The sequence below is a fragment of the Serratia sp. CY47280 genome (assembly GCF_052168655.1).
In the GTDB taxonomy this organism is placed as follows: domain Bacteria; phylum Pseudomonadota; class Gammaproteobacteria; order Enterobacterales; family Enterobacteriaceae; genus Serratia; species Serratia bockelmannii.
In genome coordinates this window covers 115,344-172,711 of sequence record NZ_JBJNMG010000008.1, presented here as the reverse complement: position 1 = coordinate 172,711, position 57,368 = coordinate 115,344, and the positions used below count along the sequence as shown (strand labels likewise).

Sequence of the window (57,368 nt, the reverse complement as noted above, 5' to 3'; positions counted from 1 at the left end):
CTCAATGCCCTCGAACAGCGTGCCGGACTGGTTCCAGGCCGGCTGACCGGCGGTCTGCGTGGTATCCAGGTGGATATGCGGTTCGACGAACGCCGACAACGCCAACCCGCCCTGCGCATCCAGCACGTCGCTGCGCCACTCCTGTCCTTCCGGCTGTGGCACCAGATGCGCGATGCGCCCCTGCTCGATTGCCAGTTGCCACAATCCTTCATGCCCGCTTAAACGCAGGTTGTCGATAAACTTCAATGGACGTTTCGCCACCCTTCACCTCTGCCGTTGCGCTGGTTTTCTTCATCATACTGGCAGCGGATCGCGCTGACAAAGTCGCCGTGCCATGCCTACCCCTTGCGTTTACTCCCTGCGGGGTAATTTACCTGCAAACTGACTCGCTTCAGCTAAAGATGAATAAAATCCGCAACTTATCAAAAAACGTGAAAAATCATTTATATACCACATTGGAGGTATATGGGAGTGTGATTGATTTGCATCAATAAATTGCTCATCGGGAGGGATAAGGTAACCCTAGGAAACCAGAATTTTGAGGCAATAATGAGCAGAGTCAAACTTGCCGTCGTCGGCAATGGCATGGTCGGCCACCGGTTCATCGAAGATCTGTTGGATAAAGCAGACAAAGACCAGTTCGAAATCACCATATTTTGCGAAGAGCCGCGTATCGCTTACGATCGCGTGCACCTCTCTTCCTACTTCTCTCACCACACCGCCGAAGAGCTGTCGCTGGTGCGCGAAGGCTTTTACGAAAAACACGGCGTAAAGGTACTGGTCGGCGAACGCGCTATCACCATCAATCGTGACGAGAAGGTGATCCACTCCAACACCGGCCGCACCGTCTATTACGACAAGCTAATCATGGCCACCGGTTCCTATCCGTGGATCCCGCCGATTAAAGGCTCGGATAGCCAGGACTGCTTCGTTTACCGCACCATCGAAGACCTGAATGCCATCGAAGCCTGCGCGCGCCGCAGCAAACGCGGCGCGGTGGTCGGAGGCGGGCTGTTGGGGCTGGAAGCCGCCGGCGCGCTGAAAAGCCTAGGGGTGGAAACGCACGTGATCGAGTTCGCTCCGATGCTGATGGCCGAACAGCTCGACCCGATGGGCGGTGACCAGCTGCGCCGTAAGATCGAGCGCATGGGCGTCAAGGTACACACCGGCAAAAATACCCAGGAGATCGTCAACGGCGGCGGCACGGCGCGCAAAACCATGCATTTCGCCGACGGCAGCCTGCTGGAAGTGGATTTCATCGTGTTCTCCACCGGCATCCGCGCCCAGGACAAGCTGGCGCGCCAGTGCGGGCTGGAGATCGGCCGCCGCGGCGGCATCGCCATCAACGACAGCTGCCAGACGTCGGATCCGGACGTGTACGCCATCGGTGAGTGCGCCGCCTGGCGCGATCGCACCTTCGGTCTGGTGGCCCCGGGGTACAAAATGGCGCAGGTGGCCGTCGATCGCCTGCTGGGCCGCGAAAATGGCTTCCAGGGCGCCGACATGAGCGCCAAGCTGAAGCTGCTGGGCGTGGACGTCGGCGGCATCGGCGATGCACACGGCCGCACCGAAGGCGCCCGCAGCTACGTTTATCTGGATGAAAGCAAAGAAGTCTACAAACGCATCGTGGTCAGCGCCGACAATAAAACCCTGCTCGGCGCAGTGCTGGTGGGCGACACCAGCGACTACGGCAACCTGCTGCAGCTGGCGTTGAACGGCATCGAGCTGCCGGAGAACCCGGACGGCCTGATCCTGCCGGCCCATGCGGGCAGCAAACCGGCCATCGGCGTGGATTCGCTGCCGGAAAGCGCGCAGATCTGCTCCTGCTTCGACGTCAGCAAAGGTGACATCATCCAGGCGGTCAACAAAGGCTGCCACACCGTGGCGGCGCTGAAGGCCGAAACCAAGGCCGGCACCGGCTGCGGCGGCTGCATCCCGCTGCTCACCCAGGTACTGAACGCCGAGCTGAGCAAGCAAGGCATCGAGGTCAACCACCACCTGTGCGAACACTTCGCCTATTCACGCCAGGAGCTGTTCCACCTGATCCGCGTCGAAGGCATCAAGTCGTTCGAGGCATTGCTGGCCAAATACGGCAAAGGCTACGGCTGCGAAGTGTGTAAACCGACCGTCGGCTCGCTGCTGGCCTCATGCTGGAACGAGTACATCCTCAAGCCGCAGCATACGCCGCTGCAGGATACCAACGACAACTTCCTCGGCAATATCCAAAAAGACGGCACCTACTCGGTGATCCCGCGCTCCGCCGGCGGCGAAATCACCCCGGACGGCCTGCTAGCCATCGGCCAGATCGCCAAGGAGTACAACCTCTACACCAAAATGACCGGCTCGCAGCGTATCGGCATGTTCGGGGCGCAGAAAGACGATCTGCCGGCCATCTGGAGCAAGCTGCTCGCCGCCGGCTTTGAAACCGGCCACGCGTACGCCAAGGCGCTACGCATGGCGAAAACCTGCGTCGGCAGCACCTGGTGCCGCTACGGCGTCGGCGACAGCGTCGGCTTCGGCGTCACGCTGGAACATCGCTACAAAGGTATCCGCACCCCGCACAAAATGAAGTTCGGCGTCTCGGGCTGCACCCGCGAATGCGCCGAGGCGCAGGGTAAGGACGTCGGCATCATTGCCACCGAGAACGGCTGGAACCTGTACGTCTGCGGCAACGGCGGCATGAAACCGCGCCACGCCGACCTGCTGGCCGCCGATCTCGATCGCGAGACCCTGGTGCGCTACCTCGACCGCTTCATGATGTTCTATATCCGCACCGCCGATAAGCTGCAGCGTACCTCGGTATGGCTGGAGAGCCTGGAAGGTGGCATCGATTACCTACGCAAGGTGATCGTCGACGATAAGCTCGGCATCAACGAGCAGTTGGAAGCGGAGATCGCCCGCCTGCGCGACGCGGTGGTCTGCGAGTGGAAAGAGACCGTCGAGCATCCGGAAACGCAGCTTCGCTTCGCTCACTTCATCAACAGCCCGCTGCGCGATCCGAATGTGCAGGTAGTGGCCGAACGCGACCAGCACCGCCCGGCGCGCCCTGATGAGCGCATTCCCGTCACCCTGATCGATACCGAGGAGAGCCACGCATGAGCCAGTGGATTACCGTTTGTCCCGTCGCCGACATTCTGCCCGGCACCGGCGTGTGCGCCCTGATCGGCGATCGGCAGGTGGCGGTGTTCCGCCCCTATGCCGACGAACAGGTGTTCGCCATCAGCAATATCGACCCGTTCGCCCAGGCCAGCGTGCTGTCACGCGGGCTGATCGCCGAGCATCAAGGCGAACTGTGGGTCGCCAGCCCGCTGAAGAAACAGCATTTCCGCCTGTACGACGGCCACTGTCTGGAAGATGACAGCCGTTCCGTCGCCAGCTTCACCAGCCGGGTGGTCGACGGCATCGTGCAAGTCGCGGCATAACCTTTCGGGAGGCAACATGTTTACCGACACGATCAACAAATGCGCCGCCAACGCGGCGCGCATCGTCCGCCTGGCGAAGGAGAGTCCGCTCGGCTTCTGGATCAGCTCGGCGATGGCGGGCGCCTACGTCGGCCTCGGCATCATCCTGATCTTCACCCTCGGCAACCTGGCCGACCCAAGCGTGCGGCCGCTGGTGATGGGCGCCACCTTCGGCATCGCGCTGACGCTGGTGATCATCGCCGGTTCCGAACTGTTCACCGGCCATACGATGTTCCTGACGCTCGGCGTCAAGGCCGGCACCATCCGCCAAAGCCAGATGTGGGCAGTGCTGCCGCAAACCTGGTTCGGCAACCTGCTCGGCTCGGTGCTGGTGGCGCTGATGTATTACTACGGCGGCGGTAGCCTGCTGCCGGTGGATACCAGTCTGGTGCACAGCGCCGCATTGGCAAAAACCACCGCGCCGGCCGAGGTGCTGTTCTTCAAGGGCGTGCTGTGCAACTGGCTGGTTTGCCTGGCGATCTGGATGGCGATCCGCGTAGAAGGCGCCGCCAAGTTCATCGCCATTTGGTGGTGTCTGCTGGCCTTTATCGCCTCGGGTTACGAACACTCCGTCGCCAACATGACGCTGTTTGCCCTCTCCTGGTTCGGCAACCACAGCGAGGCCTACACCCTCACCGGCATCGGCCACAACCTGCTGTGGGTGACGCTGGGCAACATCCTGTCCGGCTCGGTGCTAATGGGTCTGGGGTATTGGTACGCCACGCCGCGCGCCGAACGCCCGCAGGCGGCGAAAGCCGCCGTACGTCAGACCGCCTAAGTTTTCGGGGGCGCATTTCGCCCCCACACTGATTACCCCCGAGGAGTGCCGATGGACTACCTGCCGATTTTCTGCCAACTGCAACACAAAGCCTGCCTGCTGGTCGGCGGCGGCGAGATCGCCGAACGCAAGGCGCGCCTGCTGCTGGACGCCGGTGCGGCGCTGACCGTCAACGCCGTAGACTTCACCCCGCAGTTCCGCCTGTGGGCGGCAGAAGGCCGGTTGACGCTGGCCGAAGGCGAATTCAGCCCGGCCCTGCTGGTGGAAAAATGGCTGGTGATCGCCGCTACCGACCGGCTAGAGGTCAACGCACGGGTGTATCAGTGCGCCAACCAGCAGCGGGTGTTCTGCAACGTGGTGGACGATCCGAAACGCGCCAGCTTTATCATGCCGTCGATTATCGACCGTTCGCCGATCATGGTCGCGGTGTCCTCCGGCGGCAAAGCACCGGTGTTGGCGCGGCTGCTGCGCGAGAAGCTGGAAGCGATGCTGCCACAGCACCTCGGCAAGCTGGCCCAACTGGGCGGCTCGCTGCGCCAGCGGGTAAAACAACGCTTCAGCAGCCTCGGCGCGCGTCGGCGCTTCTGGGAACGGTTGTTCGCTCACGATCGGCTGGCGCAGTCGCTGGCCAACGACGACGCCGCGCTGGCTGAACGCCAGCTCGAGCAGCTGTTCAGCGAACAGCCGGCAGATCGCGGTGAAGTGGTTCTGGTGGGCGCCGGGCCGGGCGATGCCGGCCTGCTTACGCTGAAAGGGCTGCAACAAATCCAGCAGGCCGACGTGGTGGTTTACGACCGGCTGGTCTCCGAAGAGATCATGACGCTGGTGCGCCGCGACGCCGAGCGTATCTTCGTCGGCAAATGCGCCGGCCACCACTGCGTGCCGCAGGAGCAGATCAATCAAATCCTGCTGCAGCAGGCGCAGCAAGGCAAACGCGTGGTGCGCCTGAAAGGGGGCGATCCCTTTATCTTCGGCCGCGGCGGCGAAGAGCTGGAGACGCTGGCAGACGCCAACGTGCCGTTCTCGGTGGTGCCGGGCATTACCGCCGCCTCGGGCTGTTCCGCCTACAGCGGCATCCCGCTCACCCACCGCGACCATGCGCAGAGCGTGCGCCTGGTGACCGGCCACGCCAAGGCCGACGGTGGATTGGATTGGGCGACGCTGGCCGCCGGGCAACAGACGCTGGTGTTCTATATGGGGCTATCGCAAGCGGCTGAAATCCAGCGCCAGCTGATCGCTAACGGGTTGCCAGCCGCCACGCCGGTGGCACTGGTGGAAAACGGCACCTCTTGCCGCCAACGGGTGATCGAAGGGGAGCTCCGCCAACTGGGTTCCCTGTCATTGCAGGCCGCCAGCCCCAGCCTGATCATCGTCGGCAGCGTGGTCAGCCTGCGCAGCAAGCTCAATTGGTTCGCCAGCGAAGAATCGCCTGCCAACCTGGCGCAAATGGCGTAAGACCTACGTAAAAAAAGCGGCCTATGGCCGCTTTTTCTATTTGCGCCGGCGTTATGCCTGCGGCGGTACGAAACCGACAGCCTGATAGACCTTCGCCAGGGTTTCCTGCGCGCGTGCGCGGGCTTTGGCGGCGCCGTCGCGCATGACCTGCTGCAGGTAGGCTTCATCGTTGCGGAAGCGATGGTAGCGCTCCTGCAGCTCACCCAGCATGCCGGAGACGGCTTCCGCCACCGCGCCTTTCAGGTGGCCGTACATCTGGCCTTCGAACTCGGCTTCCAACTGCGCAATGCTCTTGCCGGTCACACCGGCGAGGATATCCAGCAGGTTGGAGACGCCCGCTTTGTTAACCACGTCGTAACGCACGACAGGCGGCTCTTCCGAGTCGGTCATTGCGCGTTTGATCTTCTTGGTCACCGCTTTCGGATCTTCCAGCAGGCCGATCACGTTGTTGCGGTTGTCGTCCGACTTGGACATCTTCTTGGTCGGTTCCTGCAGCGACATCACGCGCGCGCCGGATTTAGGAATAAACGGCTCCGGCACTTTGAACACGTCGCCGTACAGCGCGTTGAAACGCTGGCCCACGTCGCGGCTCAGCTCCAGGTGTTGTTTCTGGTCTTCGCCCACCGGCACCTGGTTGGTTTGATACAGCAGAATATCCGCCGCCATCAGCACCGGATAGCTGAACAACCCAGCGTTGATGTTCTCGGCGTAGCGCGCGGATTTGTCCTTGAACTGCGTCATGCGGCTCAGTTCGCCGAAATAGGTGTAGCAGTTCAGCACCCAGCTCAGCTGCGTGTGCTCAGGCACGTGCGACTGCACGAAGATGGTGCTTTTTTCCGGATCGATACCGCAGGCCAGGTACAGCGCCAGCGTATCCAGCGTGGCCTTGCGCAGCTTCTCGGCGTCCTGGCGAACGGTGATGGCATGCAGATCGACGATGCAGTAGATGCAGTCGTAGTCGTCCTGCATCTGCACCCACTGACGCAGCGCACCCATGTAGTTGCCGATGGTCAGTTCGCCGGACGGCTGCGCGCCGCTAAATACGATGGGCTTACTCATGTTTAAATTTCCTGATTCTCTAAAGATGACAGCCCAAGAGCGGGCAACAAATCGGCGAAGCGCTCCAACACCCGATCGGGGTGGCTCAGGGCGATCGATTCACCGTAGTTATAACCGTAGGTAAAGCCGACGCTCGGGCAACCGGCGCCCTGTGCGGCTTGAATATCGTTGCGCGAGTCGCCGACGAACAGCAGTTCATGCGCGCGCAGCCCAAGCTTGCCAAGCACCAGGTACAGCGGTGCCGGGTGCGGTTTCTTTTCCGTCACGTCGTCGCCGCCGATCACCAGCGAGAAATAATCGCCAATGCCCAGCGATGCCAGCAGCGGCGCCACGAACGGCGTCGGCTTGTTGGTCACCAGCGCCATCGGGTAACCGTGTGCAGCCAGTCGGGCCAGCGTCTCTTGCACCTGCGGGAACAGGCGGCTGCCGCTGTCAACGGTCTGCGCGTAGAAATGGTCGAAACGCTCACGCAGCCGGCTGCACTGCGCCGGCGTGCCTTCCGCTTCCGCCCAGCGCAGCGCGCGTTGCACCAGCACGTCGGCGCCGTTGCCGATCCAGGTGCCGACCCGTTCCTCACCCGCTTGCGGCAGGCCCGTCTCTTCCAGCGCCATATCGATGGCCGCCGCCAGACCCGGCGCGCTGTCGACCAGCGTGCCGTCCAGATCGAAGGCCAATGCGCGGATCGCGCCGAAATCAGCCATGGGTAACCTTCGCCAGCTCGCTGCGCATCTCGTCGATCACCTTGCGGTAGTCCGGCTGGCCAAAGATGGCGGAACCGGCGACGAACATATCGGCGCCCGCGGCGGCGATTTCAGCGATGTTATCCACCTTCACACCGCCGTCGACTTCCAGGCGGATATCTCGACCACTGTCGTCGATCAATTTGCGCACCTGGCGCAGCTTGTCCAGAGTACCGTGGATGAACGATTGGCCGCCGAAGCCCGGGTTGACCGACATCAGCAGGATCACGTCGATTTTATCCATCACGTAATCGAGGTAGCTCAGCGGCGTCGCCGGGTTGAACACCAGGCCGGCTTTACAGCCGTGCTCTTTAATTAGCTGAATGGTGCGATCGACATGCTCGGAAGCTTCAGGGTGGAAAGAGATATAAGACGCGCCTGCCTTGGCGAAATCAGGCACGATGCGGTCCACCGGCTTGACCATCAGGTGCACGTCAATCGGCGCAGTAATGCCGTAGTTGCGCAGCGCTTCGCACACCATCGGACCGATGGTCAGATTGGGCACGTAGTGGTTATCCATCACGTCGAAGTGCACCACGTCGCCGCCTGCAGCCAGCACGTTAGCGGTATCTTCACCTAACCGGGCAAAATCTGCCGACAGAATGGACGGGGCAATCAAAAACTTTTTCATCCGCTTCTCCAAACGTAGGGTCGAGTTGTTATGCGCCGGGGTGCCCCGGCTTAGCGATACAGCGCCAAAAGCTCGTTCACTTTGCTGCGGCCGAGAATGTTGCGGCTGATTGTGCGGCGCGCTTTCACCACATACAGCGCAGCATTCTGGTACCAGTCGCGCGTCAGCTCGGTATCGTGATTGGAGATCAATACCGGTACCTGGCTCTCTACCGAGAGCTGGTGCGCCAGTTGCGCCAGGCTCTGCTGATCGGCGATGCTGAAGCTGTTGGTGTGGTAAGCGGTGAAATTCGCCGTCGCCGACAGCGGCGCATAAGGCGGATCGCAATACACCACGGCACCGGCCACGGCCTTCGCCATGGTATCGCGGTAATGCTCGCAGACAAAAGTGGCATTGCGCGATTTTTCGGCAAACCAGTAGAGCTCTTCTTCCGGGAAGTACGGTTTCTTGTACCGGCCAAACGGCACGTTGAACTCGCCGCGCAGGTTATAGCGGCACAGGCCGTTATAGCAATGACGGTTCAGGTACAGGAACAGCAGCGCCCGGCGGTAAGGCTCGGTGCTAGTATTGAACTCTTCTCGCAGCAGGTAAAACTGATCCGAGTTATTGAATTCATCGGCGAAAAGGGTGCGGGCATCGCGCACGAAGTCATCCGTGCGCAGCTTAACGATGTTATACAGGTTGATAAGATCGCTATTGATGTCGGCGAGAATGTAGGCGTCGTAATCCGTATTCAGAAAGACGGATCCCGCACCCACGAAGGGCTCGATTAAGCAGTCTCCCGCCGGCAGATGGCGACGAATCTCATCTACCAGCGGGTATTTTCCACCAGCCCATTTTAAAAAAGCGCGGTTTTTCTTCATGCCGTCAATTAGCTACTTATACAATTCAGAGCGGCGGATTGTACTCTGTTTCAGACAGCACATCAGCGCACAAATTTAAATGATTTATTTTTTAAGATCTTGCTGCACTTGGTGTACAGGTCGGACCCACGGTTTTTTCGCCTGCACATCCGCCGGCAACGAAGCAATGGCGCGCTTCGCTTCCGCAGAAGACGCATAGTTGCCGCTCACCAGCACGTACCACGGTTTGCCGTCACGCTTGGTGGCGTACACCAGGTAGTTCTGCAGCTTCTGCTGTTTGGCGTAGGCGTTCAGCGTGTCGGAACGCGAAGCGCTGCTCAGCTGCAAGGTATAGTGGCTGCCCGGCGCAGACTGCAGTGAACTGCCGCTGCTGGCGACCGCTCCCGCTTTCACGGTGGAAGACGGCTTGGCCGGCGGCGTATACACCGTGGTCGGTGATTTATGCTGCGTCGCGGTCGGTTTGGTGGCGGCGGTTTTCGCCGGCGTTTTATGCTGTTGCGGTGCGGTGCCCTGCACAGGACGCGTCGCTTCGCGCGCCGCGGCGCCGCTCATCACCGTCGCCGGTGCGGTCGGCAGCGTCGACGCTGCGCCGGTCATGCCTTGAGTCGCGGCATCCACCTGCCCCTGCTGCTGCGACAGCGCATCCGCCATGTTGCCCGGCAAATCGACGCGCTGCTGCGCGCCGCCCTGCTGAGGCTGCGTTTGCGCTTCGGTCGGTGTGCCGGAGATCGGCGGAACGCTGACGTTCTGCGGTTGCTGCGGCTGAGTCGCGCTCACGCCGTTGTTATCGTGGGTATCCGTCGTGCCGCCCGGCACGCCGTTATTGGCGGTGGTCAGCGACGAAGAACCGGACAGGTTGATATCGCGGGCCGCGCCGTTTTGCGCGCCGCTCTCCTGAGCCGCTTCATGTTTGGTTGGCGCCTTCAGGGCGGAACCGATGCCGATAATCAGCAGCAACAGCACCAAAATGCCGATGCCAATCATCAAATGCTGGCGCGAAACGGCGAAGCGCGGCGCGGCGGCCGGCTTGCGCGAACGCGTAGGACGACGATCGCTGCTATCAGGTCTGAGATCGTCTTCCGGTTTAAACTCGTCCATCTGAAACCCTCCAACTAGAGGCAAAAGCCCACCACCGTAGACCTACCGTGGCACGGGCAGATTAACCCGATGATGGCAAAGCGACACCCGTCGTGCTCTGCTCACTGTATTAATATAGATGCAAATGGCGGCTAAGCCACTGTTACTTAGTCCGATTTAATTACGCTGCTGCTCAGGCAAGCAGGCGGCGATCGACGCCAGCACCAGCTCATGCCCTACGCCGCCGCGCACTTCCGCCGCACCGATCATGGTCGGCAGCACCAGACGCAGTTCACCCGCCAGCACTTTCTTGTCACGCAACATGTGCGGCAGATAGGATTCCGGCGTCATTTCCTGCGGCCCGCAGACCGGCAAGCCGGCGCGCAGCAGCAGCGCTTTGATACGTTCGATGTCTTCAACAGAGAACTGGCCGAGACGGTGCGCGGTTTCCGCCGCCATCACCATGCCTGCAGCCACCGCTTCACCGTGCAGCCACACGCCGTAGCCCATCTCGGCTTCGATAGCATGACCGTAAGTATGGCCCAGATTCAGCAGGGCGCGCAGACCGCTTTCGCGTTCGTCGGCGGCCACCACCTCGGCCTTCAGTTCGCAGCAGCGGCGGATACAGTAGGCCAACGCCTGCATATCCAACGCCATCAGCGCATCGATGTTATTTTCCAACCAGACGAAGAACTCGCGATCGAGGATGATCCCGTATTTGATGACTTCGGCCAGGCCGGAAGAGAGTTCACGCATCGGCAACGTTTTCAGGCAATCCAGATCAACCACCACCGAAGCGGGTTGATAGAAAGCGCCGATCATGTTTTTGCCGAGCGGGTGGTTGACGGCGGTCTTGCCGCCTACGGAGGAGTCCACCTGCGACAACAGCGTGGTGGGAACCTGAATGAAGCGCACGCCGCGTTGGTAACACGCGGCGGCAAAACCGGTCAGATCGCCGACAACGCCGCCACCGAGGGCGATCAGCGTGGTATCGCGACCGTGCGGTTTTTCGAGCAGCGCCGAAAACACCTGCTCCAACACCGCCAGAGATTTGTACTGCTCACCATCGGGAAGAATCACCTGATCCACCACGACGCCGCTCTGCTCCAGCACCTGCCGGACACGCTCGAGATAGAGCGGCGCCAGGGTCTGGTTGGTGACCAACATCGCTTGCTCACCCGCCTTTAACGGCATAAAAGAAGCCGGATCGTTAAACAATCCGGCGGCAATGGTAATCGGGTAGCTGCGCTCCCCAAGCGTTACAGTAATTCTCTCCATGTCGCGCTCAGTTCTCTGTATGGTGCGGCGGTGGTTGATCCCCGCAACAGCGGGGAACACAAATCAGTTTTTCGCATTGGCCGACGGCGAACGCGAAAATTGGCAATCAGTTGCTTTCCAGCATGTTGATGATCTGGTTAGCAACCACTTTAGCGCTCTGATCGTCGGTGCGGATGGTGACATCGGCAATCTCTTCATACAACGGATTACGTTCTTTCGCCAAGGCTTCCAGCACTTCACGCGGCGGAGAATCAACCTGCAGCAGCGGGCGTTTTTTATCACGCTGAGTGCGAGCCAGCTGCTTCTCGATCGTGGTTTCCAGATAGACCACCACGCCGCGCGCGGACAGACGGTTGCGCGTTTCGCGCGACTTCACCGAACCGCCGCCGGTCGCCAACACAATCCCTTGTTTTTCCGTCAGTTCATTAATGACTTTTTCTTCACGATCGCGGAAACCTTCTTCCCCTTCCACGTCGAATACCCAGCCCACGTCAGCTCCGGTACGTCGCTCAATTTCTTGATCGGAGTCGAAGAACTCCATATTGAGTTGCTGAGCTAACTGACGGCCAATAGTGCTTTTGCCGGCACCCATAGGCCCAACCAGAAAGATATTGCGTTTCTCTGCCATGTTTTTCGGTATTACTAAGACAATTCGTTAATGTTAACCCGCCCCGCCAATCAAATCAGCGGCGGGACCTAAACTGAAACCTCATGAGCGATAGTGCGAGATCAGACGAAAAATTATCTCAACACTCTTGGTAGTTTGGCAACCGAATAAATCGCAATCCACGCCGCGGGAGGGAAACCATATGTTTTTAACGGCGTCTTGACGCTAACAAAAAACCTCGGTGCTCAATTCGGTAACCCTTGTAAGCTAAATCGGCCGCAGCGTCAAACGCAGATCCCCCCAAGGGGATAAAAAAGTGTATCTGCTCATCAACTTTAGGAGATTTGCCGCCCAGCCGACAGGCAGCCGCTTATCCCTTAATCAAGGTCGGCGTAATGAAGATCACCAGCTCGCGTTTTTTCTGTTGTGCGCCACTTTGCCGGAACAAGCCCCCCAGCAGTGGCGCATCTCCCAATCCCGGCACCTTGTCCGCCGTCTTGCCGCTATGCCGTTGAAAAATACCGCCGAGCACCAGGGTTTCACCGCTTTTCACCGTGATCTGCGTCTTAATCTCCTGTTTATCGATGGTCAATGCCTCCCCCGCCCCGCGGCTGATGGCGCGCCCCGGCATATTTTGGCTGATGTGCAACGTCAGCGTGATGCGCCCGTCCGGCAACACTTTCGGCGTCACCTCCATGCCCAGCACCGCCTCTTTGAACTCAATCGCGGTCGCACCGCTGGCGCCGCTCGACACTTCATAAGGGATCTCCGTCCCCTGTTTGATGCTGGCGGTTTGCAGGTGCGCCGTCAGCAAACGCGGGCTGGCGATGATCTCCACCTGATTCTCCTGCTCCAGCGCCGTCAGCTCGAGGCTCAGCAAACGCCCGCTGATGCGCGCCAAATGGAAACCGGCGCTCACCGCGCTGCGCTCCAACGGCAGATTAACGCCGAGATTGCCCGGCCGCAGCGGCCGCGTCGGTTTTTCGTCGGCCGCCAATCCCCAACGCACGCCAAGTTCACGCAGGCTTTCGCTGTTGATGGTCACGATATGCGCCGCCAGCTGCACCTGTGCCAGCGGCGCGTCCATTTCCGTCACCCTTTTTTTCAACTGCGCCAGGATTGGCGCCGTGTCGCGCAGTAACAGCGTATTGGTGCGCTTATCCGCCAGCACGCTGCCACGCTCGCTGAGCAAGGCGCCGCGTTGAGCATTGAGGCTTTCGGCAATCTCCGCCGCATCGCCGTTTTGTAACGTCAGGGTCAAGCTGTGCAAAGGCTGCCGCTGCGCCAGCGCTTCTCGCTGCTGTTTTTTTTCCTGCGCGTCCGGCTCCGGGGCGACCAGCATCACGCTCCCCTCCCGCGTCATCGTCAGCTTGCCCATACGCAGGGTCAGCGCCAGCGCCTGAGGCCAGGGCACATTCTCCAGCCGCAGCGTCAGATTGCCGCTTACGCCGGGCGCGACGATCAGGTTCATCTGCCGATAATCCGCCAGCGCCTGCAGGATGACCGTCACTGGCGCATCCTGGAACTCCAGGGAAACCTGCTGTTTATCCTGCGCCTGGACGATGCCGAGCGACAGACACCACAACGCCACGCCCAATCCAGCGAGTCCTTTCATGGTTTGCCATCCTTGTTGTTGTCCATCATGAGCGAGATGTCGCCCTGGCTCGCCGGACAATCCGGTTCGGCCGCCAGCGCCGTTAACGTCAGGCTGCGCGCCCGCACCTGCGCCACCTGCCAACGCTCGTCCAGCACCCGCTGCTGCGGCCGCAGGCGCAACCACTGCCCTGCCGGTGTCACCACCCAGCCATAGCGCAGCGGCGGTTGCCCGATGACGCCTTTCAGTCGCCAGCCCGCCGGCGATGCCTCCTGATGGGCACAAACAGGCAGCGGAGGCGGCGCAAACGGATCGCGCGGTTCTGCACACAAGGCCCACGGCCATAGCAGCCACCACCAACGGCCCGGTCTTTTACTCATCGGCCTGCTCCTCGGCGGCATCCTGCAACACCAACCGCGCCGTCATGCCCTGCGGCGCCGTTTCCACGCTCAATTGTTCGAGACGCAAATCGGCGGGCAGCGCCTCCAACAGCGCCAACAAACCGGCATAATCAATGCGCAAACTCAGCGTTTGCCGCAGCGGTTTTTCCTGCCGCTGCCAGCGCAACAAGGCGCCCCCCGCTTGTTGCAGCACGTTCGCCAGATCGCCGGCGGTGGTCGGACCGATCGGCGTTGGCGGCATAGGGGCTTCCGGCGCCTCGTCCAGTTGGTGCTGTACCATGGAAATCTGTTGCAACAGGCGCTGTTGCCGCTCCGCCGCGTTTTCCCGCTGACGCCATTCGTCTTGCAGCAGCCAACCGCCGCCCAACAGCGCCAGCGTGCCGATGCCCAGCCCTTGCGCCACCAGCAATAGCCAGCCCGGCAAGTTCAGCCAAAAGCTCAGCCCGGATGACAAACGGCTATCCATCACGCCCCCACTGCGCCGCCAGATGAAAGGAATACAGACCGTCGTCCCGTTGCGTTACCTCAGCCAAACGCAGCCGTGGCAACGCAGGCATCCCCACCAGCCGCCGTTCGAACTGCGTGATGGCCGCAGGAGAGCGGCTCAATCCACGCAGCCGCAGACCGTTCGTCGCATCGCTGTCCAGCGCCGTGAGCCACAGCGGTGGAGGAATGCTGAAGGACAATTGCTGAAGCAACTGCAAATAACGCCGGTTATGTTGGCCGTTGCGCGCCTGCCGTTCGGCGCGGGCGCTGTGCAGCGCTCGCTGCGCCCGCTCTTGCTGCTGCTGATGGGCGAGCAACGTCAAGGCCGCCAGCTCTTCACCCAGCATCGTTAGCCGCGCCTGCCGCTGCGCCTGTTGGTGACGCAGTTGGCCGGCAACCAGAAACAGCGCCAGCAGCAGTAGCGTTACCTGCAACAGCAGCGCACCCAGCCAGAAACAGCCGCGCCGCCGATCGCGGCGCTGTCGCCAGGGCAGAAAGTTGACCTGATACATCAGCGATCCTCCTCGCGCAGCGCCAGACCACCGGCCAATGCGAACGCCGCAGGATGCGCAGGCAACGGTGGGCGCAACTGCGTGAAGGCGCTGAGCGGCGACCAGGCAAGGCAACCGGCGGGCAAGGCACCTGCCAGCACGCTGCCGGCATAGACCGGCCGATCGTCGCCCGCCGGCATCTGGGCTTGCAGCGCCCGCAGCGCCTGCGCGTCATCGTCGCCCGGCGCCAGACCAAAGGCGAACGCGCCGTCAGCCGGCGCCACCCACAGCCATTCTCGTTCGAGACGGTGCATCAGCCCCGCAGCGGGCGGTACGCCTGCCGCCGTCGCCATCATCCGCAGCGCACAAGGGGTGATATCGAGCGCTTGCGGATGTAGGCCAGCCTGACGCAAACAATGCAGCCACTGCTGCAGCTCCTGCCGCCGCGCGGCGGTCAGCAACAGCGCCGCCTCATCCGCCGGCGCGGTGCGATAGTCGAGCGCCAGCGTCTGGCCATCGAGCGGAAACTGCTTCAAACCGTGGCCACCGATATAGTCGCTGCGTTCCGGCTCGCGCAGCCGCGCGTCCGGCTGCGCCATGCGCTGCTGCAACACGCGCTGCGCCGGCAGAGCAATGCGTAAGGAAATATGTCGCGGCAGTTGAACGCGCCATTGCCGCAGCGCCCGGATCAGGAATTCGGAAGGTTCCAGGCAGCCATCGCGTAAAACCGCCTGCGGCAGCGCCTGCTGCCACCAGTGGCGCAACTGCCAGCCATTGCGGCGGCGTTGGGCCGCCACCGCGCGCACGCAGTCGATTTGTATATCCAGCCCCACCTGCCATGCTTGAGGGAACATGTTTCGCAAGCCTCCATAACATCAGATGATAAAAGAACATATCCATGTCGCAGGCTTGCCTTTATACTACCGCGCGGTTGTTTATAAACTGCCCAAATGACTTAGAAATGGGAAATCTCAGGTGAAGTTCGTAAAGTATTTACTAATCCTTGCAGTATGTTGCATCGTGCTGGGAGCAGCCTCGATTTTCGGCTTGTACAAATATGTCGAGCCGCAGCTGCCCGACGTCGCAACGCTGAAAGACGTACGGCTGCAGATACCGATGCAGGTTTACAGCGCCGATGGCGAACTGATCGCCCAATACGGTGAGAAGCGCCGCATTCCGCTGAAACTGGATCAAATTCCGCCGGTGATGGTGCACGCATTTATCGCCACCGAAGACAGCCGCTTCTATGATCACCATGGCGTCGATCCGGTCGGCATCTTCCGCGCCGCCTCAATCGCGCTGGTCTCCGGCCACGCTTCGCAGGGGGCCAGTACCATTACCCAACAACTGGCGCGTAACTTCTTCTTAAGCCCGGAACGCACCCTGATGCGTAAAATCAAGGAAGCTTTCCTGGCGGTACGCATCGAGCAGATGCTCACCAAGGATGAAATCCTTGAGCTGTATCTGAACAAGATCTATCTGGGTTACCGCGCCTACGGCGTGGGCGCCGCCGCACAGGTCTATTTCGGCAAAGACGTCAGCCAGCTCACCCTGAGCGAGATGGCGACCATCGCCGGCCTGCCGAAAGCCCCGTCTACCTTCAACCCGCTCTATTCGCACGATCGCGCCGTTGCCCGCCGCAACGTGGTGCTGTCGCGCATGCTGGACGAGCATTACATCACGCAGGCGCAGTACGATCAGGCGCGCGCCGAAGATCTGGTCGCCAACTACCATGCGCCGGAAATCAGCTTCTCCGCGCCGTATCTCTCCGAGATGGTGCGTCAGGAGATGATCAAGCGCTACGGTGAAAACGCCTATACCGACGGTTACAAGGTTTACACCACCGTCACCAAACGGCTGCAGCTGGCGGCGCAGGAGTCGGTACGCAACAACGTGCTGGCCTATGACATGCGCCACGGCTACCGCGGCCCATCCAACGTGTTGTGGAAAGTCGGCGAAGCGGCCTGGGATCGCAAACAGATTGTCGACTCGCTGAAAAACTTGCCGAGCTACGGCCCGCTGGCGCCGGCGGTCATCACCGCCGCCAACCCGCAGGAAGCGACGGCGATGCTGGCCGACGGCAGCAGCATTGCCCTGCCGATGGCCACCATGCGCTGGGCGCGGCCGTACCGTTCAGACACTCAGCAAGGCCCAACGCCGAAACGCGTCACTGACGTGGTGCAGACAGGTCAGCAGGTATGGGTGCGTAAAGTGAACGACGCCTGGTGGCTGTCGCAGGTGCCGGACGTCAACTCGGCGCTGGTCTCGATCAACCCGAACGACGGCGCGGTGAAAGCGCTGGTCGGCGGCTTCGACTTCAACCAGAGCAAGTTCAACCGCGTGACGCAGGCCCTGCGTCAGGTGGGGTCAAACATCAAACCGTTCCTGTACACCGCCGCGATGGATAAAGGCCTGACGCTGGCCACCATCCTGAACGATTTGCCGATCACCCGCTGGGATGCCGGCGCCGGCACCGACTGGCGGCCGAAGAACTCACCGCCGACCTACGACGGCCCGATTCGCCTGCGGCAGGGGCTGGGGCAATCGAAGAACGTGGTGATGGTGCGCGCAATGCGTGCGATGGGCGTCGACTACGCGGCGGAATATCTGCAGCGCTTCGGCTTCCCGGCACAGAACATCGTGCATACCGAATCGCTGGCGCTAGGTTCCGCCTCCTTCACCCCGATGCAGCTGGTACGCGGCTACGCAGTGCTGGCGAACGGCGGTTACCTGGTTGACCCGTACTTCATCACCAAGATTGAAGACGACAACGGCAATACGGTGTTCGAAGCTAAACCGAAAGTGGTGTGCAGCAGCTGCAACCTGCCGGTGATCTACGGCGACACCCACCGTTCGGCGGTGCTGTCCGACGACAACATCGAAAACGTCGCCACCTCGCAGGAAGGCAGCAACAGCACGGTGCCGATGCCGCAGCTTGAGCAGGTTACCCCGGCTCAGGTGCAGCAGGACGGTGACCAACAGTATGCGCCGCACGTGATCAGCACGCCGCTGGCCTTCCTGATCCACGATGCGCTGAACAGCAACATCTTCGGCGAACCGGGTTGGATGGGCACTGCCTGGCGTGCCGGGCGCGATCTGAAACGTCATGATATCGGCGGCAAAACCGGTACCACCAACAGTTCCAAAGACGCCTGGTTCTCCGGCTATGGCCCGGATACCGTGACGTCGGTGTGGATCGGTTTCGACGATCACCGCCGCGATCTGGGCCGTTCGACGGTATCCGGCGCTATCCCGGATCAGATTTCCGGCGGTGAAGGCGGAGCCAAGAGCGCCCAGCCGGCGTGGGACGACTTCATGAAGACCGCGCTGGAAGGCATTCCGGAGCAGAAAGTCACGCCGCCGCCAGGCATCATCAGCGTCACCATCGACAAAAGCAGCGGCAAGCTCTCCGGCGGTGGCGGTGGCAGCCGTTCCGAGTACTTTATCGAAGGGACGCAGCCGACGGACTACCCATCGCGCGATACCGGCACCACATTGACCGATCCGGGCGGTGAAAGCCACGAGCTGTTCTGATCGAAAAGGGCCAGAGAAATCTGGCCCTTTTTTTATTCGGCGCGAAGCGTATCAGCGCGACGCGCGCAAAAACGCCTCGGAGAGAAACAGCGCGCTGACGTTGCGCGCCTCACGGAAATCCGGTTCCGCCAGCAACGCCATCATGTTGGCGATCGGCCAGCGCACCTGCGGCAAGGGCTCCGGTTCATCCCCTTCCAGGCTCTGCGGGTAGAGATCGTGGGCCAGCACGATATTCATTTTGCTGGAAAAGTAGGATGGCGCCATCGTCAGCTTACTGAGAAAATCAAAGCGCTTCGCGCCGTATCCCACCTCTTCCATCAGCTCGCGGTTGGCCGCTTCCAGCACGCCCTCTCCGGGATCGATCAACCCTTTCGGGAAACCCAGCTCATAGGATTCAGTGCCCACCGCATATTCGCGGATCAGCAGCAGGTCATCGCCAATCACCGGCACGATCATCACCGCTTCGCGATCCGAAGGCCGCATGCGCTCATACACCCGCCGAACCCCGTTGCTGAATTCCAAATCGACCGACTCGACGTTGAACAAACGCGAACGCGCGACCGTTTCCACTTTCAGAATTTTAGGTTTTTGCAGGTGTTTATCCATGATTGCCTCAAAGAGGTTACCCAGGCGTGGACGGGGCAACCGAAATAATGATTGGCGTAACGCACGGCTCGTTGGCGCTCAAATGCTGACCAAATTCGATCCTGATCACATTGTGCGTTAAGGGCAAGCTCCGCCGCAACGAGCATGAACAGTAATTTACTTTCTTTTAACAAGCGTAGCCAGCGGCGGGCGATTTTCCGTACTGATTCAGCAAACAGCACGCATGAAAATAGGATAATGCCGATATCGACGGCAGAGGCCGGTTGCTAGTATCACGCAGGCAAGAATCAGTGATAAAATGGCCTTGCGTCATGAAGGAATGAGATCCAGAGCGAGAATCTGTTTGTTCCCTCATTAGTTCTGGGTGCCTCCTGGCGGTTTACTCCGTATAATATTCAGCTTTTCATCAGGTTGGCGAAATTCACGGGTGTGAGATGGGGATTGCATGAGCACAATAGTGTTGATATTGGCCTTAGTGCTTGTCTGCCTGATTGCCGCCGGCCTGTACCTGTGGTTCAAGGCCCGCAACCCGTCGGCGCTGGCGCACGCGTTGCCGTTTATCAAGCCTGCCCACCGCAAGCTGACCGATGAAGAGCGCGCCGCGGTCGAGTTCTACCTCAATCAGCAAAACAAGCTGAGCAACAAACTGTTGCCCGGCGGCGGCGCTACGCTGCCCGCAGCCAAACTGGCGCTCACCCCGCAAAGCGATAACGTTTATCCCGTCACGCACGCCATCACCCGCTACGGTCTGGCCAGCGACGATCCCAATAAATGGCGCTATTACCTCGATGCCGAAGAGGTGCATCTGCCGCCGTTTTGGGAACCCTACATCACCGCCGACAACCATGTGGAAGTGATCCGAACCCAGACGCTGCCGCTGGTGATTTCGCTCAACGGGCACTCGCTGAAAGATCATATTCACGACCGGCCGCAGCCGCCGGTGGTGACCGCCGCGCCGACCAAAAACGCTTCCATCCGCAAGGAAGAGAGCGAACATGTCGAGCTGGTGAACATTCGTAAGGAAACGCCGGAAGAGCATGCGCTGAACCGGCCGAACGGCATCCGTGAAGCCGTCATCATCTCCGCCGCGCTGCTGCTGCTGTTCTTCAGCCTGATCAGCCCGGTGCTGGTGATCCCGTGGATGATTTTCGTGGCGGTGCTGATGATCGCCTGGGGATGCTGGAACCTGTTCCGCCGTCCGGCGTCACGCGAGCTGAAAGAGATCCACTGCCTGCGCGGCACGCCGAAGCGCTGGGGCCTGTTCGGCGAATCCGGCCAGGGACAGATCAGCAACATTTCACTCGGCATCATCGATCTTATCTACCCGCCGCACTGGCAGCCGTACCTGACGCAAGACTTGGGCAAGACCACCGATGTGGACGTCTACCTCAATCGGCAGGTGGTGCGCCAGGGCCGTTTCCTCTCGCTGCATGACGAAGTGAAGAATTTTCCGCTGCAGCAGTGGGGCCGCAACGCGGTGCTGGTCGCCAGTTCGGCACTGGTACTGCTGTTGTTGCTGATCTATATCCCGCTCAATCTGCCGCTGACCCTCAGCATGGCCTGGCTGCAAGGCGCGCAAAAAGTGGAAGTGACCAGCGTACAGGCGCTGGAAGCTACGCCGCTGCGCATCGGCGACACCCTGAAGGTGCGCGGAAGCGGCATGTGCTATGTGCCGCCGCCGGCCAACGGTGGCGGCGCCGTCAATTTTGCGCCGTTCGATTGCTCCGGAATTTACTGGAACAACGCCGCCCCGCTGCCGCAGCCGGAATCAGAAGTCATAGACAAAGCGACGGCCCTGCTGGCCACGGTCAACAGCCAGCTGCATCCGAGCGGTACCGATCAGAAGATCAACCCGCAGCTGGCCAGCGCCATCGAGAAATCCGGCATGATCCTGTTGGATGACTTTTCTGATATCGTTTTGAAAACACAGGATTTATGCCAGGCAGAAAACGACTGTGTGCGGCTGAAAAACGCGCTGGTCAACCTGGGCAACGCCAAAAACTGGAGCGGCCTGGTGAAACGCGCCAGATCAGGCGCGCTGCAAGGCGTCAACGTCCTACTGCGCCCGGTAAGCGCCGAGTCGCTGGAAAGCCTGACCAAAGTGGCCACGTCGTCGTTCATCTTCAATGAAACGCGTCTGGCCGCCGCGGCGCTCAACAGCCCGCCGCCGGGCGGTTTCCTGATCCGCAGCGATGAAGGTCGACAGTTGGTCAGCCATCCGCAATCCTCAGCGCCGCAGAGCGAATACAACGCTCTTGACCAGTGGAATGAGTTGCAGCGCCTTTCCACTCTGCTGCTGCATACCCCATTCCAGGCGCAGGGGGTGATCACCAGCCTCAGCGTCGATGCCAACGGCACCCGCCACGTGGCGCTGCACAGCGAACCGGACATGATCACCCTGTGGCGCTACCTCGGTACCAGCCTGCTGTTGCTGGCGGTGGTCGTCAGCCTGGGCTATAACGCCTGGCGGCTGGTACAGCGTCGGCGCATCAATCAGCACCGCGTCGCCGATATCCAGCGTTACTACGACAGCTGCTTCAATCCGCAGCTCAATCCGATGTCAATGCGGCCGATGGCCTGAACCTGACGCCGGGGGTCTCCGCCCTGTCATCTGCTTATGCTACGCTAACGCTATTATTCTCATCTGCGGACCGCCCGTCGGTCCGCCCATGGAGTTTTTATGGTTCCCGAGTTTGATTGGCCGCAGATCGATACCGTGCTGCTGGATATGGACGGCACCTTGCTGGATCTGGAGTTCGACAGCCACTTCTGGCTCAGCCTGGTGCCGCAAGCGCTGAGCGAAAGGCGCGCCATTCCGTTCGACGAAGCCCGTCATATCATTGAACGGGAATATCAGGCGGTGCAGCACACCATGAACTGGTATTGCTTCGATTACTGGAGCGAGCGGTTGGATCTGGACATCTACCGCATGACCAGCGAAGTCGGTAGCCGCGCGCGGCTGCGCGAAGACACCGAGCCGTTTTTACGGGCGCTGCGCGACGCCGGTCTGCAAACCATTTTGCTGACCAACGCCCATCCGCACAGCCTGGCGGTGAAAATCGAGCATACCGGCCTCGATCGGCACCTTGATTTATTGTTTTCCACCCACACATTTGGTTATCCGAAAGAAGATCAGCGTCTGTGGCAAGCGGTGCAGCAGCACACCGGATTCAACCCGCAGCGCACGCTGTTCGTCGACGACGGCGAGCCGATCCTCGACGCGGCGCGCACTTTCGGCATTCGTTACTGCCTGGGCGTGCAAAACCCGGACTCCAGCACGGCGGAAAAAAGCTTCCAGCGCCATCCGTCGATGCGCGACTACCGTCTGCTGATACCGGCGCTGGCCAAGGGGGAAGCATGAAGGAAAAAGCGACGCGCGACGACGCGGTCCGGCTGGATAAGTGGCTGTGGGCCGCACGCTTCTATAAGACTCGCGCGCTGGCGCGCGAAATGATCGACGGCGGCAAGGTGCATTACAACGGCCAGCGCGGCAAACCGAGCAAGATTGTCGAACTCAATGCCGAGCTTAAGCTGCGGCAGGGCAACGAAGAACGTACGGTGATCGTGCTGGCGCTGACCAGCCAACGCCGCGGTGCCAACGAGGCGCAGCAAATGTATCAGGAAACCGAAGCCAGCATCGCCAACCGCGAAAAAATGGCGCTGGCGCGCAAGATGAACGCGTTGACCATGCCGCATCCGGACCGTCGTCCGGACAAAAAGGAGCGGCGCGACCTGATGAAATTTAAATTTGGTGAGCCGGAATAACCCCTCACCGTAATGAGAGAAGATTATGTCCAACCATGACCAATTGCACCGTTACCTGTTTGAAAACTACGCGGTGCGCGGCGAGCTGGTTACCGTCAGCGAAACCTATCAGCAGATCCTGAACAACCACGATTACCCGGCACCGGTGCAAAAACTGCTGGGCGAGCTGCTGGTCGCCACCAGTCTGTTGACCGCAACCCTGAAGTTCGACGGCGACATCACCGTGCAGCTGCAGGGCGACGGCCCGCTGAAGCTGGCCGTGATCAACGGCAACAACCGCCAGGAGATGCGTGGCGTTGCGCGCACCCAGGCGCCTATCGCCGACGACAGCACCCTGCATCAGATGATCGGCAACGGCGTCATGGTCATCACCATTTCCCCGACGGAAGGCGAGCGCTATCAGGGCGTGGTCGGCCTGGAAGGTGAAACCCTGGCCGAATGCCTGGAAGCCTACTTCCGCCAGTCCGAGCAGCTGCCAACCCGCCTGTTCATCCGCACCGGCGAAGCGCAAGGTAACGCCGCGGCAGCCGGTATGCTGCTGCAGGTGCTGCCGGCGCAGGACGGCAACCTCGATGATTTCGATCATCTGGTGCAACTGACCAACACGGTCAAAAGCGAAGAGCTGTTCGGCCTGCCGGCCAACGAAGTGTTGTACCGCCTGTACCATCAGGAAGAGGTCACCTTGTACGAACCGCAGGACGTGCAGTTCCGCTGCACCTGTTCGCGCCAGCGTTGCGCCGACGCGCTGATGACCCTGCCGACCGATGAAGTGGCGGACATGCTGGAGCAGGACGGCAACATCGACATGCACTGCGACTACTGCGGCAGCCACTATGTCTTTGACCCGGTTGATGTTGCCGCGTTGTATGCGGGTAACACCGGCGAAAGCGACCAGTTGCACTAAGTAACACCTTTTCGGCGGGCGCCCCCGGCGCCCGCCAACGCCCGCCGTTTGCACGTTTGCTTTTTTCCGTGTGCTATCTCTCAGATCGTAACGAAATACCGCCTAAAACGTTAAATATTTGATACCCATCGCGGTTACTCACCGTTAGATCCCTACAATTGCCGCCAGAAATTCTGTGACCAAGGAGTAGTAACATGCGCGTTAAAGGTATAACCCCTCAGGATCTGGCCGCTTACGGCATTCACGACGTTAGCGAAATCGTTCACAACCCGAGCTATGAACTGCTGTTTAAGGAAGAAACAGACCCATCTCTGGAAGGTTTTGAGCGTGGGGTAGTCACCAAGCTGGGTGCCGTCTCCGTCGATACCGGCATCTTCACCGGCCGTTCGCCGAAAGACAAATACATCGTCCGCGACGACATCACCCGCGATACCGTGTGGTGGGCCGATCAGGGCAAAGGCAAAAACGACAACAAACCTCTCAGCCCGGAAGTGTGGGCCGATCTGAAACACCTGGTCACCGAGCAGCTTTCCGGCAAACGTCTGTTCGTGGTGGATACCTTCTGCGGCGCCAACGCTGACTCGCGCCTGAAAGTGCGTTTTATCACCGAGGTGGCCTGGCAGGCGCACTTCGTGAAAAACATGTTCATCCGCCCGAGCGACGACGAGCTGGCTGACTTCGAGCCGGACTTCGTGGTGATGAACGGCGCCAAATGCACCAACCCGAACTGGCAGCAACAAGGCCTGAACTCGGAGAACTTCGTCGCCTTCAACCTGACCGAGCGCATGCAGCTGATCGGCGGCACCTGGTACGGCGGCGAAATGAAGAAAGGCATGTTCTCGATGATGAACTACCTGCTGCCGCTGAAAGGCATCGCTTCGATGCACTGCTCGGCCAACGTGGGCGAGAAAGGCGACGTGGCGGTGTTCTTCGGCCTGTCCGGTACCGGCAAGACCACCCTTTCCACCGATCCTAAGCGTCAGCTGATCGGCGATGACGAGCACGGCTGGGACGACGACGGCGTGTTTAACTTCGAAGGCGGCTGCTACGCCAAGACCATCAAGCTCTCTGAAGAAGCCGAGCCGGACATCTATCACGCCATCAAACGCGACGCGCTGCTGGAAAACGTCACCGTGCTGGCCGACGGCAGCATCGACTTCAACGACGGTTCGAAAACCGAGAACACCCGCGTTTCTTACCCGATCTACCATATCCAAAACATCGTCAAGCCGGTGTCCAAAGCGGGTCACGCCACCAAAGTGATCTTCCTGACCGCCGACGCCTTCGGCGTGTTGCCGCCGGTATCGCGTCTGACCGCCAACCAGACTCAGTATCACTTCCTGTCCGGTTTCACCGCCAAATTGGCCGGCACCGAACGCGGCGTAACCGAGCCAACGCCAACCTTCTCCGCCTGCTTCGGCGCTGCGTTCCTGTCACTGCACCCGACGCAGTACGCCGAAGTGTTGGTGAAACGCATGCAGGCCGCCGGCGCCCAGGCTTACCTGGTCAACACCGGCTGGAACGGCACCGGCAAACGCATCTCGATCAAAGATACACGCGGCATCATCGACGCCATCCTGAGCGGTGAAATCGACAAGGCGGAAACCGTTACCCTGCCAATCTTCGATCTGGCGATGCCGACCGCGCTGCCGGGCGTGAACCCAGAGATCCTCGATCCGCGCAATACCTACGCCAGCCTCGAGCAGTGGCAGGAAAAAGCGCAGGATCTGGCCGAGCGCTTCATCACCAACTTCGACAAATACACCGATACGCCTGCGGGCGCCGCGCTGGTTAGCGCCGGCCCGAAGCTGTAATTCGGTAGCGTTACCTCTTCAGCTAAGGCGCGGATCCCGCGCCTTTTTTTATTTTCATCGATTGCTTTTTAACCAGCAAGGCGAGAAAATAAGTCAATGCAATCATTGATAGCAAAGGAGGTTTAAATGGCGACTATCACCGTCAGAAATCTGGACGACGAAATCAAAGAGCTGCTGCGTATCTCAGCGGCGAAAAACGGCCATTCTATGGAAGAGGAAGCGCGCATGATCCTGAAACAGGCGCTGGTGAAAAAGCCGCCGCGCTATGGATTGGGTACCTGGATGCATCAGCACTTCGCCGAATTCGGCGGCGTTGAGCTGGAGATCCCACCGCGTGACGCCGTGCCGCCACGCATCGTCACCTTTGATGATGAAGATGACAACGCATGATCATTATCGACACCAACGTCATTTCAGAAACGCTGCGTCCCAGCCCGTACTACAACGTCATTAACTGGTTAAATGAAAAGGACAATGACGAGCTCTATCTCAGCGCCATTGTCCTCGCCGAACTGTTCAGCGGCGTCGCCTGCATGCCTGACGGCAAGCGCCAGCGGGATCTCAAGCTGAAATTGGCGGACGCCATTGAATTGAAGTTCGAGGGGCAGATATTGCCGTTTGATGGGCTGTGCGCGATGCAATACGCGGAATTGACGGCAAGGAATCGGCTGCTGGGTAAAGCGATGAGCGTGCCGGATACCCAAATCGCCGCCACCTGCCTGCATTACGGTGCCGCCCTGGCTACCCGCAATACCAAAGACTTCCTCCACTGCGGTATCGAATTAATCGATCCGTGGCAGGCGCCGACCGGCCGCCGGTTGCATGAGGATGCGGCGGAATACTACGTGATGAGCAGAAAGTCCTGACGGGGCCGCAGCGGCGCGGCCCACATCAGAGGTCAGGCGTTTTCCCTGGCCGTTTGATGACCGTTGGTCGACTCTTTTTTCTCCATCGGCAACGGAATATACGCGCGGATCAACAGCCCGCCGCGCTCGCTGGTGCCGATATCCAGTTCGCCGTCATGCGCGTCGATAATACGCTGCACGATCGCCAGCCCCAGACCGGTGCCGCTGGTGCTGCGCGCGCTGTCACCGCGTACGAACGGCTGCAGCAGGTGCTTCAACTCTTCCGGCTTGATACCCGGGCCGTCATCTTCCACCTGGAACCAGCCGCGCTGCAGCTCGCGGCCGCTGCTGACCTTGATCCAGCCGTTGCCGTAACGCGCCGCGTTCACCACCATGTTCACCGCCGCCCGCTTAATCGACAGTGGGTGCACGTTCATCATCAGTTCGCCCGGTGACAACGCGGTTTCAATCACCCGCTCATAACCGCTCTCCGCCGCAACCACCTCGCCCAAAATGGCGTTCAGGTCGCTGCTTTCGGTCGGCATCTCCTGCCCGGTGCGCAGATAATCGATGAACTGCTCGATGATGGCGTTGCACTCTTCGATGTCTTTATTGATCGACTCGGCCAGATAACCGTCTTCGGCGCTCATCATCTCCGTCGCCAGCCGGATACGCGTCAACGGCGTGCGCAGATCATGGCTGACCCCGGCCATCAGCAAGGTGCGATCGTCCGCCAGCTGCTTGACGCCCGACGCCATCTGATTGAATGCGCGAGTCACCGACCGCACTTCGGAAGCCCCATACTCGCGCAGCGGCGGCGGAATAATCCCTTTGCCCACCTGCAGCGCCGCATGTTCCAGCTCCACCAGCGGGCGGTTTTGAATACGAATAAACAGCCAGGCACCGCCGATCGCGAGCAGCATGATCGCCAGCGTATAACGGAACAGCGGAGAGAAGTCGCCCTGATGGATTTCCGTCAGCGGTACGCGCACCCAGATATCGGGTTGCAGCCAGGTTTTCAGCCACACCACCGGGGAGTTCTTGTTCACCTCCACCCGCACATCGGTCGGCCCGCCGAGCTGCTGCGCCATCTGCTGGCTGAGGAACTGGTAGTGCTGCGCCCAGCGCAGGCCGCTCTCCTCCGCCGCCGAGTTGGTGTAGAGAGAAATGCCCAACTCGCGGTAGATCTCACGACGGAACGCCGGCGGCACTTCCAACAGCGTGCCGTCCTCCAGCTGCAGCCGATCGGTCATCAGCATACGCACTTCGTAGGCCAATACCTTGTTGAACTGCTGCAGGCTGGGCAGGATGGCGAAGTTCAGCACCACCAGATAGGTCGTCACCAGGCTGACGAACAGCAAGGTGACGATCAACAACAGGGTTCGGGCAAACGAGCTACGCGGTGAAAAGCGCAATCGCCTCATGCCTTACTGCCGTCCGGGACGAAGACGTAGCCGAGACCCCACACGGTCTGGATATAACGCGGATGCGCCGGATCTTCTTCAACCATACGGCGCAGACGAGAGATCTGCACGTCGATGGAGCGTTCCATGGCGCTGTATTCGCGGCCACGCGCCAGGTTCATCAGCTTATCGCGCGACAGCGGTTCACGCGGGTGGCTGACCAGCGCCTTCAGTACCGCGAACTCGCCGCTGGTCAACGGCATCGGCTCGTCTTCGCGGAACATCTCGCGGGTGCCGAGGTTCAGTTTGAATTTGCCGAAAGCGATCACCGCTTCTTCCTGCGAAGGCGCGCCCGGCAGTTCGTTCGCCTGGCGGCGCAGCACCGCGCGGATACGAGCCAACAGCTCACGCGGGTTGAACGGTTTAGGAATGTAGTCGTCGGCGCCGATTTCCAGCCCCACGATGCGATCGACCTCTTCGCCCTTCGCGGTGACCATAATGATCGGCATCGGGTTGCTCTGGCTGCGCAGGCGGCGGCAGATGGACAGGCCGTCTTCGCCCGGCAACATCAGATCGAGCACCATCAAATGGAAGGATTCACGGGTCAGCAAGCGATCCATTTGCTCAGCGTTGGCAACGCTGCGAACCTGGAAGCCCTGTTCGGTTAAATAACGTTCTAAAAGCGCGCGCAGGCGCATGTCATCATCGACAACCAGGATCTTATGATTCTCTTGCATGGTATTACTCCCAAAGGCTTTATTGCCTGACTCGAATATTGTTAGAAAACCTTGCCATTTGAGACAGCGTTTAATGGTATGTATTCTAGACGAAATTGTTACAAAGCTTATTCTTTTCCCCATTTATCAACAATTTTCAGTGAATGTCGACGGGGGTTCGTCAAAATTTCGCCCTTTATCGGCGCAATGTGGGGCAGCGGCCCAATTTTGTGCAATTTCGCCACCGGGGAAGCGCCCGGTGGCGTTCAGCTGTCGGGTCAGGAGGTCTGCAGGAAACGTGCCAGCTGCCTACGCAGCTGCCGGTTCTCTTGCTGTAGCGCATCAACCCGATCGAGCAGCGTCAGCGCCATGGCGATCCCCGGCCAGTCCAGATCCAGCTCGGCCCGCAGCCTGCGCGCGCGCTGCAGATGGCTCAGCGCCGGATAATCAAACTCCCAGCGCGGCTGCGCCGGCTCCAGCGGCACGATAACGCCCAGGCCGACGATCTCGACCAGCTCGTCCTCGGAAATCTCCACTCGCTGACACAGCTCCACCACGGTGAATGTGATCTCTTTCTTCATCATGTGCTTTACTCCCATTCCGCGCGCGGGTTGAACGCCGCCTGTTCAGCCAGCTCTCGCCACAGGGCGCTGGCCTTCTCGTTCGGCTTCGGCGGCATCACCACCTTGAGAATGACATACAGATCGCCGGGCTCTTTCTTGCCCGCCAGCCCTTTGCCTTTGACCCTCAGCCGTTTGCCGCTCTGGCTGCCGGCCGGCACGGTCAGCGCGATTTTTCCGGTCAGCGTCGGCACCTCGATGCTGGCACCCAGTGCCGCTTCCCACGGAGCGAGCGGCGCCACGATGCTCAGGTTGTGGCCATCTATCTCAAACAGCGGGTGCGGCGCGAGGCGGATGACCAGATACAGATCGCCGTTTTGGCCGCCGCCCACGCCGGCAACGCCCTGCCCCTTGAGGCGAATGCGCTCGCCGTCGCCCACGCCGGCCGGGATTTTCACGTTCAACGTTTTGTTGGCTTCGCTCACCTGCCGCCCCAGCTCGTCATACACCGGCAGCGTATAGGAGATCTCGCGGCTTTGGCCATGCAGCGTTTCCTCGAGGAACAGCGGCACCTCCATCTCCAGATCCTGGCCGCGGAAGCCATGCCCGCCGTGCGAGTGCGAAGCGGAACGGTGCCCGCCCGCCGCACGCCCGCCGAACATGCTCTCGAAGAAGTCGGAGAAGTCTTGCGCGTCGGCGCCGTGCCATGAAGCGCTCTGCTGATAGCCGCCGTGATCGCCGCGCGCCTGGCGGCCAAAGTTCGGATCGTTGCGGTGCAGCCGGATCTGATCGTACTCGGCGCGGCGCTCGTCGTCCTTCAGCACCTCATAGGCTTCGGCCAGCTCCTTGAACTTGCTCTCGGCGTCGTCTTCAGTGCTCACGTCAGGGTGATATTTACGCGCCAGCCGGCGGTAGGCCGTTTTGATGGTTTTCAGATCGGCGTTGGGCTCAACGCCCATCGTGGCGTAGTAATCTTTAAATTCCATGCGGTAATACCTTCAATGTGTTGGGTTGTGCGCCAAAATTCCTTGTCTCTCTCGCCAGATATCCTCCTTCGTCACATTCCTTTTCCGCTATCGCTAAGCATACTCCCGATTGTTAAAAGCTGCGCAAACTGAATAAAAACCGTGCGACAAGGCGCAGGCCCGCGCGCCATTTCTAAAGCCCCCCGCATTCACGTACACTGTGGCGGTGGCCCCATAAAGATAAATCACGATGAGAACTCAACTGATAACCCGTGAAGGGTATGACAAGCTCAAACAAGAGCTGGATTACCTATGGCGTGAAGAGCGCCCCGAGGTGACCAAAAAAGTGACCTGGGCCGCCAGCCTGGGCGACAGAAGCGAAAACGCCGACTACCAGTACAACAAGAAGCGGCTGCGCGAAATTGACCGCCGCGTCCGCTATCTGACCAAATGCCTGGAGCAGTTGAAGATCGTCGATTACTCCCCGCAGCAGGAAGGCAAGGTGTTCTTCGGTGCCTGGGTGGAGGTGGAGAATGACGACGGCGAGACCAAACGCTTTCGCATCGTCGGTTACGACGAGATTTTCGGCCGCAAGGATTACATCTCCATCGATGCGCCGATGGCGCGCGCCCTGCTGAAAAAAGAGGTCGGGGACATCGCCACCGTCAATACGCCGCTGGGCGAGGCACAGTGGTACGTAAATGAGATAAACTACCCGAAGTAAGCTTTCAGCTTTTTCCGAACCGCCGCCAACGCCGCCGCCTGAGCTGTTCTCCACGCCGCGGCCGCGCGGCGGCGGCCCGCTCCACTGGCATTTTCCGCGATCAATCCGTATAACTGTCCCCTGTTTATTCACCGTTCTCAATACAGATACCAGACCTATGAATGACCCACTGAGCCGCATTATTGCAACAGAACTGCAGGCCCGGCCGGAGCAAGTCGACTCCGCCATCCGTCTGCTGGATGAAGGTAATACCGTGCCCTTTATTGCACGCTATCGTAAGGAAGTCACCGGGGGCCTGGACGACACCCAACTGCGCCAGCTGGAAACCCGCCTGGGTTATCTGCGTGAACTGGAAGATCGTCGTCAGACCATCCTGAAGTCGATCGATGAACAGGGCAAACTGACCGAACAGCTGGCGGGGGCGATCAACGCCACGCTGAGCAAGACCGAACTCGAAGACCTCTACCTGCCGTACAAACCGAAGCGCCGCACCCGTGGCCAGATCGCCATCGAAGCCGGTCTGGAACCGCTGGCGGACACGCTGTGGCAGGATCCGCAACAGCAGCCGGAACAGCTGGCTGAACGCTACGTCGACGCCGACAAGGGCGTGGCGGACGTGAAAGCCGCCCTCGACGGCGCGCGCTATATCCTGATGGAGCGCTTCGCCGAAGACGCCGCGCTGCTGGCCAAGGTGCGCGACTACCTGTGGAAAAACGCCCATCTGGTGTCCAAAGTGGTCGAGGGCAAGGAAGACGAAGGCGCCAAGTTCCGCGACTACTTCGATCACCACGAACCGATTTCCCAGGTGCCTTCGCACCGCGCGCTGGCAATGTTCCGCGGCCGCAACGAAGGTGTGCTGCAGCTGGCGCTGAACGCCGATCCGCAATTTGAGGAAGCGCCGCGCGAAAGCCAGGCGGAGCTGATCATCATCAATCACCTCAACCTGCGCCTGAACAACGCCCCGGCCGACGCCTGGCGTAAGGCGGTGGTCAACTGGACCTGGCGCATCAAGGTGCTCCTGCACCTGGAAACCGAGCTGATGGGCACGGTGCGCGAACGCGCGGAAGACGAAGCGATCAACGTGTTCGCCCGCAACATGCATGATCTGCTGATGGCCGCGCCGGCCGGCATGCGCGCCACCATGGGCCTCGATCCAGGCCTGCGCACCGGGGTGAAAGTCGCCGTGGTCGACGCGACCGGTAAACTGGTGGCCACCGACACCGTCTATCCGCACACCGGGCAAGCGGCCAAAGCCGCCGCCATCGTCGCGGCGCTGTGCATCAAACACAATGTAGAGCTGGTGGCCATCGGCAACGGCACCGCTTCGCGTGAGACCGAGCGTTTCTATCTCGACCTGCAAAAGCAGTTCAGCGACGTCCGGGCGCAGAAAGTGATCGTCAGCGAAGCGGGCGCATCGGTGTACTCCGCGTCCGAACTGGCGGCGCTGGAATTCCCGGATCTCGACGTGTCGCTGCGCGGCGCGGTATCCATTGCCCGTCGCCTGCAGGATCCGCTGGCGGAGCTGGTGAAGATCGATCCGAAATCCATCGGCGTCGGCCAGTATCAGCACGACGTCAGCCAGAGCCAGTTGGCGAAGAAGCTGGATTCGGTGGTGGAAGACTGCGTGAACGCCGTCGGCGTCGATCTGAACACCGCATCGGTACCATTGCTGACCCGCGTGGCCGGCCTGACACGCATGATGGCGCAGAACATCGTCAACTGGCGCGACGAGAACGGCCGCTTCAGCAACCGTGAACAGCTGCTGAAAGTCAGCCGTCTGGGGCCGAAGGCCTTCGAACAGTGCGCCGGCTTCCTGCGCATCAACCACGGCGACAACCCGCTGGATGCCTCCACCGTTCACCCGGAAGCCTACCCGGTGGTGCAGCGCATCCTGGCCGCCACCGAGCAGGCGCTGCAGGACCTGATGGGCAACGCCTCGGCGGTGCGCAGCCTGAAAGCGGTCGATTTCACCGACGACAAGTTCGGCGTGCCGACGGTCACCGACATCCTGAAAGAGCTGGAGAAGCCGGGCCGCGACCCGCGTCCGGAGTTCAAAACCGCCACCTTTGCCGAAGGCGTGGAAACCCTCAACGATCTGCAGCCGGGGATGATCCTGGAAGGGTCGGTCACTAACGTCACCAACTTCGGCGCCTTCGTGGATATCGGCGTGCATCAGGATGGCCTGGTGCACATCTCCTCGCTGGCGGACAAGTTCGTCGAAGATCCGCACACCGTGGTGAAGGCCGGCGACATCGTCAAAGTGAAGGTGATGGAAGTCGATCTGCAGCGTAAACGCATCGCGCTGAGCATGCGCCTGGATGAGCAACCGGGCGAAGGTTCACCGCGCCGCGGCGGCAACGCGCCGGCACAGGCACGCGACAACGCCAACCGTTCGGCAGGCGGCAACAAGGCCAAACCGCGCAATGCGGCGCCGGCCGGCAACAGCGCCATGGGCGACGCGCTGGCGGCGGCATTCGGCAAGAAACGCTAAGTCAGAGCCAATAGGGCGGAGCCTACTCCGCCCTTTCTGATGAAGAAAACTTGCTGCATTTCTTGACCCGTCTCAATAAACCATCATCTTTTTATTTCCCGTTCCTGCGTGACCGCCCTCCCATTATTCAGGCAACAAAAATGCCTTCTGCAGCCATTTATTAACAACTCCGTTAACACGCATTTTTCATCTCGCGAATTGTGAGAGAAACACAAATGGTTACCGCTCGCATTACGGTGGAATAATGTTATCGAATTGCCTTTCAGCGGAAATAAATAAAGGGAAAAAGCCATCGATATTTGCAAACGAGAAAACTCGGCTACAAATACGTAACTGATTTAACTCGCCATTCTCATTTGTTCCCAAGTGCAAGCAGTGATAAAACATCGTTAATCAAGACAACGCCATTAAAAACTGCCGTCACCATAATAATTGGTTACAATACCCTTACTTTTTGTATTGAACGCGATAATGATAATTACTATTATTTGCGCTTACTTTATTGCATGACCTTATGGATGAATACCGCCGACGGCGTGGCATTTTCGCCGGCAACGTCCAATTATCATCAGCCCGATGTTCATCGGCACCCGGAAGGTTAATCACATGCAGCTTCAACCTAAACGCACGTATAAGATTGTCGGCTTTTCCGGTGAAATTGCGCCGGCCTACCGCCAGAAATTGTTATCGCTCGGCATGCTGCCTGGCTCTTCATTCGACGTAGTGCGCGTCGCGCCACTGGGCGATCCGATAGAAATTAAAACTCGCCGCGTCAGCCTGGTGCTGCGCAAGAAGGATCTGGCGCTGCTGCAGCTCGACGGCCAGCCCTGACCTCCGTTTGCCGACGCGCTCTTGCGCCGGCGCTGTTCTCCTTGAAGACGACACGCTGAACTATGAAAAAACTCACCATCGGCTTAATCGGTAACCCGAACTCCGGCAAAACCACGCTGTTCAACCAGCTGACCGGCGCACGCCAACGGGTCGGCAACTGGGCGGGCGTGACGGTCGAACGCAAAGAAGGCCATTTCACCACCCCGCAGTCCGACGTGCGGCTAGTCGATTTGCCCGGCACCTACTCCCTGACCACCATTTCAGAGCAAACGTCGCTCGATGAGCAGATCGCCTGCCATTACATTTTGAGCGGCGACGCCGATCTGCTGATCAACGTGGTCGACGCCTCCAACCTGGAGCGCAACCTCTACCTGACGCTGCAATTGCTGGAGCTGGGCATCCCCTGCATCGTGGCGCTGAACATGCTCGACATCGCCAAAAGCCAGCATATCGATATCGACGTCGCCGCGCTGTCGGCGCGCCTCGGCTGCCCGGTAGTACCGATGATCTCCACCCGCGCCGACGGCATCGGCGTGCTGAAACAGATGATCGACAATCATCGCATCAACGAACAGCAGGCGCTGGTGAACTACCCGCCGTTGCTGCTGAAAGCGGTCGCCACGCTAAGCGACGCCATGCCGCAAACGCTGCCGGCGGTGCAACGCCGCTGGCTGGCATTGCAGATGCTGGAGGGCGACATCTACAGCCACCGGCTGGCCGGTCCCGCCGTCGCGCTGCTGCCTGCGGCCATTCAGACGTTGCAACAGCAGGAGCAAGAAGACCCGGCGCTGGTGATCGCCGACGCGCGCTACCAGTCTATCGCCACCCTGAGCGACGCGGTCAGCAACTCGCAGCAGGCGATGCCCAACCGCCTGACCGATATGCTGGATAAAGTGATCCTCAACCGCTGGCTGGGCGTGCCGATTTTCCTGTTGGTGATGTACCTGATGTTCCTGCTGGCGATCAATATCGGCGGCGCGCTGCAGCCGATCTTCGATATCGGCTCGGCGGCGATCTTCATTCAGGGCATTCAGTGGCTCGGCTACACCCTGCACTTCCCCGGCTGGCTGACCGTATTCCTGGCGCAGGGCGTCGGCGGCGGCATCAACACCGTGCTGCCGCTGGTGCCGCAGATCGGCATGATGTACCTGTTCCTGTCATTCCTGGAAGACTCCGGCTACATGGCGCGCGCGGCGTTCGTGATGGATCGCCTGATGCAGGCGCTCGGGCTGCCGGGCAAATCCTTCGTGCCGCTGATCGTCGGCTTCGGTTGCAACGTGCCGTCCATCATGGGCGCCCGTACGCTGGACGCCCAGCGCGAGCGCCTGATCACCATCATGATGGCGCCGTTCATGTCGTGCGGCGCCCGTCTGGCGATCTTCGCGGTGTTCGCCGCCGCCTTCTTCGGCCAGGACGGCGCTGGGGTGGTGTTCTCGCTATACATGCTCGGCATCGCGGTGGCGATCCTGACCGGCCTGGTACTCAAATATACCCTCATGCGCGGCGAAGCCTCACCGTTCGTTATGGAGCTGCCGGTTTACCACGTGCCGCACCTGAAAAGCCTGCTGCTGCAAACCTGGCAGCGGTTGAAAGGCTTCGTGTTGCGCGCCGGTAAGGTGATCGTGGTAGCCAGCATATTCATCGGCGGCCTGAACAGCTTCTCGTTCAGCGGCAAAACGGTCGACAACATCAACGACTCCGCGCTGGCTTCGGTCTCCAAGGTGCTGACGCCGTTGCTGCAGCCGATGGGCGTCCACAGCGATAACTGGCAGGCCACCGTCGGTCTGGTGACCGGCGCGATGGCGAAAGAAGTGGTGGTCGGCACGCTGAATACGCTGTATACCGCCGAGCACATCAACAAAGAGGCGTTCGACGCCGCCAACTTCAACCTGCTCGATGAGCTGGGCGGCGCGCTGCAGGAAACCTGGGACGGCCTGAAAAATACCTTCAGCCTGAGCGTGCTCTCCAACCCGATCGAAGCCAGCAAGGGCGACGGCGAGATGGGCGTCGGTTCGATGGGCGTGATGAGCAGCAAATTCGGCTCCGGCATTTCCGCCTACAGCTACCTGATCTTCGTGCTGCTGTACGTGCCTTGCGTTTCGGTGATGGGCGCCATCGCACGTGAATCAAGCCGCGGCTGGATGACCTTCTCTATCCTGTGGGGGCTGGACGTGGCCTACTCGCTGGCGACGCTGTTCTATCAGGCGGCGACCTTCAACCAACACCCGCAGTACAGCCTGACGGCGATCCTGGCGGTGGTGCTGGTGAACCTGCTGGTGCTGTTCGGCCTGCGCCGGGCACGCAGCCGCGTCACGGTGCGCCTGGGCAACGCCACGCCGGCGGCCTGTTGCCAGAGCGCCAAAGGGAGCTGTCACTGATGGCCAGGCTGCTGCAGGTGCGCGATGCGCTGGCGCTGCGCGGCAGCGCCCAGGCGCAGCAGCTCAGCCAATCGCTGGCGACGCCGTTGCCGCTGGTGCAGGCGATGCTGGATCGTTTGACGGCAATGGGGAAAGTGGAACGTATCGAACAGGATGGCGGCGCCTGTCTGAGCGGCAGTTGCAAAAGCTGCCCGCAGGGCCAGGGATGCAGCACGGTGTTCTACCGGCTGAAGGCCTGACGATCAGGGGCGCCGCAGCGGCGCCCCTTGCCATTCAAGGCTTATTGCTTGTCTTTGTAAACTTCGGCGATGGCGCTGAATTTACCGTGTTCGCGGCCCGCCAGGATCACGTAGTATTGACCGCCCTTTTCGTCTGCCAGTTTGGACAGCTCTTCCTTGGCATCCATCGGTGACGTGGTTTCCGCCGTCGTGGTGACGGTGCCGATCTTCTCGTATTTACCCGGATTCTTATCCAGATCTTCCTTGGTCAGCAGGGTTGCCGCCATGGAGCCGAAAGACACCGAACCCAGCACTGCCGCTGCAATAATCATCTTCAATGATTTCATGACACTAACCTCTCAATGGATAATTTATCTGTTATGAAAGCCGTCAAGGATCCATGCGTAGTACCGCAGGCTGCCGCGACATCCTCAGGCCTCGTTGCTTTCCCTGACGGGGCCTGTTTCCCAGAGACGAAACGCCAAAATGAAAATCGCCGCACGCGGTCTTTTCATTTTGCAGCCAACGCATTGACTCACTAAGTATTGAACAGCTTTGTCTTTTATCCACCCGGCGGCGTTTTTTTTCGCGCTCTATCGTGCGTTTTCACGCTGCATTCAATGTGCTGCAATAAACGCTTCGATCATCGTCACAAATTCATCGGGATGAGAGATAAATGGCGCATGGGCGGCTTTGGCCACGATCTGCGACGTAGAGTTCGGCCAGTCGGCGTCGAGCAGCTCGGCGACCTTGCGCGGCACCAGCCCGTCCAGATAGCCGTAGATCCGCAGCAGCGGCAGCGTCAACTCCGCCAGCGGTGCACGCAGATCGGCTGTGCGCAAGATCTCCAGCCCACCGTTCAGCACCTCGACGCTCGGCGTCGGTTGGTTGAGCACCACCGCTTTCAGTTGGCGCGCATCCTGACGCGCGCTCTCGGTGCCCAGCGTCTGCAGCGCCAGAAAACGCTCGACGGTGCGCTGGAAATCCAGGCTCAGCTGATGCTGGAAACCGCTCAGCACGTCCGGGCGGATCCCCGGCCACTCATCGCGGGCGGCAAAGCACGGCGAGGAGGCTACGGTGATAAGCCCCTTGACTCGCTCGGGCTGCATCAGCGCCGCCTGGCTGGCCACCAGCCCACCGAGCGACCAGCCAAGCCACCAGGACTGCGGCGGGGCAGCCGCCAGCACGATTTCCGTCATCTGCTCCAGCGACAGGGCACCGAACCCCTGGCTACGGCCGTACCCCGGCAGATCGACCAGGTGCAGGCGAAAATGCGGCGTCAGTCGCGCCTGAATGCAACTCCACACTTCGGCGTTCAATCCCCAGCCGTGCAGCAGCACAAGATCGCGTTCGCCTTCGCCTATTGTTTGCCAGTACAGCGCTGTCATTGGTTATTGTCCTTTCATACTTATCCGTCACGGAGACGCTATGCTATCAATCCGCAGCCGTTGTTGGCTATGCCGACAACCGTTGAGCCTGATCCGTCATGGCATCTGCAGCTGTTGCCTGCGTCATCTGCCGGCCCACCCGCCGTGTTGCCCGCGCTGCGGATTGCCCGCCGGGAAGACGCGAACGCCCTGCGGCCGCTGCCTGCAACGGCCACCGCCCTGGCAACGGCTGGTGTTCGTCGGCGACTACGTTGCGCCCCTCAGCCAACTGGTAAAAAGGTTCAAGTTCCACCGCGCGCCCGAGCTGGCGCCGACGCTAGCGCGCCTGATGTTGTTGCGGTGGCAGCAGGCGCGCAGAGAGCAGTATCTGAACAGACCCGACCTGATTTTAGCGGTACCCTTGTATGCAACACGCTGCTGGCACCGTGGTTATAACCAGAGCGATCTGTTGGCCCGGCCGCTGGCGCGCTGGCTGGGCTGCACCTATCAGCCCGCCGCCTTGCGCCGGGTGCGCAAAACCGCCCCGCAACAGCGGCTGAGCGCCGGGGTACGCAGGCGCAATCTGCAACGCGCGTTCGTTTGCGTGGCATCGGTCGCCGGCCGGCATATCGCCCTGGTGGATGACGTGGTGACCACCGGCAGCACCGTCGCGCAGATAGCGGCGCTGCTGCAGCGGCAAGGCGCCGCCTCGGTGCAGATATGGTGCATTTGCCGCACGTTGTAGTGCCACGGCAATGGGCGTATTATAACCGACTATAGAAGTCAACTATTGAGCTAATGCTATGATCCGTATAACAGATGCTGCACAGGAACACTTTGCCAAACTGCTGGCAAATCAAGAAGAAGGCACCCAAATCCGCGTATTCGTGATCAACCCGGGCACGCCGACGGCCGAATGCGGTGTCTCTTATTGCCCGCCGGACGCGGTAGAAGCGACGGATACCGAACTGAAGTTCGACAAACTGTCCGCCTATGTCGATGAGCTGAGCGCGCCGTATCTGGAAGACGCCGAAATCGACTTCGTGACCGACCAACTGGGTTCTCAGCTGACGCTGAAAGCGCCAAACGCCAAAATGCGCAAGGTCGATGACGACGCGCCGCTGATGGAGCGCGTGGAATACGTGCTGCAGTCGCAGATCAACCCACAGCTGGCGGGCCACGGCGGCCGCGTAACGCTGATGGAGATCACCGACGACAACATGGCGATCCTGCAGTTCGGCGGCGGTTGCAACGGTTGTTCGATGGTCGACGTCACGCTGAAAGAAGGCATCGAGAAAGAGCTGCTGCAGAAATTCCCGGAGCTGAAAGGCGTGCGTGACCTGACCGAGCACCAGCGCGGCGAGCACTCCTACTATTGATACCCTTCTTACTTGAAGTTGCAGCGTTGTTGGCCGCATGCGCGCACCCCAGTCACTTACTTAAGTAAGCTCCTGGGGATTTACGCACTTGCCGCCTAGCTGCAACTCCAATTAATTCGGGTATCCGTCATTTGGATGGGACTAAAGTTCTCGTCCTTTGACTTAATACAACGACACCTCATCGTCACCCCACCGACACCTTGCGGCGCCGCTTGTCCAAATCCTTCAGTAAGCGGTTTATGTGCGGGTCGGCAAACATCTCCTCCAGCGTCTGGGTCAGCTTGCGCCGCCAGTTAGGGTACTGATCGCTGGTACCGGGAATATTGACCGGATCGGCCATATCCAGCCAGTCTTCCGGCTGCAGGCCGAGCAAGGCGCTGGCGCTGTCGGCGACATAGCGCTGTAGGCCGCGGTTGAGCAGCGGGCTCATGCCGAGCAGCGCTGCCTTCTTGCCCACCTTCTGCGGCACGCAGCCATAACGATGCAATCCATCCAGCAGCCCCTGCTTGGCGCGTTCCCGATCGGCGAACAGCGCCCGCAGGATCTCCGCGTCCGGGTAAAGACCCAGCCGGTTGCCGAGCGTTAGATCGTCGCTTTGCCAGTAGCCGCGCAGCGTCGGCAGATCATGGGTGGTGATGGTCGCCATCGCCTGCACCGGATAGGCCTGCGGCGCGCGGAAATGGTGTTCACCGTCGCTTTCGAAATAGAGCACTTTGTAGGAATAGACGCCGCTGTCGCGCAGCTTGCCGACGATTTCCACCGGCACCGTGCCGAGATCCTCGCCGATCACCATGCAACGGTGGCGCTGGCTTTCCAGCGCCAACACCGCCAGCAGATCGTCCACCGGGTATTTGACGTAGGCGCCGCGATCGGCGGTTTCGCCATACGGGATCCACCACAGCCGCAGCAGCGCCATGACGTGATCGATGCGCAGCGCGCCGCAGTTGGTCATGTTGGCGCGCAAAAGATCGATAAACGGCTGGTACCCGCGTGCCGCCATCACGTGTGGATCCATCGGCGGCAGGCCCCAGTTTTGCCCCAGAGGCCCCAGAATATCCGGCGGTGCCCCGACCGACGCTTTCAGGCAGTACAGTTCGCGGTCACACCAGGTTTCCGCCCCGCCTTCCGCCACCCCGACCGCCAGATCGCGATACAGGCCAATCGGCATCTGCTGCTGCCGGCTCTGGTCAAAACACTGCGCGAACTGCGTGGCCGCCAGCCACTGCAGCCACAGGTAAAAGCGGACCGCGTCCTGATGTTCGGAGCAGAACAGCCGTACCGCTTCGCTCTGCCCCTGCCGATAGCGCTCTGGCCAGGCCGGCCAGCCCCACTGGTGGGCATCTTTGGCCGCCAGATGGGCATGCAGCGCGTCGAACGCCGCCTGCTGATACAGGCTGTCGCCGCCCTCGCTGACGAACTGTTCGAACGCCTGACGCTGCCCGTCGTTTGGCTTGCGCGCCTGAAACAGCGGAAACGCCAGCTTCAGCGCCGCCAGCTTCAGCTGCATCACGGCGGTGTAATCCACCCACTCCGCGGCGCGCGCCTTGGCCAGCTGCTTCTGCGTCGCCGGCTTCTGCCACCAGCGCTGCGCCGCATCGCTGCGCTGGAAATCCTCCACCGCGTTGACGTCGATATACGCCAGATTCAGCCAGCGGCGCGACGAGGGGCTGTAAGGGCTGGCGCTCTCCGGATTAGCCGGATACAGCGCATGGATCGGGTTAAGGCCAACGAAGGCGCCGCCGCGCTCCCCCACCTGCTCCACCATCAGACGCAGATCGCCGAAATCGCCGATGCCCCAGTTGCGATCGGAGCGCAGCGTATACAGCTGAACGCAAGCGCCCCACAGCTTCTTACCGGTCAGCAAGGCGTCCGGCTCGAAGCAGCGTCTCGGCGCGACGATCAGCCGGCATGGCCACTGCTGCTCGCCCTGGCTCAGCGTCAATTGGTGGTAACCCACCGGCAGATCGCCGGGCAGCGTCAGCGTCTTGCGCGCGCCGATGCGCCCCTGCAGGCATTCGCCGTCTTCACGTTGCAGCGCCCACAGGTACTCGCCTTCGCCCGCCGGGGTCAGCGCCAGCGGCGCGCCCTGATAGAACACCTTGACCGCCGGTAACGGCGGCGCCGCTCCTTCCTGCTCGGCATCGGTTCGGTTCATGGCCGCCAGCAGCTTGCGCTTGGTCTGCGGTTCAATCGCCTGCCGCTTGCCGTGGGCATTGATGAAATCGGCGGCGATCCCCGCCTGCGCTGCCGCCTGATCGATACGCTTGCGATCCATTCGCTCTCCTTAACGTTTGGCTTGCCAGATACGCTGCTGGTAATCGCGGATCGAGCGATCCGAGCTGAACATGCCGACGCGCGCGGTGTTAAGGATAGTCCGCCGCGTCCATTCGTCCCGATCGCGATACAGCTCGTCGACCCGGCGCTGCGCCTGGCAGTACGAGGCAAAGTCCGCCAGCACCAGGTAGGGATCGCCGCCTTCCAGCAGGCTGTGCAGCATCATGTCGAACGCGTGCTTGTCGCCGTGGCTGAAGGTGCCGCTCGCCAGCTCGTCCAGAATCGCCTTCAGGTGCTTGTCTTTCTTGCGGTAGCTGAGCGGATCGTAACCCTTCGCCACTATCGCCTTCACCTGCTCCACGGTATTGCCGAAGATAAAGATATTGTCTTCGCCCACCTGCTCGGCGATTTCGACGTTGGCGCCGTCCAGCGTGCCGACCGTCAGCGCGCCGTTCAACGCCAGCTTCATGTTGCCGGTGCCGGAGGCCTCTTTGCCGGCGGTGGAGATCTGTTCGGAGATATCCGCCGCCGGGATCATCAGTTCGGCCACCGACACGCGGTAGTCAGGGATGAACGCCACTTTCAGGCGATCTTTCACCAACGGATCGTTATTGATCTTCTCGGCCGCCTGATTGATGGCGTAGATGATGTTCTTCGCCAGGTAGTAGCCCGGCGCCGCCTTGGCGCCGAACAGGAAGACGCGCGGCACGATGTCCAGGTTGGGGTTGTCGCGCAGCTGACGATACAGCGACAGGATGTGCAGCAGGTTCAGGTGCTGGCGTTTGTACTCGTGCAGACGCTTGATCTGCACGTCGAAGATCGCGTCCGGGTCAAGTGTCAGCCCCATTACGCCGTGTACGTAATGGGCCAGCGCCACCTTGTTGTCGCGTTTGATCTGCTGATAACGCTGGCGGAACGCCGCGTCGTCGGCGAATTTTTCCAGCCCGCGCAGCGCGTCGAGATCGCTCGCCCACTCCACCTTCAGCGTCTCGTCGATCAGGCCCGACAGCGCCGGGTTGCACTGTTTCAGCCAGCGGCGCGGCGTGATGCCGTTGGTGACGTTATGGAATTTGTTCGGCCACAGCTGGTGATATTCCGGGAACAGATCTTTCACCACCAGATCCGAATGCAGCTGCGCCACGCCATTGACCGCAAAGCCACTGACCACGCACAGGTTGGCCATGCGCACCTGCTTGTCATGGTGCACCGCCAGTTTGGCCCACACCGCCTCGTCGCCCGGCCAGTGCTTATCCACCAATTTTTTAAACCTGGCGTTGATCTGTTTGATGATGGAGAAATGGCGCGGCAGCAGGCTGCGCACCAGTTTTTCATCCCAGCACTCCAGCGCTTCCGGCATCAGGGTGTGGTTGGTATAAGCGAAAGTGTTGCTGGTGATCGCCCAGGCCGCCTCCCACTCCAGCTGGTGCTCGTCCAGCAGAATGCGCAGCATTTCCGGAATGGCGATGGTCGGGTGGGTGTCGTTCAGCTGGATCACTTCGTACTTCGGCAGCTCTTCAATCTTGCGGCCAGCCTGATGGTGCTTGCGCAAAATGTCCGCCACCGAGCAGGCGCACTGGAAATACTGCTGCATCAGGCGCAGGCGCTTGCCGGCCTGATGGTTGTCGTTCGGGTAAAGCACCTTGGTCAGCTTGTCGGCTTCTACGCCCTGCTTCTCCGCCTGCAAGAATTTGCCGTCGTTGAAATCGCTCAGGTTGAACGGATGCTGATGGGTCGCCTGCCACAGGCGCAGCGGCTGCGCCACGCCGTTGCGATAGCCCAGCACCGGCAGATCCCAGGCTTCGCCGCGCAGGGTGAAGGCCGGGCGCCACCGTTCGCGGCCGTCGGCCTGCTTTTCCAGCTTGCCGCCGATGCCCACGTCCACCGCCAGCGCGGCGTTGTGGCGGAACCACGGATAGCTCTCGCGTTGCCAGTTATCCGGCGCCTCTTGCTGTTGCCCTTCGCGGAACGACTGGCGGAACAGCCCGTACTGGTAATTCAGCCCATAGCCGGTGGCCGGTTGCTCCACCGTTGCCATCGAGTCGAGGAAACAGGCCGCCAGACGCCCCAGCCCGCCGTTGCCCAGCGCCGGATCGGTTTCCTGCTCCAGCAAATCCGCCAGCTTGACGTTCTGCTCGGCCAGCGCCTGCTCGACGGTGTCGTACCAGCCCAGGTTGATCAGGTTGTTCGCCGTCAGCCGGCCGATCAGAAACTCCATCGAGATGTAGTTCACGTGGCGCAGAGATTTGGCGCTTTTGCGCGGCGCTGGCTGTGCGGCCAGCTGCTCGGCCAGCGCCGCACTGACGGCTTCCCACCATTGATGTTGCGTCATCTGCTGTGCGGAACTGAGGCCGAACCGTTGCCACTGACGGGCGAGCGCCGCCAGAAAAGCATCCTTCTTGAGCGTAGGCTGTGACATAAGGAAAACTCTCTATCCAGTAAGTGGGTCAAATTGCCGCTATCGTGCCGGTGAGAAAGCCTGACGGCATCATCCCGCCTGGGGATTAGCTGGGGAGGAGGATTGGGGCGTAGCTGGAATTGTGATCTCAGGCACTGTTTGACTCCCTTGCAACGATGCAAAAAAGCCCGCCAACGCGTGCGGCGAGCACTGAGAACGTTAACCATGACGTTAGCACAAGTATTCGCGCTGCTGAAGTTTTGTCCATGGCCGGAAATGCGATCCGCGACCGCATCGCCGCGCGCCGGCGCCAAACGTAAAAAAGTGTGATCAATAGCAACTTAACTCCAAGCCGATGCGGAAGCTTGTTGCAATACGTTTAGGGTTGGCAGAAGTTAGGGGGAGCTATTAATTACGAACCATAAAATAATTAGCGCCACTCCAATCCCGGCGGGAACCGCGATTTATACCCTGGAATACTATGCTGATCCCATCAAAACTGAGCCGCCCGGTACGGCTGCAAAATACCGTGATCCGCGATCGCCTGCTGGCCAAACTGGCCAGCGCGGGCAACTATCGCCTGACACTGGTCAATTGCCCGGCGGGATACGGGAAAACCACGCTGATCGCCCAATGGGCGGCCGGCAAGGCCGATCTGGGCTGGTATTCGCTGGATGAGAGCGACAACCAGCCGGAGCGCTTCGCCAGCTACCTGATCGCCGCGCTGCAGCAGGCCAGCGGCGGCCGCTGCGTCAAGAGCGAGGTGCTGAGCCAGAAACACCAGTACGCCAGCCTGTCGGCGTTGTTCGCCCAGCTGTTTATCGAGCTGGCCGACTGGCACCAGCCGCTGTACCTGGTGATCGACGACTACCACCTGATCACCAACGACGCCATCCACGAAGCCATGCGCTTCTTCCTGCGCCATCAGCCGGAAAACCTGACGCTGATCCTGCTCTCACGCACCCTGCCGCCGCTCGGCATCGCCAATTTGCGGGTGCGCGATCAGCTGCTGGAAATGGGCACGCAGCAGCTGGCATTCACCCACCAGGAAGCCAAACAGTTCTTCGACTGCCGCCTGGCGGCGCCGATGGAACAGCAGGACAGCAGCCGCCTGTGCGACGAAGTCGAAGGCTGGGCCACCGCGCTGCAGCTGATCGCGCTGTCGGCCCGCCAGTCCGCCTCGTCGGCTCAGCTGTCGGCCAAGCGCCTGGCGGGGCTGAACGCCAGTCACCTGTCCGACTACCTGGTAGACGAAGTGCTGGACCACGTCGATACCGATGCGCGCGCTTTCCTTCTGCGCTGTTCGGTGCTGCGTTCGATGAACGATGCGCTGATCGTGCGACTGACCGGCGAAGACAACGGCCAGCAGCGGCTGGAGGAGCTGGAGCGCCAGGGGCTGTTTATCCACCGCATGGACGACACCGGCGAATGGTTCAACTTCCACCCGCTGTTCGCCTCTTTCCTGCGCCAGCGTTGCCAGTGGGAACTGGCGCTGGAGCTGCCGGGGTTGCACCGCGCCGCCGCCGAGGGCTGGCTGGCGCTGGGGTATCCGGCGGAGGCCATTCACCACGCGTTGGCGGCCAGCGACGTCAGCATGCTGCGCGACATCCTGCTGCAACACGCCTGGTCGCTGTTCCACCACAGCGAACTGGCCTTGCTGGAGGAGTGCCTCAACGCGCTGCCCTATGAGCGCCTGATCCAAAACCCCAAACTGGCGCTGCTGCAGGCCTGGCTGGCGCAGAGCCAGCACCGCTACAGCGAGGTCAATACCCTGCTGGAGCGCGCCGAGCGCACCATGCGCGAACAGAAAATCGAGATAGACCAAACGCTGCACGCCGAGTTCGACGCCCTGCGCGCCCAGGTGGCGATCAACGCCGGCAAACCGGAAGAAGCCGAGCGGCTGGCGACCGAAGCGTTGAAATTCCTGCCGCTGTCCAGCTACTACAGCCGCATCGTCGCCACCTCGGTGACCGGCGAAGTGCACCACTGCAAGGGCGAGCTGGCGCGCGCGCTGCCGATGATGCAGCAAACCGAACAGATGGCGCGTCGTCATCAGGCCAACCATTACGCGCTCTGGGCGCTGCTGCAGCAGAGCGAAATTCTTATCGCCCAAGGCTACCTGCAGGCCGCTTACGAAACCCAGGATAAGGCCTTCGAACTGATCCGCGAACAGCACCTGGAACAGCTGCCGATGCACGAATTCCTGCTGCGCATTCGCGCGCAGATCCTGTGGTCGTGGTCGCGGCTGGACGAAGCGGAAGACGCGGCGCGCACCGGGCTGAAAATTCTGGCGAACTACCAACCGCAACAGCAGCTGCAGTGCATCGCCATGTTAGCAAAATGCTCGCTGGCGCGCGGCGACCTGGACAACGCCAATACCCATCTGCAGCGGTGCGAAGCCCTTCTGCACGGCGCTCATTATCATCGCGACTGGCTGACCAACACCGACAAATCGCGGGTGATCCACTGGCAGATGACTGGCGACACCGCCGCCGCCGCCCAGTGGCTGCGCCACACCGAAAAACCCGGTATGGCGGACAACCACTTCACGCAGGGCCAATGGCGCAACATCGCGCGGGTGCAGATCCTGCTCGGCCAGTATGAAGAGGCCGGCGTGGTGCTGGATGAACTGAACGAAAATGCCCGCCGCCTGCGGCTGGTGAGCGATCTCAACCGCAATCTGCTGCTCAGCAACCAGCTGTACTGGCTGCAAGAGCGCAAGGGCGAAGCGCAGCAGGCGCTGATCGAAGCGCTGTCGCTGGCTAACCGCACCGGCTTTATCAGCCATTTCGTCATCGAGGGCGAAGCGATGGCGCAGCAGCTGCGCCAGCTGATCCAGCTCAACACGTTGCCGGAGCTGGAGCAGCATCGCGCCCAGCGCATCCTGCGCGACATCAACCAGCACCATCGGCACAAATTCGCGCATTTTGACGAGAACTTCGTCGATAAGCTGCTGACCCACCCGCAGGTGCCGGAGCTGATCCGCACCAGCCCGCTCACCCAGCGTGAATGGCAGGTGCTGGGGCTGATCTATTCCGGCTACAGCAACGACCAGATCGCCGGCGAGCTGGACGTGGCGGCCACCACCATCAAGACGCACATCCGCAACCTGTATCAGAAACTGGGCGTGGCCCATCGCCAGGAGGCGGTGCAGCAGGCGCAGCAGCTGTTGAAGATGATGGGGTACGGCGCGTAAAAACCCTGATATCCCTCTGGTCTTAAACGCCGCCGAGTTGGTTACAATAGCGGCGTCCCCCAATAACGAGGCAGTCAGCAGTATGGAACAGTTCGAAGCGATCAACGTTGAGCAGGCGTACACCCGCTGGAAAGAGGGCAGCGCCGCCCTGGTCGACATCCGCGATCCGCAAAGTTTTGAAGCCGGGCATACGCCGGGCGCCTTTCACCTCACCAACGCCACCCTGTCGGCCTTTATGCAGCAAAACGACTTCGAGCGGCCGGTGATGGTGATGTGCTACCACGGCAACAGCAGCCGCAGCGCGGCGCAATACCTGCTGCACCAGGGGTTCGACGCGGTCTACAGCATCGACGGCGGTTTCGAAGCCTGGGCCCGCCAGTACCCGCAAGACGTGGAAACCTCTGCCTGATCCCCGCCGCCCGCTGCGCATCGGCGGGCTTTTCCCTTCGATTTTATGCGCGTTTTCGCGGGTTTTTCGCAGATCCGTTTGCCAGCGCTCAGGATTTCGACGTTATAATCCGCCGTCAGGGTCATCGGCGAGCAAGCCGCGGCCAAAATCATTCACTTACGACGGAAGAGCAATGGTTAGAGTAATCGCCATATCCAACCCGCGCCTGGCGCTGGCCTTTGTCGACTATATGGCGACCCAGGGCATCCGGCTTGAGCTGCGCAACAGCGGCGAGGCGGCGGAAATCTGGCTGGCCGACGACAGCCACCTCGAGCAGGTGCAACACGAGCTGCAGCAGTTTCTGGTCGATCCGCTCAACCGCCGTTATCAGGCCGCCAGTTGGCAGACCGGCCATACCGACGCCGGCCTGCACTATCAGAGCGAATCCTACCTGCACACCCTGCGCAGCAAGGCCGGGCCGCTGACGCTCGGCGTGATGGTACTGTGCATCGCGGTCTACATCCTGATGCAGGTGCTGGGTGACGATACCGTGATGTACTGGCTCTCCTGGCCGCAAGACAGCAGCCAATACACGCAGCTGTGGCGCTGGGTCAGCCATGCGTTCCTGCATTTCTCCCTGCTGCATATCCTGTTTAACCTGATGTGGTGGTGGTATCTCGGCGGCCAGATGGAAAAACGCCTCGGCGCCGGTAAGCTGTTCGTGCTGGCGGTGGTGTCGGCCTTCTTCAGCGGCTGGGCGCAATCGCTGTTCAGCGGCGCGCTGTTCGGCGGGCTGTCGGGCGTGGTCTATGCGCTGATGGGCTATGTGTGGCTGACGGGGGAACGGGCGCCGGAGCGCGGCCTGATGCTGCCGCGCGGCCTGATGGTGTTCTCGGTGCTGTGGCTGGTGGCCGGATATTTCGATATTTTAGGAATGTCGATCGCCAACGCGGCACACGTAGCCGGTTTAGTGTTAGGGTTATTGATGGCATTTTGGGATACGCGTCATCGCGCACACAACGAACAATAACAGCCGGGAGCTGTGTCCAGCGGACATAGTGGGCGTTTTAGGGGATTATCGTGAAGCAAACACAGCGTCATGACGCAATTATCGAGCTGGTGCGCCTGCAGGGTTACGTCAGCACGGAAGAGCTGGTCGAACATTTTGACGTCAGCCCGCAAACGATTCGCCGCGATTTGAATGACCTGGCCGACCAGAACAAGATCCAGCGTCACCACGGCGGTGCGGCGCTGCCTTCCAGCTCAGTCAACGCTGCCTATAACGATCGCAAGGTGATGTGGTCAGAAGAGAAAGCCCGCATCGCGCAGCGCGTCGCCAGCCAGATCCCGGACGGCGCCACGCTGTTCATCGATATCGGCACCACGCCGGAAGCGGTGGCCCATGCGCTGATGAACCACAAGAACCTGCGCGTAGTCACCAACAACCTCAACGTCGCCACCCTGCTGACCGCCAAGGAAGACTTCCGCCTGATCCTGGCCGGCGGTGAAGTGCGCACCCGCGACGGCGGCATCATGGGCGAAGCCACCCTGGACTTCATCTCTCAATTCCGTCTCGATTACGGCATTCTCGGCATCAGCGGCATCGATATGGACGGCTCGCTGCTCGAATTCGACTATCACGAAGTGCGCACCAAACGCGCGATTATCGAAAATTCCCGCTGCGTGATGCTGGTGACCGACCACTCCAAATTCGGCCGCAACGCCATGGTCAACCTGGGCAACATGAACCTGATCGACTACCTGTTTACCGATCAGTTACCGCCGCCGAGCGTGATGAAAATCATCGAGCAGTACGACGTGCAGCTGGAGCTGTGCTGATCCGCTGTTAACCTGCGGGGCGCGCCGCCGCCCCGTTTCCCCCCCCCCGCCTCCCTTACCGACAGCCGTTTGCGCGCTCGCGCCATATCCACATCATTTATGTGACTATCATCACCAAACTGTTACCTCTATCACGCCTAAATGTTTTTGTTTGGTTAAGTCTTGGCTTGCTTGTTGGTTTTTGATTACAATCATGAGCGAAAACGAACATGAAAGAGCTATTTCGAACATCTGGAGGAAGATGACGTGGAAACCAAAGACTTGATCGTTATCGGTGGCGGCATCAACGGTGCCGGCATCGCGGCGGATGCTGCCGGGCGCGGGCTGTCGGTACTGCTACTGGAAGCGCAAGACTTGGCCTGTGCTACGTCTTCCGCCAGTTCCAAACTGATCCACGGTGGCCTGCGCTACCTGGAACACTACGAATTCCGTCTGGTGAGCGAAGCGCTGGCCGAGCGTGAAGTGCTGCTGAAGCTGGCGCCGCACATCGCGTTCCCGATGCGTTTCCGCCTGCCGCACCAGCCGCACCTGCGTCCGGCCTGGATGATCCGTATCGGCCTGTTCCTGTACGATCACCTGGGCAAGCGCACCAGCCTGCCGGGCAGCAAGGGGTTGCGCTTTGGACCAGAGTCGGTGCTGAAGCCTGAACTGAAGCGCGGTTTCGAATATTCCGACTGCTGGGTTGACGATGCTCGCCTGGTGGTGCTGAACGCGCAGGAAGTGGAAAAACGCGGCGGCGAAGTGCGCACCCGCACCAAAGTGACCCGCGCATGGCGTGAAAACGGCCTGTGGATGGTGGAAGCGGTCGATATCGACAGCGGCAAAACCTTCACCTGGCGCGCCAAAGGCCTGGTGAACGCCACCGGCCCGTGGGTGAAAAACTTCTTCGACGACGGCCTGAAGCTGAAATCACCTTACGGCATCCGTCTGATCAAAGGCAGCCACATCGTGGTGCCGCGCGTGCACGATCAGCCGCAGTCTTACATTCTGCAGAACGAAGACCACCGCATCGTGTTCGTGATCCCGTGGAATGACGAGTTCTCCATCATCGGCACCACCGACGTGGAGTACAAAGGCGATCCGAAGGACGTGAAGATCGACGAGAACGAAATCGCTTATCTGCTGAAAGTGTACAACGATCACTTCAAGAAGCAGCTGGGCCGCGACGACATCGTCTGGACTTACTCCGGCGTGCGTCCGCTGTGCGACGACGAGTCCGATTCACCGCAGGCGATCACCCGCGATTACACGCTGGACGTGCACGATGAGCAGGGCAAAGCGCCGCTGCTGTCGGTCTTCGGCGGCAAGCTGACCACCTACCGCAAGCTGGCCGAGCATGCGATGGAAAAACTGGCCCACTACTACCCAGGCTGCGGCCCGGCGTGGACCAAAAACGCCACGCTGCCGGGCGGTGACATCGACGGCGACCGCGACGGCTACGCGGCCAAACTGCGCCGTGCGCACGGCTGGTTGCCGGAAGCTCTCGCGCGCCGCTATGCCCGCACCTACGGCAGCCAGAGCGAGCTGATCCTGGCCGGCGCCAACGGCCTCGCCGATCTGGGCGAAGATTTCGGCCACGGTCTGTATGAAGCCGAGCTGCGCTACCTGACCGAGAAAGAGTGGGTCGTAGAACTGGCCGACGCCATCTGGCGCCGTACCAAGCTGGGTATGTGGCTGGACGAGGCGCAGCAGGCGCGAGTGAAAGCCTGGCTGGCAGAACACGCGAAAACGAAAGCGCTGTCTCTGGCTTCCTGAGCCGCAGCGTAACGAAAAAGGGCCGGTTATCCGGCCCTTTGCTTTTTTCCTGTCCCGCTTTACAGCTTCACCGGCTGAATGTGCCAGATTTCGTCCGCGTATTCCTGAATGGTGCGATCGGAGGAGAAGTAGCCCATGTTGGCGATGTTCAGCACCGCACGCCGCGTCCATTCGTCCTGATTGAGATAGACCTCGTCCACCTTGTCCTGCGTGTCCACATAGCTGCGGTAATCCGCCAACAGCTGATAGTGGTCGCCGAGGTTGACCAGCGAGTCGAACAGATTGCCATAGCGTTTCGGCTCTTCCGGGCTGAACACGCCGGTAGCGATCTGCGTCAGCGCCTGATGCAGCTCCGGGTCTTGCTCATAGTACTGGCGCGGGTTGTAACCGTTGCGGCGCAGCTCCTCGACCTGCTCGGCGGTATTGCCGAAGATAAAGATGTTCTCCTCCCCCACATGCTCGCGCATCTCGACGTTGGCGCCGTCCAGCGTGCCGATGGTCAGCGCGCCGTTCAGCGCGAACTTCATATTGCTGGTGCCCGAGGCCTCGGTGCCCGCCAGCGAGATCTGTTCGGACAGATCCGCCGCCGGGATGATGATCTGCGCCAGGCTGACACCGTAGTTCGGAATGAACACCACCTTCAACTGGGTATGCACGCGCGGATCGTTGTTGATCACTTTGGCCACGTCGTTGATCAAGCGGATGATCTGCTTGGCGGCATAGTAGGCCGAGGCCGCCTTGCCGGCGAAGATCACCACCCGCGGCACGCGCTCGATCTCCGGATCGTCCAGCAAACGGTTATACAGCGTGATGACATGCAGCACGTTGAGCAGCTGCCGTTTGTACTCGTGGATGCGCTTGATCTGCACGTCGAACAACGCATCCGGGTTGACCACCACGTTGAGCGTTTTGGCGATATACAGCGCCAGCCGCTCCTTGTTCTGCCGCTTGGCGCGCTGTACCGCCTGCAGGAAGCTCGGGTAGTCGATATTGGCCTGGATCTCGCTCAGTTGGCTGAGATCGGTGCGCCAGGTTTGGCCGATGCAGTCGTCCAGCACCGCCGCCAGCGGCGGGTTGGCCAGCGCCAGCCAACGACGTGGCGTTACCCCGTTGGTTTTGTTGCAGAAACGAGTCGGGAACAGCCGGGCGAAGTCGGCGAACAACGACTGCACCATCAGTTCGGAATGCAGAGCGGAAACGCCGTTGACCTTGTGGCTGGCCACCACCGCCAGCCACGCCATGCGCACCCGGCGGCCGTTGGTTTCGTCGATGATCGAGACCCGCGCCAGCAGATCGTTGTCGCCCGGCGCCACTTCCTGCACCATCTTGAGGAAGTGATCGTTGATTTCGAAAATCAGCTGCAGGTGGCGCGGCAAGATGCGGCCTATCATGTCCAGCGGCCAGGTTTCCAGCGCTTCGCTCATCAGCGTGTGGTTAGTGTAAGAGAACACCTGCTCCACCACTTCCCAGGCGTCGAGCCACTTGAATTTGTGCTCGTCGATCAGCCGGTGCATCAGCTCGGGAATCGACAATACCGGGTGGGTGTCGTTGAGGTGAATGGCGATCTTGTCCGCCAGGTTGTCGAAGGTTTTGTGCATCAGCCAATGGCGATTGAGGATATCCTGTACCGTGGCCGACACCAGGAAATACTCCTGCCGCAGCCGCAGTTCGCGCCCGGAGGAGGTCGAATCGTCCGGATACAGCACGCGCGACACGTTCTCCGAATGGTTTTTATCTTCCACCGCCGCGAAGTAATCGCCCTGGTTGAACTTGCCGAGGTTGATCTCGTTACTGGCCTGCGCGCCCCATAACCGCAGCGTGTTGGTGGCGTCGGTGTCAAAACCGGGGATCACCTGATCGTAGGCGATGGCCACGACCTCTTCGGTCTCCAGCCAACGCGCCTTGGCGCCCTCCTGCTGCACGCGGCCGCCGAAGCGCACCTTGTAGCGGGTGTTATGGCGCGGAAACTCCCACGGATTGCCGTACTCCAGCCAGTAGTCCGGCGATTCCATCTGTTGGCCGTTGACGATGTTCTGCTTGAACATGCCGTATTCATAGCGAATGCCGTAGCCGCGCCCCGGCAGCGCCAGCGTGGCCAGCGAGTCGAGGAAGCAGGCCGCCAGCCGGCCCAGACCGCCGTTACCGAGCCCGGGGTCGTTCTCTTCCTCCAGCAGCTCCGCCAGGTTCAGCCCCATCTCATTCAGCGCATTGTCGATATCCTGATAGATGCCCATCGACAGCAGCGCGTTAGACAGGGTGCGGCCGATCAGGAACTCCATCGACAGGTAATACACCTGCCGCACGTCTTGAGACAGCTGGGCGCGGTTGGAACGCAGCCAGCGCTCCACCATGCGATCGCGCACCGCGAACAGCACGGCGTTCAGCCAATCGTGCCGGTTGGCGATAGCCGGATCCTTGCCGACGATAAACATCAGCTTATAGGCGATGGAGTGTTTCAGCGCTTCCACACTGACCGTAGGTGAGGTGTAACTAAACGGTGAAGTCATGGCTTTTTAATCCCTTGTAGGGAGCCCCGCCATTCGCCGCGGAATAGCGGGCTCCGCTGAACATGGACGCGGTACGCCGCGCCCCGACAATCTACCCTTACGGCTGCCCGCCGTGCGTCAACCCGAGACGCGAAACGCGGGCTACAAGCGTTGATAAAGCGATAAATACTCTTTCGCCGCCACCGGCCAGCCGAAGTCCACACTCATGGCGTGGCGCTGAACGTGGCGCCAGTGTTTCGGCCGGCTCCACAGCACCATGGCGCGGCGGATGGCGTTGCCCAGCGCGACGGCGTCGCAATCGTCGAACACGAAGCCGCTGGCGGTGCCGTCGGCCAGGTTCTCCAGCGCGCAGTCCACCACCGTGTCCGCCAGCCCGCCGGTGCGACGCACCAGCGGCAGCGTGCCGTACTTCAGACCGTAGAGCTGCGTCAGGCCGCAGGGCTCGAAGCGGCTCGGCACCAGAATCACGTCGGCGCCGCCGATGATGCGATGGGAGAAGGATTCGTGATAACCGATCTGCACGCCGACCTGCTCAGGGTAGTCGGCGGCGGCGGCCAGAAACGCCTGCTGCAGCACCGCGTCGCCGGCGCCCAGCAGCGCCAACTGCCCGCCCTGCGCCAGCAATTCGGGCAACGCCTGCAGCACCAGATCGAGGCCTTTCTGGTTGGTCAATCGGCTCACCACCGCGAACACCGGCAGCGATTCGTCCACCTTCAGTCCCATGGCCTTTTGCAGATGCAGCTTGTTTTTGACCTTGCTTTTCAGATCGTCGGCGTCATAGCGGGCGCTCAGCCGCGGGTCGTGGGCCGGATCCCAAATTTTGTCGTCCACGCCGTTGAGGATGCCGCTCAACCTGCCCTGCCGCTGCCGCTCCTGCAGCAGCCCCTCCATGCCGTAGCCAAACTCCGGCCGGGTGATCTCGCGCGCATAGGTCGGGCTGACGGCGGTCACGTGGTCGGCATAAAACAGCCCGGCCTTGAGGAACGACATCTGGCCGTAGAACTCCAGGCCATAGACGTTGTAAAACGACGCCGGCAGCCACAGCTCGGTCACGTGATGGGCGGAGAACAGCCCCTGGTAGGCCAGGTTGTGCACCGTGAACACCGAACGCGCCGGGTGGCCGTTGGCGGCCAGATAGGCGCAGCTGAGACCGGCGTGCCAGTCGTGGGCGTGCACCAGCTGCGGGCGCCAGTAGCGATCCAGCCCCTTGGCCAGCTCGCAGGCCATCCAGCCCAGCAGCGCAAAGCGCCGGTGGTTGTCGGGGTAGGCGTACATGGACTGATCGTGGTACGGGCTGCCCGGCCGGTCATACAGCCAGGGCGCATCGATCAGGTAAATGCCCACGCCATGATAGGTGCCGTAACGCAGGCCCACCCGGCCGGCGAACGAATCGATTTCCGCCACCAGCACGGTGTCCGGAATGCCGTTGCGTACGTCAGGGAAAGCGGGCAATAGCACCCGAACATCGGCGCCTTCGGCGATTTGCGCCGCCGGCAGTGCGCCAACCACGTCTGCGAGTCCGCCTGTTTTCAGCAGGGGGAACATTTCAGAACATACGTGTAAGACCTGCATTATCACTCCTGAAAGTCGGCCGAAGGCCTCTGGATAAGAAATAAAGCAGGCTTGCCGCTGTTATGTGTGCCGCGTTGCGCAAGCCATCGAACCGTTCATCGGGCGGCAGGCTATCGTTCTGCCCCCCACGTTAACTCACAATTTTGACAACATTTCGCGCGTCACCAGCACGATGCCGCCTTCCGAGCGATAAAAACGCTTGCTGTCCTCATCGGCGTTTTCCCCGATCACCATGCCCTCCGGAATGTGGCAGGCGCGGTCGATGATGCAGCGCCGCAGGCGGCAGGAACGGCCGACGTTCACGTCCGGCAACAATACGGTAGAGTCGATGGTGCAAAACGAGTTCACTCGCACGCGCGGGAACAGCACCGAATGCACCACCACCGACCCGGACACGATGCAACCGCCGGACACCAGCGAATTCATGGTCATGCCATGGCTACCGGAGCGATCCTGCACAAACTTGGCCGGCGGCAGCGGTTCCATGTGGGTGCGGATCGGCCAGGCGCGGTCGTACATGTCCAGCTCCGGCGTCACCGACGCCAGATCGAGATTGGCGCGCCAGTAGGCGTCCAGCGTGCCCACGTCGCGCCAGTACGGCGGCAAGTCGGGGTTGGACGTCACGCAGGATAAGGTAAACGGATGTGCCCACGCCGCCTGCTGCGCGGTGATTTTCGGGATCAGATCCTTGCCGAAGTCGTGGCTGGAGCCGGGGGTCGACATATCCTCCTCCAATAGCTGGAACAGGTAGGCGGCATTAAAAATATAGATGCCCATGCTGGCCAGCGACATATCCGGGTTGCCCGGCATCGCCGGCGGATCGGTGGGTTTTTCCAGAAACTCGATGATGCGATCGCTTTCATCCACCTTCATCACGCCGAATTCACCGGCCTCGCTGCGCGGCACCGGCAGGCAAGCCACAGTGCACTGAGCGCCCTTCTCGACGTGGTCGATCAGCATGCGCGAATAATCCATCTTGTAGATGTGATCGCCCGCCAGGATCACCACGTATTCGGCCTCGTAGCGGCGGATGATATCCAGGTTCTGGTACACCGCGTCGGCGGTGCCCTTGTACCAATGCTCGGTGCTGAGGCGCTGCTGGGCCGGCAGCAGATCGACGAACTCATTCATCTCCTCGTTGAGGAACGACCAGCCGCGCTGAATGTGCTGCACCAGCGTGTGCGACTGGTATTGGGTGATCACGCCGATGCGGCGGATGCCGGAGTTCAGGCAGTTCGACAAGGCGAAGTCGATGATGCGGAATTTGCCGCCAAAGTGGACGGCGGGCTTGGCGCGGGTGGAGGTCAAATCTTTCAGACGTGAACCGCGGCCGCCGGCCAGGATCAGCGCTACGGATTTAATCGGCAACTGGCGCGCCAACATCAGGGGGTCTTTATTTTCAAACCTAACCATAGCGGACTCCTTTTATTATTTCCGTACCAGTACGCAAAGCGAGCGCGCGGCCTGGTGCCAGGCGGGCAATACCGCCCGTGAGTCTTCCTGAGTGAACGGGGCGACAACCTGCCAATCGCCTTCCGACAACCTCATCTCCGTCGTTTGCGGCGTGGCGTTGATCAGCAGCAGCCAGCGCTGCGACAGCAAGATCTGCATGAGCGGCTCGCCCTGCTCCCACTGCTGCGCGTCGAGCGCCTGCCCTTGCGCGTTCAGCCACTGCACGCTGCCGTCGTCCTGCTGCCACCAGCGGTCCTGCTGCAGCGCGGGGATCTGGCGGCGCAGCGCGATCAGCGCCGCGACGTAATCGGTCAGCGCGTCGTCCGCCGTGGCCCAGTCGAGCCAGGTGGTGGCGTTGTCCTGACAATAGGCGTTGTTGTTCCCCTGCTGGCTGTGTCCCTGTTCATCGCCGGCCAGCAGCATCGGCGTTCCCTGGGACAGCAACAGCGTAGCGAGCATCGCCCGCTGGCTGGCCCTGCGGCGTTGCACAATGGCGTCGTCGGCCACCAGGCCTTCGACGCCGTGGTTGTTGCTGAAATTGCGATCGCTGCCGTCGCGGTTGCCCTCGC

Annotated in this window: 50 protein-coding genes (2 of these 50 cut by a window edge); 24 read left to right on the top strand and 26 right to left on the bottom strand. The window is 60.8% G+C overall.

What is annotated here, in order from left to right:
* On the bottom strand, positions 1-246 hold the 5' portion of the coding sequence (locus tag ACJ8J4_RS22635) for a cytosine deaminase (protein WP_319637010.1). It extends 1,023 nt beyond the left edge of the window; 246 of the gene's 1,269 nt are visible here — the first part of the coding sequence; its start codon is at positions 244-246; its stop codon lies off the left edge, out of view.
* 303 nt (positions 247-549) lie between these two features.
* On the opposite strand from ACJ8J4_RS22635, the gene nirB reads away from it, so the two are divergent.
* From nirB to cysG, 4 genes are read left to right on the top strand one after another with little or no spacing between them, the layout of a single operon-like run.
* Positions 550-3,099 carry a nitrite reductase large subunit NirB gene (gene nirB / locus ACJ8J4_RS22630; protein ID WP_060448459.1) on the top strand — a complete coding sequence of 850 codons (2,550 nt, stop codon included), beginning with the start codon at positions 550-552 and terminating at the stop codon, positions 3,097-3,099.
* A complete protein-coding gene (gene nirD / locus ACJ8J4_RS22625) occupies positions 3,096-3,422 on the top strand; it encodes a nitrite reductase small subunit NirD (RefSeq protein ID WP_038878129.1) in 327 nt (108 codons plus the stop codon). The genes nirB and nirD overlap by 4 nt, the downstream gene beginning before the upstream one ends.
* A gap of 16 nt (positions 3,423-3,438) precedes the next feature.
* On the top strand, positions 3,439-4,239 hold the full coding sequence (gene nirC / locus ACJ8J4_RS22620; protein ID WP_049206055.1) for a nitrite transporter NirC: 801 nt from the start codon (positions 3,439-3,441) through the stop codon (positions 4,237-4,239).
* Between the two features lie 51 nt (positions 4,240-4,290).
* The gene (gene cysG / locus ACJ8J4_RS22615) at positions 4,291-5,694 is read left to right on the top strand and encodes a siroheme synthase CysG (RefSeq protein WP_049206053.1); all 1,404 of its coding nucleotides are present in this window, start codon (positions 4,291-4,293) and stop codon (positions 5,692-5,694) included.
* A 51-nt stretch (positions 5,695-5,745) separates the two neighbouring features.
* On the opposite strand, the gene trpS is transcribed toward cysG, so the two are convergent.
* From trpS to pilM, 12 genes are all read right to left on the bottom strand, one after another.
* A complete protein-coding gene (gene trpS / locus ACJ8J4_RS22610) occupies positions 5,746-6,753 on the bottom strand; it encodes a tryptophan--tRNA ligase (protein ID WP_025304534.1) in 1,008 nt (335 codons plus the stop codon).
* Between the two features lie 2 nt (positions 6,754-6,755).
* Positions 6,756-7,454, bottom strand: a complete 699-nt coding sequence (locus ACJ8J4_RS22605; protein ID WP_089181414.1) for a phosphoglycolate phosphatase — start codon at positions 7,452-7,454, stop codon at positions 6,756-6,758.
* A complete protein-coding gene (gene rpe, locus ACJ8J4_RS22600; RefSeq protein ID WP_004930320.1) occupies positions 7,447-8,124 on the bottom strand; it encodes a ribulose-phosphate 3-epimerase in 678 nt (225 codons plus the stop codon). Before rpe ends, ACJ8J4_RS22605 begins: the two co-directional genes overlap by 8 nt.
* 50 nt (positions 8,125-8,174) lie before the next feature.
* Positions 8,175-8,987: an adenine-specific DNA-methyltransferase gene (dam, locus tag ACJ8J4_RS22595; protein WP_025304536.1), complete on the bottom strand. Its 813-nt coding sequence runs from the start codon at positions 8,985-8,987 to the stop codon at positions 8,175-8,177.
* Positions 8,988-9,071: 84 nt separating this feature from the next.
* Positions 9,072-10,085, bottom strand: a complete 1,014-nt coding sequence (locus tag ACJ8J4_RS22590; protein ID WP_043138896.1) for an SPOR domain-containing protein — start codon at positions 10,083-10,085, stop codon at positions 9,072-9,074.
* 156 nt (positions 10,086-10,241) lie between these two features.
* A complete protein-coding gene (aroB, locus tag ACJ8J4_RS22585) occupies positions 10,242-11,342 on the bottom strand; it encodes a 3-dehydroquinate synthase (RefSeq protein ID WP_043138898.1) in 1,101 nt (366 codons plus the stop codon).
* Positions 11,343-11,448: 106 nt separating this feature from the next.
* Complete coding sequence (gene aroK, locus ACJ8J4_RS22580; RefSeq protein ID WP_004391482.1) at positions 11,449-11,970, bottom strand: shikimate kinase AroK; 522 nt, start codon at positions 11,968-11,970, stop codon at positions 11,449-11,451.
* Positions 11,971-12,319: 349 nt separating this feature from the next.
* Positions 12,320-13,564 (bottom strand): DNA uptake porin HofQ, encoded by a 1,245-nt coding sequence (gene hofQ, locus ACJ8J4_RS22575; RefSeq protein WP_080287124.1) that lies wholly within the window; start codon positions 13,562-13,564, stop codon positions 12,320-12,322.
* The gene (locus ACJ8J4_RS22570) at positions 13,561-13,923 is read right to left on the bottom strand and encodes a HofP DNA utilization family protein (protein ID WP_164068193.1); all 363 of its coding nucleotides are present in this window, start codon (positions 13,921-13,923) and stop codon (positions 13,561-13,563) included. Before ACJ8J4_RS22570 ends, hofQ begins: the two co-directional genes overlap by 4 nt.
* Complete coding sequence (locus ACJ8J4_RS22565; RefSeq protein ID WP_193402987.1) at positions 13,916-14,410, bottom strand: hypothetical protein; 495 nt, start codon at positions 14,408-14,410, stop codon at positions 13,916-13,918. Before ACJ8J4_RS22565 ends, ACJ8J4_RS22570 begins: the two co-directional genes overlap by 8 nt.
* A complete protein-coding gene (locus ACJ8J4_RS22560; protein ID WP_043138905.1) occupies positions 14,403-14,942 on the bottom strand; it encodes a PilN domain-containing protein in 540 nt (179 codons plus the stop codon). The genes ACJ8J4_RS22565 and ACJ8J4_RS22560 overlap by 8 nt, the downstream gene beginning before the upstream one ends.
* Positions 14,942-15,775: a pilus assembly protein PilM gene (gene pilM, locus ACJ8J4_RS22555; RefSeq protein ID WP_043138911.1), complete on the bottom strand. Its 834-nt coding sequence runs from the start codon at positions 15,773-15,775 to the stop codon at positions 14,942-14,944. The genes ACJ8J4_RS22560 and pilM overlap by 1 nt, the downstream gene beginning before the upstream one ends.
* A gap of 121 nt (positions 15,776-15,896) precedes the next feature.
* Between pilM and mrcA the strand changes: the two genes are divergently transcribed.
* Positions 15,897-18,455, top strand: a complete 2,559-nt coding sequence (gene mrcA / locus ACJ8J4_RS22550) for a peptidoglycan glycosyltransferase/peptidoglycan DD-transpeptidase MrcA (RefSeq protein WP_025304544.1) — start codon at positions 15,897-15,899, stop codon at positions 18,453-18,455.
* Between the two features lie 51 nt (positions 18,456-18,506).
* Here the strand turns inward: mrcA and nudE are convergent, their stop codons facing one another.
* Positions 18,507-19,061, bottom strand: a complete 555-nt coding sequence (gene nudE / locus ACJ8J4_RS22545) for an ADP compounds hydrolase NudE (RefSeq protein ID WP_015379304.1) — start codon at positions 19,059-19,061, stop codon at positions 18,507-18,509.
* Between the two features lie 445 nt (positions 19,062-19,506).
* Here nudE and ACJ8J4_RS22540 point away from each other — a divergent pair, with 445 nt between their 5' ends.
* The 7 genes from ACJ8J4_RS22540 to ACJ8J4_RS22510 all read left to right on the top strand — a co-directional run bounded on the left by ACJ8J4_RS22540 (position 19,507) and on the right by ACJ8J4_RS22510 (position 26,410).
* On the top strand, positions 19,507-21,642 hold the full coding sequence (locus ACJ8J4_RS22540) for an intracellular growth attenuator family protein (RefSeq protein WP_025304545.1): 2,136 nt from the start codon (positions 19,507-19,509) through the stop codon (positions 21,640-21,642).
* A 99-nt stretch (positions 21,643-21,741) separates the two neighbouring features.
* Positions 21,742-22,422 carry a GMP/IMP nucleotidase gene (yrfG, locus tag ACJ8J4_RS22535; protein ID WP_025304546.1) on the top strand — a complete coding sequence of 227 codons (681 nt, stop codon included), beginning with the start codon at positions 21,742-21,744 and terminating at the stop codon, positions 22,420-22,422.
* Complete coding sequence (gene hslR, locus ACJ8J4_RS22530; protein WP_025304547.1) at positions 22,419-22,826, top strand: ribosome-associated heat shock protein Hsp15; 408 nt, start codon at positions 22,419-22,421, stop codon at positions 22,824-22,826. The genes yrfG and hslR overlap by 4 nt, the downstream gene beginning before the upstream one ends.
* Positions 22,827-22,851: 25 nt before the next feature.
* Entirely contained in the window at positions 22,852-23,730 is an 879-nt protein-coding gene (hslO, locus tag ACJ8J4_RS22525; protein ID WP_043138916.1) for an Hsp33 family molecular chaperone HslO, read from the top strand.
* Positions 23,731-23,924: 194 nt separating this feature from the next.
* On the top strand, positions 23,925-25,544 hold the full coding sequence (pckA, locus tag ACJ8J4_RS22520; protein WP_043138920.1) for a phosphoenolpyruvate carboxykinase (ATP): 1,620 nt from the start codon (positions 23,925-23,927) through the stop codon (positions 25,542-25,544).
* A 126-nt stretch (positions 25,545-25,670) separates the two neighbouring features.
* On the top strand, positions 25,671-25,934 hold the full coding sequence (locus tag ACJ8J4_RS22515) for a FitA-like ribbon-helix-helix domain-containing protein (RefSeq protein ID WP_004930730.1): 264 nt from the start codon (positions 25,671-25,673) through the stop codon (positions 25,932-25,934).
* A complete protein-coding gene (locus ACJ8J4_RS22510) occupies positions 25,931-26,410 on the top strand; it encodes a type II toxin-antitoxin system VapC family toxin (protein ID WP_016930378.1) in 480 nt (159 codons plus the stop codon). Before ACJ8J4_RS22515 ends, ACJ8J4_RS22510 begins: the two co-directional genes overlap by 4 nt.
* Positions 26,411-26,442: 32 nt before the next feature.
* On the opposite strand, the gene envZ is transcribed toward ACJ8J4_RS22510, so the two are convergent.
* From envZ to cbpA, 4 genes are all read right to left on the bottom strand, one after another.
* Positions 26,443-27,813, bottom strand: a complete 1,371-nt coding sequence (gene envZ, locus ACJ8J4_RS22505; RefSeq protein WP_015379311.1) for a two-component system sensor histidine kinase EnvZ — start codon at positions 27,811-27,813, stop codon at positions 26,443-26,445.
* Positions 27,810-28,529 (bottom strand): osmolarity response regulator transcription factor OmpR, encoded by a 720-nt coding sequence (gene ompR / locus ACJ8J4_RS22500; protein ID WP_004709363.1) that lies wholly within the window; start codon positions 28,527-28,529, stop codon positions 27,810-27,812. The genes envZ and ompR overlap by 4 nt, the downstream gene beginning before the upstream one ends.
* A 257-nt stretch (positions 28,530-28,786) precedes the next feature.
* Positions 28,787-29,092, bottom strand: a complete 306-nt coding sequence (locus ACJ8J4_RS22495; protein ID WP_004930739.1) for a chaperone modulator CbpM — start codon at positions 29,090-29,092, stop codon at positions 28,787-28,789.
* Between the two features lie 5 nt (positions 29,093-29,097).
* Positions 29,098-30,054 (bottom strand): curved DNA-binding protein, encoded by a 957-nt coding sequence (cbpA, locus tag ACJ8J4_RS22490; protein WP_043138927.1) that lies wholly within the window; start codon positions 30,052-30,054, stop codon positions 29,098-29,100.
* Between the two features lie 229 nt (positions 30,055-30,283).
* Here cbpA and greB point away from each other — a divergent pair, with 229 nt between their 5' ends.
* The 5 genes from greB to ACJ8J4_RS22465 all read left to right on the top strand — a co-directional run bounded on the left by greB (position 30,284) and on the right by ACJ8J4_RS22465 (position 36,696).
* The gene (gene greB / locus ACJ8J4_RS22485; protein ID WP_025304551.1) at positions 30,284-30,757 is read left to right on the top strand and encodes a transcription elongation factor GreB; all 474 of its coding nucleotides are present in this window, start codon (positions 30,284-30,286) and stop codon (positions 30,755-30,757) included.
* A gap of 157 nt (positions 30,758-30,914) precedes the next feature.
* On the top strand, positions 30,915-33,248 hold the full coding sequence (locus tag ACJ8J4_RS22480) for a Tex family protein (protein WP_043138931.1): 2,334 nt from the start codon (positions 30,915-30,917) through the stop codon (positions 33,246-33,248).
* A 606-nt stretch (positions 33,249-33,854) separates the two neighbouring features.
* Positions 33,855-34,079 (top strand): ferrous iron transporter A, encoded by a 225-nt coding sequence (gene feoA, locus ACJ8J4_RS22475; RefSeq protein WP_043139125.1) that lies wholly within the window; start codon positions 33,855-33,857, stop codon positions 34,077-34,079.
* A 62-nt stretch (positions 34,080-34,141) separates the two neighbouring features.
* Positions 34,142-36,457 carry a Fe(2+) transporter permease subunit FeoB gene (gene feoB, locus ACJ8J4_RS22470; RefSeq protein WP_043138936.1) on the top strand — a complete coding sequence of 772 codons (2,316 nt, stop codon included), beginning with the start codon at positions 34,142-34,144 and terminating at the stop codon, positions 36,455-36,457.
* Positions 36,457-36,696, top strand: coding sequence for a FeoC-like transcriptional regulator (locus tag ACJ8J4_RS22465; RefSeq protein WP_025304555.1), 240 nt, complete (start codon positions 36,457-36,459; stop codon positions 36,694-36,696). Before feoB ends, ACJ8J4_RS22465 begins: the two co-directional genes overlap by 1 nt.
* Positions 36,697-36,737: 41 nt before the next feature.
* Here ACJ8J4_RS22465 and ACJ8J4_RS22460 read toward each other — a convergent pair whose 3' ends face one another.
* Together ACJ8J4_RS22460 and bioH are read right to left on the bottom strand one after the other, a co-directional pair.
* The gene (locus tag ACJ8J4_RS22460) at positions 36,738-37,022 is read right to left on the bottom strand and encodes a YdgH/BhsA/McbA-like domain containing protein (protein WP_004930765.1); all 285 of its coding nucleotides are present in this window, start codon (positions 37,020-37,022) and stop codon (positions 36,738-36,740) included.
* A gap of 270 nt (positions 37,023-37,292) precedes the next feature.
* Positions 37,293-38,063: a pimeloyl-ACP methyl ester esterase BioH gene (gene bioH, locus ACJ8J4_RS22455; protein ID WP_025304556.1), complete on the bottom strand. Its 771-nt coding sequence runs from the start codon at positions 38,061-38,063 to the stop codon at positions 37,293-37,295.
* 40 nt (positions 38,064-38,103) lie between these two features.
* On the opposite strand from bioH, the gene gntX reads away from it, so the two are divergent.
* The gene (gene gntX / locus ACJ8J4_RS22450) at positions 38,104-38,787 is read left to right on the top strand and encodes a DNA utilization protein GntX (protein ID WP_025304557.1); all 684 of its coding nucleotides are present in this window, start codon (positions 38,104-38,106) and stop codon (positions 38,785-38,787) included.
* 58 nt (positions 38,788-38,845) lie between these two features.
* Positions 38,846-39,421, top strand: a complete 576-nt coding sequence (gene nfuA, locus ACJ8J4_RS22445) for a Fe-S biogenesis protein NfuA (protein WP_004930777.1) — start codon at positions 38,846-38,848, stop codon at positions 39,419-39,421.
* Between the two features lie 184 nt (positions 39,422-39,605).
* Here nfuA and malQ read toward each other — a convergent pair whose 3' ends face one another.
* Both malQ and malP read right to left on the bottom strand, forming a co-directional pair.
* Positions 39,606-41,696 carry a 4-alpha-glucanotransferase gene (malQ, locus tag ACJ8J4_RS22440; protein WP_060448471.1) on the bottom strand — a complete coding sequence of 697 codons (2,091 nt, stop codon included), beginning with the start codon at positions 41,694-41,696 and terminating at the stop codon, positions 39,606-39,608.
* A 9-nt stretch (positions 41,697-41,705) separates the two neighbouring features.
* Positions 41,706-44,111: a maltodextrin phosphorylase gene (gene malP, locus ACJ8J4_RS22435; protein WP_025304560.1), complete on the bottom strand. Its 2,406-nt coding sequence runs from the start codon at positions 44,109-44,111 to the stop codon at positions 41,706-41,708.
* A 460-nt stretch (positions 44,112-44,571) separates the two neighbouring features.
* Between malP and malT the strand changes: the two genes are divergently transcribed.
* The 5 genes from malT to glpD all read left to right on the top strand — a co-directional run bounded on the left by malT (position 44,572) and on the right by glpD (position 51,268).
* Positions 44,572-47,286 (top strand): HTH-type transcriptional regulator MalT, encoded by a 2,715-nt coding sequence (malT, locus tag ACJ8J4_RS22430; protein WP_043138955.1) that lies wholly within the window; start codon positions 44,572-44,574, stop codon positions 47,284-47,286.
* An 82-nt stretch (positions 47,287-47,368) separates the two neighbouring features.
* Entirely contained in the window at positions 47,369-47,695 is a 327-nt protein-coding gene (gene glpE / locus ACJ8J4_RS22425) for a thiosulfate sulfurtransferase GlpE (protein ID WP_004930790.1), read from the top strand.
* 172 nt (positions 47,696-47,867) lie between these two features.
* Positions 47,868-48,704: a rhomboid family intramembrane serine protease GlpG gene (glpG, locus tag ACJ8J4_RS22420; protein ID WP_043138958.1), complete on the top strand. Its 837-nt coding sequence runs from the start codon at positions 47,868-47,870 to the stop codon at positions 48,702-48,704.
* A gap of 50 nt (positions 48,705-48,754) precedes the next feature.
* Entirely contained in the window at positions 48,755-49,513 is a 759-nt protein-coding gene (locus ACJ8J4_RS22415) for a DeoR/GlpR family transcriptional regulator (RefSeq protein ID WP_004930797.1), read from the top strand.
* A gap of 246 nt (positions 49,514-49,759) precedes the next feature.
* A complete protein-coding gene (gene glpD, locus ACJ8J4_RS22410; protein WP_043138961.1) occupies positions 49,760-51,268 on the top strand; it encodes a glycerol-3-phosphate dehydrogenase in 1,509 nt (502 codons plus the stop codon).
* A 59-nt stretch (positions 51,269-51,327) separates the two neighbouring features.
* Here the strand turns inward: glpD and glgP are convergent, their stop codons facing one another.
* The 4 genes from glgP to glgX form a co-directional block, all read right to left on the bottom strand.
* Complete coding sequence (gene glgP, locus ACJ8J4_RS22405; protein WP_025304564.1) at positions 51,328-53,775, bottom strand: glycogen phosphorylase; 2,448 nt, start codon at positions 53,773-53,775, stop codon at positions 51,328-51,330.
* Between the two features lie 141 nt (positions 53,776-53,916).
* The gene (gene glgA / locus ACJ8J4_RS22400) at positions 53,917-55,347 is read right to left on the bottom strand and encodes a glycogen synthase GlgA (protein WP_025304565.1); all 1,431 of its coding nucleotides are present in this window, start codon (positions 55,345-55,347) and stop codon (positions 53,917-53,919) included.
* A gap of 135 nt (positions 55,348-55,482) precedes the next feature.
* Positions 55,483-56,760: a glucose-1-phosphate adenylyltransferase gene (gene glgC, locus ACJ8J4_RS22395; protein ID WP_025304566.1), complete on the bottom strand. Its 1,278-nt coding sequence runs from the start codon at positions 56,758-56,760 to the stop codon at positions 55,483-55,485.
* Between the two features lie 15 nt (positions 56,761-56,775).
* Positions 56,776-57,368, bottom strand: partial view of a glycogen debranching protein GlgX gene (gene glgX, locus ACJ8J4_RS22390; RefSeq protein ID WP_197836484.1) — the 3' end only. 1,390 nt of this gene lie beyond the right edge of the window; 593 of the gene's 1,983 nt are visible here — the last part of the coding sequence; the start codon falls outside the window, past its right edge; it ends in the stop codon at positions 56,776-56,778.

Excerpts from the sequence above, each read along its gene's own strand:
- nirB (WP_060448459.1), top strand. The coding sequence starts at position 550 with ATGAGCAGAGTCAAACTTGCCGTCGTCGGCAATGGCATGGTCGGCCAC.
- nirD (WP_038878129.1), top strand. The coding sequence starts at position 3,096 with ATGAGCCAGTGGATTACCGTTTGTCCCGTCGCCGACATTCTGCCCGGC.
- nirC (WP_049206055.1), top strand. The coding sequence starts at position 3,439 with ATGTTTACCGACACGATCAACAAATGCGCCGCCAACGCGGCGCGCATC.
- cysG (WP_049206053.1), top strand. The coding sequence starts at position 4,291 with ATGGACTACCTGCCGATTTTCTGCCAACTGCAACACAAAGCCTGCCTG.
- trpS (WP_025304534.1), bottom strand. The coding sequence starts at position 6,753 with ATGAGTAAGCCCATCGTATTTAGCGGCGCGCAGCCGTCCGGCGAACTG.
- ACJ8J4_RS22605 (WP_089181414.1), bottom strand. The coding sequence starts at position 7,454 with ATGGCTGATTTCGGCGCGATCCGCGCATTGGCCTTCGATCTGGACGGC.
- rpe (WP_004930320.1), bottom strand. The coding sequence starts at position 8,124 with ATGAAAAAGTTTTTGATTGCCCCGTCCATTCTGTCGGCAGATTTTGCC.
- dam (WP_025304536.1), bottom strand. The coding sequence starts at position 8,987 with ATGAAGAAAAACCGCGCTTTTTTAAAATGGGCTGGTGGAAAATACCCG.
- ACJ8J4_RS22590 (WP_043138896.1), bottom strand. The coding sequence starts at position 10,085 with ATGGACGAGTTTAAACCGGAAGACGATCTCAGACCTGATAGCAGCGAT.
- aroB (WP_043138898.1), bottom strand. The coding sequence starts at position 11,342 with ATGGAGAGAATTACTGTAACGCTTGGGGAGCGCAGCTACCCGATTACC.
- aroK (WP_004391482.1), bottom strand. The coding sequence starts at position 11,970 with ATGGCAGAGAAACGCAATATCTTTCTGGTTGGGCCTATGGGTGCCGGC.
- hofQ (WP_080287124.1), bottom strand. The coding sequence starts at position 13,564 with ATGAAAGGACTCGCTGGATTGGGCGTGGCGTTGTGGTGTCTGTCGCTC.
- ACJ8J4_RS22570 (WP_164068193.1), bottom strand. The coding sequence starts at position 13,923 with ATGAGTAAAAGACCGGGCCGTTGGTGGTGGCTGCTATGGCCGTGGGCC.
- ACJ8J4_RS22565 (WP_193402987.1), bottom strand. The coding sequence starts at position 14,410 with ATGGATAGCCGTTTGTCATCCGGGCTGAGCTTTTGGCTGAACTTGCCG.
- ACJ8J4_RS22560 (WP_043138905.1), bottom strand. The coding sequence starts at position 14,942 with ATGTATCAGGTCAACTTTCTGCCCTGGCGACAGCGCCGCGATCGGCGG.
- pilM (WP_043138911.1), bottom strand. The coding sequence starts at position 15,775 with ATGTTCCCTCAAGCATGGCAGGTGGGGCTGGATATACAAATCGACTGC.
- nudE (WP_015379304.1), bottom strand. The coding sequence starts at position 19,061 with ATGGATAAACACCTGCAAAAACCTAAAATTCTGAAAGTGGAAACGGTC.
- ACJ8J4_RS22540 (WP_025304545.1), top strand. The coding sequence starts at position 19,507 with ATGAGCACAATAGTGTTGATATTGGCCTTAGTGCTTGTCTGCCTGATT.
- yrfG (WP_025304546.1), top strand. The coding sequence starts at position 21,742 with ATGGTTCCCGAGTTTGATTGGCCGCAGATCGATACCGTGCTGCTGGAT.
- hslR (WP_025304547.1), top strand. The coding sequence starts at position 22,419 with ATGAAGGAAAAAGCGACGCGCGACGACGCGGTCCGGCTGGATAAGTGG.
- hslO (WP_043138916.1), top strand. The coding sequence starts at position 22,852 with ATGTCCAACCATGACCAATTGCACCGTTACCTGTTTGAAAACTACGCG.
- pckA (WP_043138920.1), top strand. The coding sequence starts at position 23,925 with ATGCGCGTTAAAGGTATAACCCCTCAGGATCTGGCCGCTTACGGCATT.
- ACJ8J4_RS22515 (WP_004930730.1), top strand. The coding sequence starts at position 25,671 with ATGGCGACTATCACCGTCAGAAATCTGGACGACGAAATCAAAGAGCTG.
- ACJ8J4_RS22510 (WP_016930378.1), top strand. The coding sequence starts at position 25,931 with ATGATCATTATCGACACCAACGTCATTTCAGAAACGCTGCGTCCCAGC.
- envZ (WP_015379311.1), bottom strand. The coding sequence starts at position 27,813 with ATGAGGCGATTGCGCTTTTCACCGCGTAGCTCGTTTGCCCGAACCCTG.
- ompR (WP_004709363.1), bottom strand. The coding sequence starts at position 28,529 with ATGCAAGAGAATCATAAGATCCTGGTTGTCGATGATGACATGCGCCTG.
- ACJ8J4_RS22495 (WP_004930739.1), bottom strand. The coding sequence starts at position 29,092 with ATGATGAAGAAAGAGATCACATTCACCGTGGTGGAGCTGTGTCAGCGA.
- cbpA (WP_043138927.1), bottom strand. The coding sequence starts at position 30,054 with ATGGAATTTAAAGATTACTACGCCACGATGGGCGTTGAGCCCAACGCC.
- greB (WP_025304551.1), top strand. The coding sequence starts at position 30,284 with ATGAGAACTCAACTGATAACCCGTGAAGGGTATGACAAGCTCAAACAA.
- ACJ8J4_RS22480 (WP_043138931.1), top strand. The coding sequence starts at position 30,915 with ATGAATGACCCACTGAGCCGCATTATTGCAACAGAACTGCAGGCCCGG.
- feoA (WP_043139125.1), top strand. The coding sequence starts at position 33,855 with ATGCAGCTTCAACCTAAACGCACGTATAAGATTGTCGGCTTTTCCGGT.
- feoB (WP_043138936.1), top strand. The coding sequence starts at position 34,142 with ATGAAAAAACTCACCATCGGCTTAATCGGTAACCCGAACTCCGGCAAA.
- ACJ8J4_RS22465 (WP_025304555.1), top strand. The coding sequence starts at position 36,457 with ATGGCCAGGCTGCTGCAGGTGCGCGATGCGCTGGCGCTGCGCGGCAGC.
- ACJ8J4_RS22460 (WP_004930765.1), bottom strand. The coding sequence starts at position 37,022 with ATGAAATCATTGAAGATGATTATTGCAGCGGCAGTGCTGGGTTCGGTG.
- bioH (WP_025304556.1), bottom strand. The coding sequence starts at position 38,063 with ATGACAGCGCTGTACTGGCAAACAATAGGCGAAGGCGAACGCGATCTT.
- gntX (WP_025304557.1), top strand. The coding sequence starts at position 38,104 with ATGCTATCAATCCGCAGCCGTTGTTGGCTATGCCGACAACCGTTGAGC.
- nfuA (WP_004930777.1), top strand. The coding sequence starts at position 38,846 with ATGATCCGTATAACAGATGCTGCACAGGAACACTTTGCCAAACTGCTG.
- malQ (WP_060448471.1), bottom strand. The coding sequence starts at position 41,696 with ATGGATCGCAAGCGTATCGATCAGGCGGCAGCGCAGGCGGGGATCGCC.
- malP (WP_025304560.1), bottom strand. The coding sequence starts at position 44,111 with ATGTCACAGCCTACGCTCAAGAAGGATGCTTTTCTGGCGGCGCTCGCC.
- malT (WP_043138955.1), top strand. The coding sequence starts at position 44,572 with ATGCTGATCCCATCAAAACTGAGCCGCCCGGTACGGCTGCAAAATACC.
- glpE (WP_004930790.1), top strand. The coding sequence starts at position 47,369 with ATGGAACAGTTCGAAGCGATCAACGTTGAGCAGGCGTACACCCGCTGG.
- glpG (WP_043138958.1), top strand. The coding sequence starts at position 47,868 with ATGGTTAGAGTAATCGCCATATCCAACCCGCGCCTGGCGCTGGCCTTT.
- glgP (WP_025304564.1), bottom strand. The coding sequence starts at position 53,775 with ATGACTTCACCGTTTAGTTACACCTCACCTACGGTCAGTGTGGAAGCG.
- glgA (WP_025304565.1), bottom strand. The coding sequence starts at position 55,347 with ATGCAGGTCTTACACGTATGTTCTGAAATGTTCCCCCTGCTGAAAACA.
- glgC (WP_025304566.1), bottom strand. The coding sequence starts at position 56,760 with ATGGTTAGGTTTGAAAATAAAGACCCCCTGATGTTGGCGCGCCAGTTG.